The organism is Brevundimonas sp. (genome assembly GCF_030704825.1).
Lineage (GTDB): Bacteria > Pseudomonadota > Alphaproteobacteria > Caulobacterales > Caulobacteraceae > Brevundimonas.
In genome coordinates this window covers 1-54,442 of sequence record NZ_JAUYNX010000039.1, presented here as the reverse complement: position 1 = coordinate 54,442, position 54,442 = coordinate 1, and the positions used below count along the sequence as shown (strand labels likewise).

The window sequence follows — 54,442 nt, the reverse complement described above, 5'->3', positions numbered from 1 at the left end:
CGGCGCGAGAAGCTGGAGCAGCTCCGCGCGCTGGAGATGGGCCTGCAAATCTGGGCCGCCGTCATCGATGAAGCGCCCCTGTCGGTCGACAATCCCGACGATCTCGCGGCGGCGCGGGCCCTGGCCTAGGCGTCGAACCCGTCCACCCACGCCTGCAGCAGCGTCCGGGCGATGGCGATCCGCGGGGGAGCCTTGATCGTGGGGTGGGTCCCGTCCAGACAGGCCCGCGCCTCGTCGCGCGTCAGCCAGGCCACCGCCTCAAGCTCCGTCTGATCCGGCCGGGCGTCGTCCGAATCGACCTCGGCGATCAAACCGATCATCAGCTGCGACGGGAATGGCCATGGCTGGCTGGAGTGATAGCGCACCGCCGTCACCGTCAGCCCGGCCTCCTCGGCGATCTCGCGGGCGCAGGCCGCCTCGATGGTCTCGCCGGGCTCCAGGAACCCGGCCAGGGCCGACATCCGCCCCTCGGGCCAGGCCGCCTGTCGGCCCAGCAGGCATTTCGGTTCCGGGCCGCCCGTGAACACCGGCAACATGATGGTCACCGGATCGACGCGGGGAAAATGCTCGACCCCGCAGGCCGGGCAGACCCGCTTCCAGCCGCCGCACGCATTGTCGCTCTCGACCCCGCAGGCGGCGCAGAAGCCGTGCCGCCGTCGCCAGTCGAACAGCGACTTGGCCGTCCCCGCCATGGCCGCGTCGGGGCCCGGCAGCATCGCCGCCGCCTCGCGCATCCCGTGAAAGGCGCCGAGGCCCGCCAGCGGCCCCGCCGCCGGATCGACCGACCCCTCGATCTCGACCGCGAAACACGGCGCGCCCTTCCACAGGCCGAGGAACAGCTCCCGGTCAGGCGCCACGACCCGCGCATGGGTCAGGGACAGCCACGCCAGCCGCGGCTCCGCGCCGCCCTCGACCAGCGGCCGGCCTTCCCACAGCACCATGGCCACGGCCTCGGGGTTGTCCGCCTGCTCGGCCAGCCATTCCGGGTCGTTGCGGAGATCGCCGGCCCGGTCGAGCGGATCGCCGGCGAAGGTGTTCAGCGTGGAGAGGGGCATGAAGGCTGTCTAGCAAGCCCACGCTTGCATCCGCGAGCCGGAATCGTCATATCCCCTCTCGGAGATCGCGGGCGAAGGCTTCGCCAACCTGGTCAGGGCCGGAAGGCAGCAGCCACAACGAATTCCCCTTCGGGTCGCGGTCTCCACTTCCACCTCATTTTGGGTGCTAACGCTCGCGACGCGGTCGCTCGCTGCTTGAGTGCGCGGGTTTTCCCCATCTCGGCGACCGATTGCCTTAGCGTCCTGCGTTACTCGCGGTAATACGGACCCATGAGCGACGTCGATCCGAGTCCCGATGGCCCTCCGTGGGAGGAAGACGCCCCCGACGCCGACGTCGTCGAGCGCGATCCCGACACCGACGACATGTTCGGCTCCCCCGAACCCGCGGGCATGCGCGAAGCCGAGGCCGCCCCGACGCCCGTCCCGACGCCCCCGCCGGCTGAATCCGCGCCTTCGCCGACCCCGAAAGCCGGATCCCCCGCAGCCCCCGACGCCGGCCCCGCCGCTCACGCCGACGACGGCGAGGCCTACACCGTCCTCGCCCGCAAATACCGGCCGCATGCCTTCGAGGACCTGATCGGCCAGGAGGCCATGGTCCGCACCCTGACCAACGCCTTCGCCACCGGCCGCATCGCCCACGCCTTCATGCTCACCGGCGTGCGCGGGGTCGGCAAGACCACCACCGCCCGCCTCCTGGCCCGCGCGCTGAACAACGAGACCGACGTCATCGACCGTCCGTCCCTGGCCCTGACCGACCAGGGCCGGCACGACGCCGCCATCATGGCCGGCCAGCACATGGACGTGGTCGAGATGGACGCGGCGTCCCACACCGGCATCGACGGCATCCGCGACATCATCGAGAGCGTCCGCTACGCCCCCGTCGAGGCGCGCTACAAGGTCTATGTCCTCGACGAAGTCCACATGCTGTCGAACCAGGCCTTCAACGCCCTGCTGAAGACGCTGGAAGAGCCGCCGCCCCACGCCAAATTCATCTTCGCCACCACCGAGATCCGCAAGGTGCCGGTGACCATCCTCAGCCGCTGCCAGCGTTTCGACCTGCGCCGCGTCGAGCCGGAAATCCTCGTCGAACACCTCGCCCGCATCGCCGACCGCGAGGGGATGAAGATCGAGCAGGACGCCCTCGCCCTGATCGCCCGCGCCGCCGAGGGCTCGGTGCGCGACGGCCTCTCCCTGCTGGATCAGGCCCTCGTCCAGGGCGACAAGGGCGAGACGGTGAAGACAGAGGTCGTTCGCGACATGCTCGGCCTGGCCGACCGCAGCCAGACCATCGCCCTGTTCGAATCGATCATGGCCGGGCGCACGCCCGAGGCGCTGGAGCTGTTCCGCACCCTCTACGGCTACGGCGCCGATCCGGTGCAGGTGACCAACGACCTGCTGGAGCATTGCCACGCCGCCTCGGTGGCCAGGATGCTGGGGCCGCAGGCGACCCGCCTGCCCAACGACCAGGCCCAGAAGCTGGCGGCGCTCGGTGCGGTGATCTCGGCCGGGACGCTCGCTCGCGTCTGGCAGATGCTGCTGCGCGCCCTCGACGAAGTCCGCCGCGCGCCCAATCCCGCCGACGCGGTGGAAATGGCCATCGTCCGTTTGGCCTACGCCGCCGACCTGCCCGGGCCGGAAGAAGCGCTGAAGGCCCTGCGCGACGGCGAGCCCATGCCCGGCGGCGCGGCGCCGCGCGGACCCTCGGGCGGCGGCGGTGGCGGCGGCGGCGGGGCCTCGGCCCATCTGGCCGCCCGCCCGGTCGCCGCCCCGGCCCTGCCCGATCCGCAATCCTTCGAACAGGTCGTCGCCCTGATCGGCGAGAAGCGCGAGGTCGGCCTGCAGATGGACGTCCAGCGCTACGTCCGCCCCGTGGCCTTCAAGCCCGGCGCCATCACCTATGAAAGCCTCGACGGCGCCCCGATGGACCTGGCCCGCAAGCTGGCCTCCCGGCTCAAGGACTGGACCGGCCGCACCTGGCTGATCGCCGCCAACGGCCAGGGCGGCGGCGAGACCATGATCGAGATCGATCGCCGCAAACGCTCCGAGGAACGGGCCGGCATCGAGGCCGACCCCTTCGTCATGGCGGTGATGGAGGCCTTTCCCGGCGCGCGCATCGGCGAGATCAAGACCCTCGCCCCCGCCGTCGAACTGCCGGTCATTCCCGACGAACCGGCTGACGCCGACGACTGACGAAACCTGTCAGGGCGGTCGCGCCGGATGGCGCGGCGTTGCTTTGCGGATCATTGTCCCCGCGAAACCGGAGGCGGATGATGAAGTTCAGGATCGCGGGGGTGCTGGCGGCCCTGACCCTGTCGTTCTCCGGCGCGGCGGCGGCGCAGGATCAGACGCCCGAACAGGAACTGGCGGCCACCACCGCCCTGCTGATGCAGAAGCTGAACCTTCTCGGCGAGGCCGTGGGAATCGAGGAGCCCATGCTTCCGGCGGACATCCTGACGTCCGCGCTCGCCGCGGCCCTGCCCATGCTGCCCGCCGGAGACGCGCGCGACTGGAACTCCAGTTTCTCCTTCGACTTCAAGACCGACGTCACGACCGGAACGCTGGAGGCCGACGAGGAAGGCCGCACGGTCCTGACGGACGCCCGGTCCTGTGCGGCCGATGAGGCGGCGGCGGAGGTGGTGCATTTCACCCGCTTCACCCGGGGCGAGGTGCGCGGTCATCGCTGCATCATCGCCGCCGACAGCAACGGCGTTCGGGTGCTGCAGTCGCAGACCTTCGCGCAGGGTCCGGACCGGCGGCTGACGGCCTACTACGGCGTCGCCACCGTCGTGGAAGGCGATCCGGCGGAGACACGCCGCCTGATGGACGAACACCTCGACCAGAACGTGGCTCTGGCGGGGACGCTCGCCGACTATGCGCTGGAGATGTTCCTCAGCAGACAGGCCGGGGAAACGAGGAATGAAAAGGCCTTCGCGGTGCGCGTCGAACGCCTGACCGAGCGCCTCGCCGAGATCGCTGCGGTGTTCGAAGCCGCGCCCTGATCGACCCCGGCCCTTCGCTTCGCACCCGGGCTGGATCTAGTCCTGCGGCGCGTCTTCCGGTTTTTCCCCGCGCGCGGCGGCGCGCTTTTCGGCCTTGGCGGCGGCCTTTTCGGCGGCCTTCTTGGCGTCGGCGCGATCGCGTTCCTGACGCTCGAAGCTGTAGTTGGGCTTACGGGCCATGGGCGGGCTCTTTCTCTTTTTGTGGCGCTATCGCGCTTCGCGCTGCTTGAGCGCAGGAGGCGCGCCTTGCGGCGCTGCGTGGGTGACAAGGTGGGGCAAGCGGGAGGCCGGGGCAACCGTCGGCGTTCAATCGACGGCGACGATCTCCACCGTCCGGCCCGCGACGACGGCTTCGTCGCCGACGCGCTTTCCGATCAGGGCGACGGCGAGGGGCGAGACATGGCTGACCGAACCGGCGGCGGGATCGGCCTCGTCCTCGCCGGTGATGCGCCAGGTCTGGGCCCGGCCGTCCTCGCGTTCGATCGTCACCGAGCCGCCGAAGCGGACGCGGCCGTCGGCTTCCGTCTCGACCAGCTGGGCGGTGGCGCGGCGGGCGGACCAGTAGCGCAGGTCGCGGGTGGCGCGGGCCATGGCGGTGCGGTCGGCCTCGATCGAGCCGTGGGCCTGGGCGGCGCTGTAGGCGGCGCGGGCCGAGGCCAGGGCGGCCTCGATCGCGGCCAGGCCCGAGGGCGTGACCAGATTCGGGTGGGGCGATATCGGACGGTCGGGAAGATCGGCGGCCGTGGCCTCCAGATCCTCCTCGCGGGTGAAGGCGACGCTCATGGGGGATGAGCGTATGGCGGCTCGCGGCGTTCCGGTCCATCAGGGAGCGATGACCATACGCAAGACAGTCCATGTGATCGGGGCCGGGCCCGCCGGGCTGATGGCGGCCGAGCGGCTGGCGCAGGCCGGGGTGAAGGTGGTGGTGCACGAGGCCATGCCCTCGGTGGCGCGCAAATTCCTGATGGCCGGGCGGGGCGGGCTGAACCTGACGCATTCGGAGGGGATGGAGGGGTTCGTCGGGCGCTATGGCGCGGCGAGCGGGACGGTGGCGGCCTGGCTGGAGCGGTTCTCGCCGACGCATCTGATCGGCTGGGCCGAGGGGCTGGGGCAGGCGACGTTCACGGGCTCGTCGGGGCGGGTGTTTCCGCGGGCGATGAAGGCCTCGCCGCTATTGCGGGCGTGGCTGGGGCGGCTGAACGGTCTGGGCGTCGAGGTGCGGACGCGGTCGAAGTGGGTCGGGCGCCGGGAAGGGGCTTGGGTGTTCGAGACGCCGGCCGGCGAGGTTGTGGAGCGGCCCGGTGCGGTGGTGCTGGCCATGGGCGGGGCCAGCTGGCCGCGGCTGGGGTCGGACGGGGCGTGGACCGGGATGCTCGGGGGGGTGGAGACGGCGCCATTCCGGCCCTCGAACGTCGGCTTCGACGTGGCGTGGTCGGAGGTGTTCGCCGAGCGGTTCGCCGGTCAACCCTTGAAACCCGTGGCCATGACCTTCGGGGACCAGACCGTGCGCGGCGAGGCCATGCTGACGCGCTACGGGCTTGAGGGCGGGGCAGTCTACGCCCTGTCGGCCAGCATGCGGGATGCGATCGAGCGGGACGGGTCGGCGGTGCTGACTGTGGACCTGCGGCCCGACCTGTCGGTCGAGGCGCTGGCGGGGCGGCTGGCCAGGCCGCGCGGCAAGGACAGCGTCACCAACTGGCTGAGGAAGGCGGGCGGGTTGTCGGCGCCGGCGGTGGGACTGCTGCGCGAGATACCGGGCGAGCTGCCGGCGGGGGCCGACAAGCTGGCGAAGCGGATCAAGGCGGTGCGGCTGACGCTGACCGGGGTGCAGGGGCTGGCGCGGGCGATCTCGTCGGCGGGCGGGGTGAGGCTGGACCAGCTGGACGAGGGGCTGATGCTCAAGGCCATGCCGGGCGTGTTCGCGGCCGGAGAGATGCTGGACTGGGAGGCGCCGACGGGCGGCTATCTGCTGCAGGCGTCGATGGCGTCCGGCGTGGTTGCGGCCGAGGGGGTGGTGCAGTGGCTCAAGGGCTGATGCTCCCCTCTTCGCCGTCATCCTCGGGCTTGACCCGAGGATCGGACGTGGGCGTGGGGGTGCCAAGACGTGGGGTTCCGGCGGCGGGCCGTCTTCTCCGGACCAGCGAAGGAACGTCCGGCCCTCGGGTCAAGCCCGAGGGTGACGGCTGTGTTGGGTAAAGGGCGAGGGTGACGGTCGCCGGTGGAAGGGGCTAGAACCTCGGGATGACCCAGCATCGCATCCTCCTCGCCGCCGTCGCCGTCCTTTTGTCCGCCACGCCCGCGCTGGCCCAGCACGCCGAAGGGGCGCGGCTCAACGAACATGTGCGGGTGCTGGCCTCGGACGAATTCGAGGGCCGGGGGGTGGCGACGCCGGGGGAGCAGAAGACGGTCGACTATGTCGTGGCCCAGTTCCAGGCGCTGGGGCTCGAGCCGGGCGGGCCGGACGGACAGTGGGTCCAGGCGGCGCAGTTGGGGCGGACGCGGCAGGACGGGCCGGCGACGATCACGGTCAACGCCGGAGGCCGGACGCGGGCGCTGGAGCGCGGGCCGGAGATTCTGGTGTCCAGCGACCGGCCCGTGAACCGCATCACGGTGACCGACGCGCCGGTGGTCTTCGCCGGATACGGCGTCGACGCGCCCGAGCGGAACTGGGACGACTTCAAGGGCATGGACCTGAAGGGCAAGGTGCTGCTGGTCATCGTCAACGACCCGGACTTCGGCGCGCCCGAGGGGCATCCGGTCGCCGGCAGGTTCGACGGCAACGCCATGACCTTCTACGGCCGCTGGACCTACAAATTCCAGGAGGCAGCGCGGCAGGGGGCGGCGGCGGTGCTGGTGATTCACGACACGGCGGGCGCCGGCTATGGCTGGAGCGTGCTGGAGGGATCGTCGACGGCGCCGAAATTCGACATCGTCCGCGCCGATCCGGACGCCGAGCGGGTTCCGGCCCAGGGCTGGATCCAGGGGCCGGTCGCCGAGCAGCTGTTCCGCGACGCGGGCCTGGACTACGCCGCCCTGCGCGAGGCGGCGCGGACGCCGGAGTTCAGTCCGGTGACGCTGGACGGGGTGACGATGTCGATCGACTTCGGCCAGACCGCCGACCGGATCGAAAGCCGCAACATCCTGGCGCGGATCCCGGGCGCCGGGCATCCGGAAGAGACGGTGCTGTACGGCGCCCACTGGGACGCCTTCGGCCGCGCGACGCCGGTGGGGGACGACGACATCTACAACGGGGCCGTCGACAATGCGACGGGCGTGGCCGGGCTGATCGAGCTGGCGCGGCTGTTCAAGGCGGGCGCGGCGCCCGACCGGTCGGTGGTGTTCGCGGCCTGGACGGCCGAGGAGGCCGGGCTGCTGGGGGCCGAATACTACGCCGCCAATCCGGTCTGGCCGCTGGAGACGACGGTGGCCAACATCAACATGGACAGCTTCCTGCCGGGGACCGAGGTCTCGCCGCAGATCGTGGTCATGGGGGCCGGCAAGAGCCAGACCGACGCCTGGCTGGAGCGGCGGGCGACGGAGCAGGGGCGGATGTTGATCCCCGATCCGGCGCCCCAGGCGGGCGGATTCTACCGCTCGGATCATTTCCCGCTGGCGAAGATGGGCGTGCCGGCCCTGTTCGGGGCGGCCGGATTCACCGGGCACAACGCGGCCAGCCGGGACTATGTGGCGAACCGCTATCACAAGCCGTCGGACGAATGGACGCCGGAGTGGGTGATGGACGCCGCGGCCGTGGATGTGGACCTGCTTTACGCCGTCGGCCGCGATCTGGCTGACAGCGGGGACTGGCCGGAATGGAATGCCGGCGCGGAGTTCGAGGCGGCAAGGCAGGCGTCGGCGGCGCGGCGGCAGTAGCGGCCCGTTAGCGCCCCAACGCGAAGTCGGCGTGCACCTGCACCTCATAGGTGCTGGCGCCCGCATGGACCGGCGGAGGCGCTGCGACCGATTGGGCCACGGCCCCGCGCGCGTCGCCGACATACCAGGGGACGGGCGGCTGGCCTGACCCGTCGCGGATGGCGATGACCCGTTCGACCTTGAGTCCGGCGGCCGTGGCGTAGACCTCGGCGCGGGCGCGGGCGGCCTTGTAGGCGGCGGCGTAGGCGGCGTTCTTCGCCCGCTCCGGATCCGAGGCGTGCAGGTCGGGGCCGGAGACGACGTTGCCGCCCGCCTCGGTGGCGGCGGAGATGGCGGGCCCCGCCTGACGCACGTCCCGGATGCGGACCTCGACCATGTTCTCGGCGCGATAGCCGCCGCGGCCGGGGCCGTAGTCGACGCGGCCGAGGGTGACGGAGCGGGTCTGGATGTCGTCAGGCTTGACGCCAAGGCGCGCGAGGGCGGCCGAGACGCGCGCCATCGCGGCGTTGTTGCCGGCGCTGGCGGCGGAGGCGGAGGGGGCGTTGGTCGAGACGCCGACGGTCAGCCGGGCCTCGTCGGGCCGGGCCTCGGCGCGCCCGGTGGCGGCGACCTGAAGCAGCACTTCGTCGGGGCGCACGCCGCGGGGGTCCGGGGGCTGGGTGCAACCCGCCAGCAACAACAGCAACAGTCCGATCCGCTTCATGACCCGTCTCGCAAGGAAGCCCCATGGGAGGAGAGGCTGTGAAAGTGGCGGGCCCATGGCGTCGCGCGGGCAGGTGACGGAGGCGGTTAGGGCCGGTAGGACAACGCCATGACCCCCCTCCCCGACATCCACGGCCTCTGCCCGCCGCGCTTCGCCGCCGTGAAGGACGCTTTCGCCGCCAACTTCACCGACGCGCCCGAGGGGCTGAACGAACAGGCGGCGCGATTCAGCGTCTGCGTCGGGGGCGAGACGGTGGTGGATCTGTGGGGCGGATGGGCGGATGCGGCGAAGACCGTTCCCTATGAGGCGCGCACGCTGACGCCGGTGTTCTCGACCGGCAAGGCGGTGATGTCGCTGCTGATCGCGACCTGCGTCGAGCGGGGTCTGCTGGACTACGAGCGGCCGGTCGCGTCGTACTGGCCGGCGTTCGGGCAGGCGGGCAAGGCGGCGATCACCGTCGGCCAGCTGATGAGCCACCAGGCCGGTCTGCCGGGCTTTTCGGAGACGGTGGATCCGGTAATCTGGTTCGACCGCGAGGCGGTGCTGGACCGGCTGACGGCCCAGGCGCCGATGTGGCCGCCGGGGACGGCGTCCGGCTATCATCCGATCACCATCGGCTTCCTGGCGGGCGAGCTGTTCCGGCTGGTCGACGGGCGCAGCATGGGCGCGGCCCTGCGCGAGGACTTCGCCGCCCCGTTCGGCCTGGATCTCTGGATCGGCCTGCCCGAGGCCGAGCACGGCCGGGTGGCGGCGTTGCGCAAGCCGGCCTCGGCGCCCGATCTCGGGACCATCGACGCGATCAAGACCTCGGCCTTCCTCGACAAGGGGTCGGCGCCGGGCGGGCGCGGCTCGGCCGAGTGGCGGACGATGGAGATGCCCTCGGCCAATCTGCACGGGACGGCGCTGGATCTGGCGCGGGTCATGGGGACGCTGGCCAACGGCGGGATGCTGGACGGCCAGACGATCCTGTCGGCCGGGGTTCTGGCCCAGATGCTGCGTGAGCGCATTCACGGCCGCGACAAGGTGGTGCCGTTCGATGTCAGCTGGGCGGCGGGGCTGATGCGCAACGAGGGACTGCACATCTTCGGCCCCAATCCGACGGCGGTCGGCCACTGCGGCTGGGGCGGGAGCTGCGCCTTCGCCGATCCGGACGCGGGACTGTCGGGGGCCTATGTGATGACGCGGCAGTCGCCGTATCTGGTCGGCGATCCGCGGGCGCAACGGCTGATCGGGGCGCTCTACGAGTCCTTGTAGGCCTGCCGCGCCTTGCGCTGCCTGAGGGCGGTCTGACTCCGCTTCGGCGCCGTCAGACCGCCGATGATCCCCGCCAGAACCGCCAGCGCCGCGCAGGTCAGGATGACGACGCGGAAGGCTGCGTGGAAGGCGTCGGCTGCGGCGGCTTCGAGATCCGCCCCGGCCATGACCTGGCCCAGGAGTTCGCGCGCATCGGGGACGCCGGCGCGGGCCACGAAGACGGCGGACAGGAGAACTCCCAGCAGGGCCACGGCCAGCAGGCCGGCGACGCGCGCCACGGCGTTGTTGACGCCCGAGGCTATGCCGGTGTGGCCGGGGGGGACCGCGCCCATGACCGCGGCCGTCAGCGGGCCGACGGCCAGGGTCATGCCGACGGCCATCATCGTCATCCCGGCCAGCGGTCCGTCGACATAGCCGGCGCCGGGGCCGGGCAGGGCCAGCAGGGCGAGGCCGACGCCGGCGAGGACCGGACCGACGCTGAGCGACAGCCGCGCCCCGAACCGGTCGGCGAGCCGGCCCGCGAAACCGGAGAACAGGCCCATGACCACGGCGAACGGCAGCATGGCGGCGCCGGCCATGGTGGCGCTGAATCCCTGAACCCGGATCAGGTCGTAGGGCAGGAAGAACATCGCCCCGCTGAGCGCGAAATAGAGCAGCAGGGTCAGCAGGTTGATGCCGCTGAACACGGGCGACCGGAACAGGCCCAGGGGCATCATCGGGTGTTTTTCCCGTGCTTCGGCCCAAAGGAAGGCGGCCAGCAGGACGCCGCCGCCGGCCAGACCGGCCAGGATCCCCGGATCGCGCCAGCCGAGGTCCGGGGCGGCGGTCAGGCTCCAGGTCAGGGCGCCCAGGCCGGTCATGGCCAGCACGGCGCCGGGCCAGTCGAGACCGCGGGCGGTCTCGTCGCGGCTCTCGGGCACGGCCCTGAGCGTGACGACGATGGTCAGGATCGCCAGCGGGACATTGATCCAGAAGATGAAGCGCCAGTCGGCCTGATCGGCCAGCCAGCCGCCGACCAGCGGCCCGACCATGCCGAAGATGGCCCCCGCCCCGGCCCAGGTTCCGAAGGCCTTGCCGCGCTCGTCCGGCGGGAAGGTCGCGCCGATGACGGCCAGGGCGCCGGGAGTCAGCAGGGCGGCGCCGATCCCCTGCACGGCGCGTCCGGCGATCAGCAGCTCCACATTCGGGGCCAGACCGCAGGCGATGGAAGCCAGGGTGAAGACGGCGACGCCGATCAGAAACACACGCCGCCGCCCGAACCGGTCGCCGGCCGCCCCGCCGATCAGGACGAGGGCGCCGAGGGTCAGCAGATAGGCGTTGGACACCCACTGGACGGCGGCGGGACCGGCGCCGAGGTCGTTCTGGATCGCCGGCAGGGCCACGCCCAGGGCCGAACCGTCGATGAAAGTCAGGCTGGAGCCGAGAACCGTGGCGGCCAGAACCCAGCGCTTGCGGGCGGCGGAGAGCGACTGGCCCGGCGGACCGGCGGAGCGGACCTGCCCGGCGTCGCACGGGCCGTGTTGGGCGGCGGACATGCGCCGACGCTAGGCCGGTTCAGCCGCCCGCTTCAAGGCCTCGCGCGCCGCCCGATGGCGGAACCAGGCCGCCGTCGCGAAGACGCCGGCGCCGCCCCAGATGAAGGCGAAGCTGATCACGCGCAGGGGCGTCAGGGCCTCGCCGGCCCAGACGCCGACGGCGAACTGGAGCGTCGGGGCGAGGAACTGGATGAAGCCGATGGTCGACAGGGGCAGGCGCCGGGCCGACCAGGCGAACAGGGCCAGGGGCAGGACGGTGGCGGGCCCGTTGGCGATGGCCCACACCGTGTTGACGGGGCTGTCGAAGGCGACGCCGGCCCCGGTGTGCTGCAGCCACAATACCCAGCCGAGGCCGAACGGGACCAGCAGCAGGCATTCGACCAGCAGGCCGGCCTGGGCGTCGATGGGGACGCGCTTTCGGATCACGCCATAGCTGGCGAAGCTGAAGGCGAGGATCAGGGATATCCATGGCGGGCGACCGAGGGCCAGGGCCTGGAACAGTACGCCGACGGCGGCCAGGCCGATGGCGATCCAGCCCCAACGGTCGATCCTCTCGCGAAACAGCCACAGGCCCACGACCATGTTGAGCAGGGGGTTGATGTAGTAGCCGAGGCTGGCTTCGAGCGTCGCCTCATGGGTGGTGGCCCAGACATAGACGCCCCAGTTGACCGCGATCAGCAGGGTCGAGGCCGTCAGCCAGCCGAGGGTCCGGGGGTTCGTCAGGGCCGAGCGGACCTGACCGCCCTGGCCCGCCAGCAGGACCAGCAGGCCCGCGAACGCCACGGCCCAGAGGGCCCGGTGGGCGAGGATCTCCAGCGCGTCGAAGCCGACGTCGTGCTGGCCCATGAACAGCAGGGGCATGAAGCCCCACATGACGTAGCAGCCGAAGGCCGACAGCAGGGCGGCGCGGGGGGCGGACGCGGCGGTCATACTTTTTCGTCCGTCATCCTCGGGCTTGACCCGAGGATCAGAGGTGGGGCTGGCGAGGTGTCAGGGACGGCCCCGCGAACGAGGACCGCCTCCCGGACCGAACGGCGGCTCGTCCGGCCCTCGGGTCAAGCCCGAGGGTGACGGTTGTGAGTGTCAGACGGTGATCGAGCGATATCCCGAGGCCGGCCTGATCATGCCCGTCTCGTCCAGCAGCTGGGCGATCTGGACGGCGTTCAGGGCCGCGCCCTTGCGCAGGTTGTCGGAGACGACCCACAGCGACAGGCCGTTCTCGACGGTGGGGTCCTTGCGGATGCGGCTGACGTAGACGGCGTGTTCGCCGGCGGCGTCGACGGGGGTGATGTAGCCGTCGTGCTCCTGCTTATCGATGACCATGACGCCGGGGGCGTCGCGCAGGATGGCGCGGGCCTCGTCGGGCGAGATGGGACGGTCGAACTCGAGGGTCACGGATTCCGAATGGCCGACGAAGACCGGCACGCGCACGCAGGTGACCGTCAGCCTGATGTCGGGATCGAGGATCTTGTGCGTCTCCTTCCACATCTTGGCTTCCTCGTCGGTGTAGCCGTCGTCGAGGAAGGACCCGATGAAGGGGATGACGTTGAAGGCGATCTGCTTGGGGAACAGCTTGGGCCGCGCGTCGCCGAGGCCATAGATGGCCTTGGTCTGGTTCCACAGCTCGTCCATGCCCGCCTTGCCGGCGCCCGAGACCGATTGATAGGTCGAGACCACGGCGCGCTTGATCTTCGCCGCGTCATGCAGGGGCTTGAGGGCCACGACCAGCTGGGCGGTCGAGCAGTTGGGGTTGGCGATGATGTTCTTCTTCGTCGCCAGCTTGATGGCGTCCGGGTTCACCTCGGGCACGATCAGCGGCACGTCCGGGTCCATGCGGAAGGCGGACGAATTGTCGATGACGATGGGGCCGGCCTTGCCGATCTTCTCGGACCAGGCGCGCGAGGCGTCGCCGCCCGCGCTCATCAGCACCAGGTCGACGGTCGAGAAATCGAACAGTTCGATGTCCTCGCATTTGATCGTCTTGTCGCCCCACGACACCTCGACGCCCTTGGACTTGCGCGAGGCGACGGCGTGCATGGTCTCGACGGGGAAGTTGAGCTCCTCGAGGATGTTCAGCATTTCCCGGCCGACGTTGCCGGTGGCGCCTACGACGGCGACGCGATAGCCCATTCTGGTGTGTCCTTCGGACGCGCCAACGCTCGCCGCGCGGCGGCTCGCTGCTTGAGCGCAGATTGTGATGGTTTGCCTATGTGGGCTTTCGCGGGCGCGAAGCAATCGCTTTTCAGCGGTCGCGGGCGCCGCTAAGCCCGAGAACGATGCCCTCACGCATACGCACCGCTTATGACCGTCGTTTGGCCGACGGTCGGCTGACGCCCGATCCGTCGCAGATTCCGGTGGTCGAAGCCCTGTCGCGACTGGAGAAGGATCTGCGCAGGAAGGCCCCGCTGGGCGGGCTTTTCGGCCAGGCGGAAGTCCGGGGCGTCTATCTGTGGGGGCCGCCGGGGCGCGGAAAGTCCATCCTGATGGACCTGTTTTTCGCCTGCGCGCCCGAACCGCGGAAGACCCGGGCCCATTTCCACGCTTTCATGGCCCGCGTCCACGGCCTGATCCGGCAGTGGCGCACGGGCGACGTCGACATGCGCAAGCGGGTGTTCGGACAATGGAAGGGCGACGACCCCATCAAGCCCGTGGCCGAGTTGATCGCGTCCGAGGCGCGGCTGCTGTGCTTCGACGAGCTGCAGGTCACCGACATCGCCGACGCCCTGATCCTGGGCCGGTTGTTCGAGGCCCTGTTCGAACAGAATGTGGTGCTGGCGGTGACCTCGAACCGGGCCCCGGACCAGTTGTATCTGAACGGGATCAACCGCGAATTGTTCGTCCCTTTCATAGACCTGATCGAACGGAAATGCGTGGTCGTCAGCGTCTCGGGCGCGCGCGACTGGCGGCTGGACCGGCTGATGGGCGACCGGGTCTGGTTCACGCCGGCCGATGCCGACGCGCGGGCGGCGTTCGAAGCCCTGTGGTCCGACCTCAAGGGCGATCAGGCCGAATGTCCGGCGCATCTGAAGGTGACGGGCCGCGACGTGGTGATCGAACGCACCGACGGCGGCCTGGCGCGGGCGACCTTCGGCCAGCTGTGCGGCACGGCGCTGGGGCCGCAGGACTATCTGGCCATCGCCGGGCGGTTCCACACCCTGTTCATCGAGGACGTGCCGGTGCTGGGCCCGGCCAACCACCACGAGGCGCGGCGGTTCGTGACCCTGACCGACGCCCTCTATGAAGCCGGCACGCGTCTGGTGGCCCTGGCCGAAGCGGCGCCCGAGGCCCTGTATCCCAGGGGCGTGGGAGCGTTCGAATTCGAGCGGACGGTGTCGCGACTCAATGAAATGGCCGGGGCGGACTGGCTGGCGCGCGAGCGAACGGTATAGGATCGTCGCCACAATTCCGCTTGACCCGCTCGACTAACGTCGCCCGTCCCGGAGATTTCCCATGCGCCGCCTGTCCGTCCTGCTCGCCGTCCTGACCCTCGGGGCCGCGGCTCCCGGTGTCGCTCTCGCCCAGACCCCGCCGCCGGCCGCGGTCTCGACCAACGGCGTCTCGGTCCAGGAGGCGCGCACCTGGCTGACCGGCCTGGGCGGTTCTGTCGGCGAACCGACGGTGCGGGAGGGCCTGACCAGCCTGCACGTCGCGGACCAACCCCTGCCGTGGAACCTGACCTTCTACGCCTGCGGCCCGACCCTGTGCGACGACGTCCAGTACAGCGCCATCTTCTCCGGCCCGATCACCGTCGACCAGATCAACGCCTGGAACCGCGACAACCGCTATCTGAAGGCCTTCTTCGTCCCTGCGGCGGCGGCCGGCGGCGAGGCGAACGCCGTGGTCCAGTACGATGTCGTGCTCACCAGCGCCGGGCCCGAGCAGCTGCGCGAGCCCACGGTGATCTGGCTGCAGATGCTGCGGACGTTCGCGCAGGGCCTGGTCACGGCGGCGCCGGCGGCGGCTCCCCCGGCCAACTGACACGAAAAAGGCCCCGGATTGCTCCGGGGCCGGATCGTCTTCCCTGTCGGTTGCGTCGACGGGGGAGAGGGATTTTGCCTAGGCCAGACTGCCGTCGATGTCCTTGCAGGCCTGGATCAGGCCGTTCACCGACTCGACCGATTTGGCGAACATGGCCCTTTCGTCGTCGTTGGTGGTGAACTCGACCACCTTCTCGACGCCGCCGGCGCCGATCAGGGCGGGCACGCCGACATAGAGATCCTTGAGACCGTATTCGCCCGACAGCCAGACGGCGCAGGGCAGGACGCGCTTCTGGTCCAGCAGATACGACTTCGCCATGGCGATGGCCGATTCCGCCGGGGCGTAGAAGGCCGAGCCGGTCTTCAGCAGGGCCACGATCTCGCCGCCGCCCTTGCGGGTGCGGTCGACGATGGCGTCCAGCTCGGCCTGGCTCAGGAAGCCGGCCTTGACCGCGTCGGGCAGGGGCAGGCCGCCGATGGTCGAGTGGCGCACCATGGGCACCATGTCGTCGCCGTGGCCGCCGAGGGTCCAGGCGTGGATGTCCTGCACCGAGACGCCGGTCTTTTCAGCCAGGAAATACGCGAAGCGGGCCGAGTCGAGCACGCCGGCCATGCCGACGACCTTGTTCTTCGGGAGTCCCGAGAATTTCTGCAGGGCCCAGACCATGGCGTCCAGCGGGTTGGTGATGCAGATGACGAAGGCGTTGGGGGCGTGCTGTTTGATGCCCTCGCCGACGGCCTTCATGACCTTGAGGTTGATGCCGATCAGGTCGTCGCGGCTCATGCCCGGCTTGCGCGGCACGCCGGCGGTGACGATGCAGACGTCGGCGCCCGCGATGTCGGCGTAGTCGTTGGCGCCCTTCAGCGAGACGTCCGTGCCGATGACGGCGGTGGCCTCGGCGATGTCCAGCGCCTTGCCCTGGGGCGTGCCCTCGGCGATGTCGAACAGGATGACGTCGCCCAGCGCCTCGCGCGCCGCCACATGGGCCAGGGTGCCGCCGATCATGCCGGCGCCGATAAGGGCGATCTTCGCGCGAGCCATGTGAGTCTCCGTTGGCCTACCGCGCTTCGCGCTACTTGAGGCCGGGCTGCTAGGGTGGGGAGGAAAGGGTTGGCGGCGGTCTAGACCCGCGCGCTTTCGCCTGCAACCGTGACGCCGCGTCACCGGAGCGACCATGGCCCGCCCGCCCGAAACCCGTCCCGAATTCGTCGCCGCCGAAGCCGTGCCGTCAGACCTGATCACCGTCGTCGATGAGCGCACCGTGCGCGCCGAGGTCGAGGCGTGGCGCGCGAGGGTGCTGAAGCATCCGGGACTGTGGGACAGGGCGACGCGCGGGACCCAGGACCGGATCAACCGCATCATCCCCGAGAAGGTCCATGCCATCGTCACCGCGGGCGTCGAGGCGATGACGAAGGGGATTCTGTTCGGCTCGGACCTGGTCCCGGCGCGGCCCATGGCCGACGGCTCTCTGGCGGCGCGCGAGCTGCGGGCGCGGGCCATGATCCGGACGTATCGCAACACGGCGGGCGTCGAGGGCGGGGTCGCCGGGGCCGGCGGCTTCGTGCTGGCGGCCGCCGACTTTCCGGCCCTGATGGCGATCAAGGTGCGGATGCTGGCCGATGTGGTCGGCGCCTATGGCTGGGGCGGCGACACGGTGCGCGAGCGGCTGTTCGTGCTGCACGTCTTCCACCTCGCTTTCGCCAGCGCCCGGCGGCGGCCCGCGGCGCTGGCGGCGCTGGAGGCGTGGATCGCCGGCGTGGACCAGCCCGGGACGATCACGGACTACGACTGGCGGCGGTTCCAGATCGAGTATCGCGACTACATCGATCTCGCCAAACTGGCCCAGCTGATCCCCGTCGTCGGCGCGCCCATCGGGGCGGTGGTCAACTGGCGGCTGGTCGACCGGCTGGGCGAAACGGCGATGATGGCGTGCCGGATGCGGTGGCTGGCGAACGGTTGACGTTCCTGCTTTGTTCGTGTTCAGGTGAGGCGTCTGAGGAAGGGTTTCGACATGATCGGCTATGTGACGCTGGGCACCAATGATCTTGAGCGGGGGGCGAAATTCTATGACGCCATCGCCGCGGAGTTGGGGACGGGACGAATGATGGAGTGGCCGGGGGCGATCGCCTGGGGCGCGCCAGGCGGGTCGCCGGGCATCGGCCTGACCAGGCCGTTCGACGGTCAGGCGGCCAGCGTCGGCAACGGGGTGATGGTGGCGCTGGAGGCGTCGTCGCGCGAGCAGATCCATCGGCTGTACGACATCGCCCTGGCCCATGGCGGGACCTGCGAGGGGCCGCCCGGACCACGCGGAGAGACTTTCTACGCCGCCTATTTCCGCGATCCCGACGGCAACAAGCTGAACGCCTTCATGATGGAGCAGGGGGCGGTAGTGTAGGCGCGCCGGGCCCGCGACACGATTTTCTTGTGCGCTTCGGCGGGCGTCCGGCGGTTGTCCGGCTGAATCTGGCGGTGCAGGCTGCCGGCTTCGACAGCTGACGAAGTCCGCATGAAAGACCGGAGCGCCGAAGACCCCAGTCCCCTCGACCGCCTGACCGCGGGCGAACGCGAGGTGCTGATCCTGCTCGCCCGGGGGCATACCGCCAAGACCATCGCCACCAGCCTCGGGCTGTCGGTCGCGGCCGTGAACGAGCGTCTGCGCGGCGCGCGGCGCAGGACGGGCGCGGGGTCCAGCCGCGAGCTGGCGCGGCGTCTGGCCCAGGAAAATCGTGACGAGTTTTCAGGGCTGGCCCCGGGGGACGAGCCGGCCTTTCGTTCGGGGGAGCCGGCGCCGAAGGGGCGCTGGAACAGCCGGAGAAACGTCATGATCGCCAGCGCCGCCCTCGCCGCCGCCGTCGCCCTTGCCTTGGGGCCCCAGCTCGCTGACCGATCCCAGGAGGCCGCGCCCGACCGGTCGGGACCGGACGCCGAAGTCCTCGCCCGGCTGTCGTCCAGTCCCAGCCCCTCGCAGCTTCGCGAGCGGCTCCGCGCCGAGCGCCGCGATGAGCCCTGGGCCGTGCGTAGCGAGTCGGGCATTCGCGAGCGGTATGGACGCCTGCCGGTGGCGGCCCGTTCGCTGGAGGCCCTGTCGGTCAACTGCGGCGCGACCCTGTGCGAGGTCGTGGGCCGGACCCGCGCGGACGTGACCAGCGACGACGTCAGCGCCGTGCTAATCGCCATCCAGTCCGGCGAACTGAGCGCCTCGATCGAACAGCTGGGATTGAGGACCATCAGTTCGGCCTTCACCTCAGACCCGAACAATGCGGGCGGCATCGCCTTCGTCGCCTATCTTGATCGAACAGGAGGCGCCTGATCCGCCCTGGCTCTCATAGATTATTCTGTTCCTGTTAACAGGATTTATCGATTTTCCTTGAGCGCCCGCGGGGTCCAGTCTGGGTCCAATCGCGCTCGACGCAGGAGGAAACCATGGACGGAAACGCCGGCGGACCCACCCCCCTCAATGATCCGAAGAAGGAGCCTGCGGCCCTGCGGTCCCTGCTCGGGCGGACCAATCGCGACTGGTGGCCGAACCAGATCGCCGTCGACATCCTGCACCAGCACGGCCGGACCGGCGATCCGATGGGCGACGGCTTCAACTATGCGAAGGCCTTCAAGGCGCTGGACTATGCGGCGGTCAAGCGCGACCTGACCGCCCTGATGACCGACAGCCAGCCGTGGTGGCCGGCGGACTACGGCCACTACGGCCCCTTCTTCATCCGCATGGCCTGGCACAGCGCCGGCACCTATCGCACCGGCGACGGGCGCGGCGGCGCGGGCGCGGGGCAACAGCGGTTCGCCCCGCTGAACAGCTGGCCGGACAACGGCAACCTCGACAAGGCCCGGCGGCTGCTGTGGCCGATCAAGCAGAAATACGGCGCCAGCCTGTCGTGGGCCGATCTGATGATCCTGGCCGGCAATGTCGCCATCGAGAGCATGGGCGGGCCCGTGTTCGGTTTCGGCGGCGGCCGCGCCGACGTCTGGGAGCCCGAGAAGGACGTCTACTGGGGCACCGAGGAGAAATGGGTCGGCGAGGAGGGCAATGAGACCCGCATCCAGCCGGACAAGGAAATGGCGCTGGAGTCGCCGCTGGCGGCGATCCAGATGGGGCTGATCTATGTGAACCCCGAGGGGCCCGGCGGCGTGCCCGACGCCCTGCAGTCGGCCCGCGACATTCGCGAGACCTTCGCCCGCATGGGGATGAACGACGAGGAGACGGCGGCGCTGACGGCGGGCGGCCACACCTTCGGCAAGGCCCACGGCGCGGGCGACGCGAAGAAGGTCGGGGTGAGCCCCGAGGGGGCCGACATCGCCCAGCAGGGCCTGGGCTGGATATCCGGCCACGAGAGCGGCATGGGCGACCACACCATCACCTCGGGCATCGAGGGGGCCTGGACGCCCACGCCGATCACCTGGGACATGGACTATTTCAACATGCTGCTGGACCACGACTATGAGCTGGTCCGCAGCCCCGCCGGGGCCAAGCAGTGGCAGCCGGTCGGCAATCCGCCGGAGACCCTGGCCCCGGCCGCCCATACGCCGGGCAAGAAGGTCCCGACGATGATGACAACCGCCGACATGGCGTTCAAATTCGACCCGGAATACCGCAAGATCATGGAGCGGTTCCGCGCCGATCCGGCCCATTTCGCCGACGCCTTCGCCCGCGCCTGGTTCAAGCTGTGCCACCGGGACATGGGCCCCAGGGTCCGCTACCTCGGACCGGAAGTGCCGGCGGAGGACCTGATCTGGCAGGATCCCATTCCGAAGCACACGGGGCCGTTGATCGGCGACGCCGACGTCCGGGCGCTGAAGGAGCGGATCGCGGCCTCGGGCCTGTCGATCGCGGAGTTGGTCACGACCGCCTGGGCCGCCGCCGCCACTTACCGCGGCTCGGACCACCGTGGCGGGGCCAACGGCGGCCGCCTGCGGCTCGAGCCGCAGCGCAGCTGGGACGTCAACGAGCCGGGCAAGCTGTCGAAGGTTCTGCAGACCTATGAACGGATCAGGGCGGACTCGGGCCTGAACGTCTCGATCGCCGACCTGATCGTCCTGGGCGGCGGCGTCGGGATCGAACAGGCGGCGAAGGCCGGCGGTCATCCGATCGAGGTCCCGTTCACCCCGGGCCGCACCGACGCCAGCCAGGACCAGACCGACGTCGAGGGCTTCGCGGTGCTGGAGCCGAGGGCCGACGGCTTCCGCAACTATCTGCAGGTGCGGTTCAACGTGCCGACCGAGGAACTGCTGGTCGACCGGGCCCAGCTGCTGGGTCTGACCGCGCCCGAGATGACGGTGCTGGTCGGCGGCCTGCGCGTGCTGGGGGCCAATCACGGCGGCTCGAGGCACGGCGTCTTCACCGATCGTCCGGGGCAGCTGACCAACGACTTCTTCGTCAACCTGCTGGACATGCGGACGGGGTGGAAACAGATCGACGACAGCGGCGACGAGACCTTCGTGGGCTCGGACCGCGTCAGCGGCGAGGAACGGTGGACGGCGACGCGCACCGACCTGGTGTTCGGCTCCAACTCGCAGCTGCGGGCGCTGTCGGAGGTCTATGCCTCGGCCGATGCGGGGCAGAAGTTCGTGAAGGACTTCGTGGCGGCCTGGACGAAAGTGATGAACGCCGACCGGTTCGACATAACCCTGAACGAGGAGTTCGGCGCGGCGGCGGCATAACAGCGCCGCATAGGGCAGGTCGATAACCATGGCGCCCGGCATAGCGACCGCCTATGTCGGTCGCATGCTCCCGACCCTGCGACAGCTCCAGTACCTCAAGCTCCTGGCCGAACACGCCTCGTTCAGCCGCGCGGCCGAGGCCGCCCACGTCAGCCAGCCGGCCCTGTCGGCCGGGGTGCAGGAGCTGGAGAAGATCCTCGGCGCGCCGGTGGTCGAGCGCACGCGCGGCAACGTCCAGCTCACTGCCGTCGGAGCAGAAGCGGTCAAGCGGGCCGAGGACGTGCTGACCCGCACCGAGGATCTGGTCGAGGCGGCCAGGAACGCGGGCAAGCCCCTGTCGGGCCGGTTCCGGCTGGGCGTCATCCCCACGGTGGCCCCCTTTTTGCTGCCCGCCAAATTGCCGGGGATCAAACTGGCATGGCCGGCCTTGCGGCTGTTCATCCGCGAGGACCTGACGCCACGCCTGATCGCGGGCCTGAAGGCGGGTCAGCTGGACGCGGCCGTGATCGCCCTGCCTTACAGTTCGCACGGCGTGGATCACGCCCGGATCGGCGACGACGAAATCCTGGCCGCCGCCCCGGTCGGCCACGCCCTGGCCGGAACCGGCCCGATCCCGGCCGGCTCGCTGAGGGCCGAGGATCTCATCCTGCTGGAGGACGGCCACTGCCTGCGCGACCAGGCGCTGGCCGCCTTCGACATCGATCCGCCCAAGGGCGACGACGTCTTCGCGGCGACCAGCCTGCACACCCTGGTGCAGATGGTGTCGGCGGGCCTGGGGGTCAGCTTCCTGCCCGAGATGGCGGTGCGGGCCGGACTGGCCGACATGCCCGGCGTGGTGGTCCGCCCCATCGCCGCCAGGGCGCCGCGCCGCGAGATCGTCGTCGCCTGGCGCACCGGCTCCAGCCGGGCGGCCGAGGCGAAACTGCTGGCGGAAGCGCTGACTCTGGATTGAGCCCCGGCTTCATTACGACTCCGTAAGGTGCGCCGGGTTTTCGCCCTGATAGGGTTCGCGGGCCCGCGCGCGTCGGGCGTCCGGAGCCGTGTCCCATGAAGTCCCGCCTGTTCGCCGCCGTCTCGATTTCCGCCCTGATGCTGGGAACCGTCGCCTGGGCCATGACACCCGACGCGGCCCAGACCGGGATGGCGGTCGCCGCCGACGCAGCCGGTCGCGGCGTGGCCGCCCAGGACAGTCCCGCGCCCATAGTCGTGCCGCCTCTGGGCTTTCAGGAGCGGATCCTGCCGAATGGCCTGAGGGTCTACACCGCCCGCGATACGGCCACGTCCAATGTCACGGTGCAGGTCTGGTACAAGGTCGGGGCCAAGGACGATCCGGAAGGCCGCTCGGGCTTCGCCCACATGTTCGAACACCTGATGTTCAAGGCGACGCGCAACCTGCCGCAGGAGACCTTCGACCGGCTGACCGAGGACGTCGGCGGCTCGAACAACGCCTCCACCGGCCTGGACGTGACCAACTACTACGAGACTGTGCCGGCCCAGCACCTGGAGCGGATGCTGTTCGCCGAGGCCGAACGGATGGGGTCGCTGGTGGTCGACGAGGGTTCGTTCGAGAGCGAGCGCGACGTCGTAAAGGAGGAGTTCCGCCAGCGCGTTCTGTCGACGCCCTACGGCCGCTTCCAGCGCCTGCATTCCCAGGCCTTCATCTATCAGGACAGCCCGTACCGCCGTCCGGGCATCGGCTCGATCGCCGATCTGGACGCCGCCACCATCGACGACGTGCTGCGCTTCCACGAGACCTTCTACCGGCCGGACAACGCCTATCTGATCGTGGCCGGCAATTTCGACCAGGCCCGGCTGGACGCCTGGATCGACCAGTATTTCGGCGCCATCGAGAACCCCGACCGGGCCCTGCCCGTGAACAACGTGCCCGAGAGCTTCGGCGCGGCGCGCGACGCGACCTTCTACGGCCCCAACGTGCCCCTGCCGATGGTGCAGATCACCTGGCCCACCGTGCCCTACAACCATCCCGACCGCGCGGCCCTGGACGTGCTGGACGGCATCCTGTCGACCGGCGAAAGCAGCCGTCTCTACCAGGCGCTGGTCTATCGCCAGCAGATCGCGACCGCGGCCAGCTCCTCGAACAGCCAGCAGCAGCAGGTCGGGGTGCTGAACACCACGGCCATCATGAGCGCCGGCCACACGCCGGACGAGGGCCTCGCCGCCCTTCGCGCCGAGATCGCCCGCATCCGCGACGAGCCGGTGACCGAGGCCGAGCTGGCCGAGGCCAGGACCGAACTGGTGGCGCAGGCCCTGCGCGGGCTGGAGACCATCGACGGCCGCGCCTTCCAACTGGGCTACACCCTCATCATGACCGGCGACCCGACCGTGGCCGACCGCGACGTGGCCGACATCCAGGCGGTGACCGTCGCCGACGTTCAGCGGGTGGCGCGTCAGTATCTGCGCGACGACCGGGCCATTTCGATGCGCTATCTGCAGGCCGACGACGAACATCCGGCGTCGACCGTCCAGGAGGCGTTCACCGCCCCGGTCACCCTGGCCGCCCTCGCGCCCGCCGGCGAGCCGGTGACCCTGCTGCCCGAAGACCAGCGCACGCCCCTGCCGCAGCCCGGCGAGGCGGTCGATGCGGCCACGCCGCAGGTGGCCGAGCGCCGCCTGTCCAACGGCATGCGGGTGTTGGTCGCGCAAAAGCCCGGCCTGCCCCTGATTTCGGCCCGGCTGAGCTTCGACGCCGGCACGTCCGACGATCCGGCCGGCAAGGCCGGCGTCGCCAACTTCACCGCCTCCCTGCTGACCCAGGGCACAGAAAGCCGCTCGGCCCCCGAGATCGCCACCGAGATCGAGCGGCTGGGCGCCAACATCGGCGCGGGCGCGGGCCCGGACTTCACCAATGTCTTCGCCTCCTCGCCGTCGAACGTCTTCCCGCAGACCATGGCCCTGATGGCCGATGTGGTGCGCAACCCGGCCTATGCCGCCGAGGAGCTGGACCGCGAGAAGACCCAGACCCTGAACGGCCTGCGGGTGCAGCTGTCGCAGCCCGGACCGGTGGCCGGCCTGGCCGCGGCCCGGGCCGTCTTTGGCGAGGCCCCCTACGCCCTGCCCGGTTCGGGCACGCCGGGCAGCATCCCCGGCCTGGCCCGCGAGGACCTGACCGCCTTCCACGAGGGCCGCTACCGGCCGAGCGAGGCGACCCTGGTCTTCTCGGGCGACATCACGCCCGAGGCCGCCTGGGCCCTCGCCGAACAGGCGTTCGGCGACTGGAGCGACCCGGCCGGCGCCGTGGCCGCCAACGACGACCCGGCCGGCCCGCCGGTCGCGCCGCGCGTCATCGTGGTCGACCAGCCCGGCGCCGGGCAGGCGGCGGTGATCGCGGCCATGCGCGGCATATCGCGCACCGATGAGGACTATTTCCCCATGCTGGTCGGCAACGCCGTCATGGGCGGCGGCTTCTCGGCCCGCCTCAACCAGGAAATCCGCATCAAGCGCGGCCTCTCCTACGGGGCCAGTTCGGGCCTGGGCGTGCGCGAGGACGAGGGCATTCTCTCGGCCTCGGCCCAGACCCGCAACGACGCCGTGCCGGAGGTGGCCGACCTGATCCTGGCCGAGATCGCCCGCCTGTCGACCACCGACGCCACAGAGGCCGAACTGGCCCCGCGCCGGGCGACCCTGATCGGTTCGTTCGGGCGCCAGCTGGAGACCGTCGACGGCCTCGGCGGCCTGGTCGCCAACCTGGCCCTCTACGGCCTGCCGCTGTCGAACCTGGCCACCTACGACGACGACGTGAACGCCGTCACCCCGGCCCAGATCCGGGCCGCCGCGGCCGAACACCTGCCGGCGGCCAACGCCAGCCTGGTGATCGTCGGCGACGCCTCGGTCTTCCTTGAGGCCCTGCGGGCGAAATATCCGGACCTCGAGGTCGTGCCGCTGTCGAGCCTGAACATCGACAGCGTCTCGTTGCACTAGACCCTCAGGCCGACAGGCACACCACCTGGGCGATCCGCAGTTCGCGGCGCAGGTCGTCGGCGACGAGGCCGTAGTTGTCGACGGTGATGATCCGGCCGGTCAGGGGCTCGTCGGCCTTCTGCACGCCGCGGACCGCCGGCCCGAAGGTGTCGGGCGAGGTGGTGTAGATCCGTCCCCGGCGCGGGCTCTCGGCGATGGTGACGCCGATGGCGCGGCCCTGGCGATCCAGCACCGGGGCGCCCGACAGACCGGCCAGGGTGCCGCCCAGGCCGTCGGTCCGGCCGACCTCGGCCCAGGCCAGGACCGGCTCGTCGCGCTGGCCGCGGCCCCGCACCTTCAGCGTCTCGCGTCCCAGCAGGCGCGAGGTGACCTCGCCCGCGCGGGCCTGGGGATAGCCGGGATGGAAGGCGCGCTGCCCGGCGCGCAGACCCCGCGCGGCCATGACCGGAACCGCGTCGGAGCCGCCCTGGGTCAGCAGGACGGCGATGTCGGCGCGGGGCGCCAGCCGCACGTCGGCGGCGACGGCGCGGCCGCCGCCGACGAGAATGGCCGGGCGCCGGCAGCCTTCGACCACGTGGCGGGCCGTGACCCAGCGGCCCTCGCGCGAGATCGAGAAGGCCGTGCCCGAGGCGGGCTGGAAGGGGATGTCGGGGGCGTTGACGGTGACGGCCGGGTCGAAAGGGGTGACCGGACCCAGAAGCGCGCCCTCGACCTCGTCGGGCGCGGGCGGCGCGGGCGGCGCGTCGGCGTTCTCGCGGCGGTTCAGCGACCAGAGCACGAGGGCGCCGACCACCAGCGAATAGACGAGCCAGTCCGGCGCTCGGGGGAAACCCATGGCGTCAGCCGGTCAGGGCGGCGGCGAGGATCAATGCGGTCGACAGCTTGGCCCCGACCAGCAGGACGGCCGCCGCGATCTCGCCGTCGCGGATTCGCTGGGGCAGGCCGGTCAGCAGCATGTCGACCAGCCGGAAGGCCAGGAGCTGCAGCACCACCGTGGCCACGCCCCACAGGACGATGTCCTTGATCGAGGTCGAGACGCTGAGGCTGACCGCCAGCGGGATGGCGAGGCCGACCAGCACGCCGGAGAAGGCGACCGCGGCGGCGGCGTTGCCCTCCCGGATCAGGGCGATCTCCTTCCACGGCGTGAACAGGGCGTAGATGACCGCGCCGGCGGTCATCAGCGCCAGCGTCACGCCCAGATGCGCCAGGGTGGTCGGAAAGCCGGTCGCGAAGGCCTGGACCTCGGCGCTGTCGAGCACGGTGGAGAGGGCCGAGGAGTCCATGTTGATCCGGAGGTTCAGAGGTCCGTGACGATTGCCCGGTTTTCGCCCCAATCCGCAAGTCCGGCGGCGCCACACCCGATCACGAATCTTGTCCCGGTGTAACCGGAGGTTAGGCCGCCTCGATCACGCCTTCGACGGGGGCCTGTCCGGCCTTGCGCAGGGCCGAGGCCCGCACCTTCTCGCTCTCGGACTTCAGCTGGCCGCAGGCGGCGAGGATGTCGCGGCCGCGCGGGGTGCGGATCGGCGAGGCGTAGCCGGCCTTGTTGAGGATGGCGGCGAACCGCTCGATCGTCTTCCAGTCCGAGCATTCGTAGTCGGTGCCCGGCCACGGATTGAACGGGATCAGGTTCACCTTGGCGGGAATGCCCTCGATCAGCTTCAGCAGGGCGCGCGCTTCCTCGGGGCTGTCGTTGACGCCCTTCAGCATCACATATTCGAACGTCACCCGGCGGGCGTTGGAGAGGCCCGGATAGGCGCGGATGCCGGCCATCAACTGGGCCAGGTCGTATTTCTTGTTCAGCGGCACCAGCACGTCGCGCAGGGCGTCGTTGGTGGCGTGCAGGCTGATCGCCAGCATGGCCTGGGTGCGGGTTCCCAGCGCGTCCAGCTGCGGCGTGACGCCCGAGGTCGATACGGTGATCCGGCGCCGCGACAGGGCGATGCCCTCATTGTCGGAGATGATGTCGATGGCGTCGGCGACGTGGTCCAGATTGTAGAGCGGCTCGCCCATGCCCATGAAGACGATGTTCGACAGGCGGCGGTCTTCCCTGGGCGACGGCCATTCCTCGAGGTCGTCGCGGGCGACCTGGACCTGGGCCACGATCTCGGCGGCGGTCAGGTTGCGTACCAGCTTCTGGGTGCCGGTGTGGCAGAAGGTGCAGTTCAGGGTGCAGCCGACCTGGCTGGACACGCACAGGGCGCCGGCGCGGCCGACGTCGGGGATGTAGACGGTCTCGATCTCGATGCCGGGCGCGGTGCGGATCAGCCATTTGCGGGTGCCGTCCCTCGACACCTGGCGCTCGACGATCTCGGGGCGGGCGAGGGTGAAGGCCGCGGCCAGTTTCGCCTGCGTATCCTTCGCGATGTTGCTCATCGCCGCGAAGTCGGTGACGCCGTAGTGGTGGATCCAGCCCCAGACCTGACTGGCCCGCATCTTCGCCTTCTCGGGCGGGCAGATGTCGGCCTCGATCAACGCCTGACGCAGGCCCCCGCGCGTCAGCCCCGAGAGGTTGATGGGCGCCGCGGGCTTGGCGGCGGACGTGCGCGAAAGGTCGAGCGTGAGGCTCAAGGGGGCAATCCAGCAAGAGAGGGAGGTGGGGCTTATACCACAGATCGGGAAGGATTTAAGGCGGGGGCAGGAAGTGGCGAGTGGCCAGGGGCCAGTGGCGAGTGGTCATTGCGCGCTTCCCCGTCCGCGTTTCCCGACCGCCAATCACCAGCCACAGGCCACTGGCCACTAATCATCCGGCTCGTCCTCGATCACGTCGATCCGGTCGTCGTCCAGCCCGAAATGGTGGCCGATTTCGTGGATCAGGACGTGGGCGATGATCTCCGACAGGCCGACGTCGCCGCGCTCGCACCATTCGTCGAGGATCGGGCGGCGGTAGAGGAAGATGCGCGACGCCTCGGCGGCCGGTCCCATCTGGTCGCGCAGGCCGATGTCGACGCCGTGGTAGAGGCCGGTCAGTTCGAACGGGTCCTCCATCTCCATCAGCGCAAGGGTCTCATCGTCAGCGAAGTCGTCGACGCGGATGACCACCTCGCCGGCCAGCGAGCGGAACGGTTCGGGCAGGGCGTCGAAGGCCTCGCGCGCCAGCCGGGCGAAATCGTCGAGCGAGGGCGCGGTCTGATCGGTCCAGTCGGTCATCGGGCCCATATCGGGCGTTCGACGCCCGCTCGCAAATCCGGCGACGCGGGTTATGGTTACCGAATCAGATTCTGGTCGGGCCTGACGCGCATTGCGCGGCTTGAGGCCCGGGGGCGCGGGGCTCCGAAGCAGGGATGGGAATGGCCGAGGCCGACATCGCCTATGTCGCGACCGCGGGCGCCGCGGGACTGGCCCTGGCCCTCAGCGCCTGGGCGGCCCGGCTGCGCCGCCGGCTGGCGGCCCGCAATCGCAGGGCCGAGGCCGAACTGGCCGCCGCCCGGGTCGACCTCGCCGACCGCGACGGGGCGCTGGCGGCCTTCGAGGACATTCGTCTGGCGCTCACCCCCGACGGTCAGACCCGCCGCCTGGGCTCGGCCCAGGCCTGGGACGCCGTCACCCGCGACCTCGGCGAGGGGGACGCGCCGGAGTCGGACCCGGCCCTGGTCGTGCTGGACGCCGTGCGCGCCGCCGCGGGCCCGCGGCTGAACGCCCTGATCGACCAGGGCGAGGCCTTCGACGCCGTGCTCGAGGGCTCCGGCGGCGCCTGGGCGGTCGAGGGCCGCTCGGCGGCCGGCGCGGCCTGGCTGAGGCTGGCCCGGCTGGGGCTGGTCGGCACGGCGACCGAAAGCGGCCTGGGCCTGCTGGCCGATTCCTATCCGGCCCCGACCTGGATCGCCGACGCCGCCGGCCGGCTGGCCTGGGCCAACAAGGCGTGGCTGGCCGAGATGAAGGTCGACAGCGTCGACGAGGCGCGCGAGCGGGGGTTGAGTTTCGACCGCGGGGCCGACGCCGTGGTGGCCGAGGCGGGGCGGCTGAAACAGCGGCAGGAAGGCTTTCGCTGGACCACCGGGGGCGGCCGTCGCCGGGCCTGGCGGATCGTGGCCGAGCCGGCGCCCGGCGGGGCCGGGGCCGTGCTGGCCTTCGCCCTCGACATGACCGAGGCGGAAGAGACCCGCGACACCCTGCGCCGCCACGTCGAGGCCCATGACGAAACGCTGAACCACCTCGCCGACGCCGTCGCCATCTTCGGGCCCTCGAAGCGGCTGGCCTTTCACAACACCGCCTTCCAGACCCTGTTCAACATCGACCCCGCCTGGCTGGACGAGCGTCCGACCCACGCCGAACTGCTGGACCGGCTGCGCCAGCGCCGCCTGTTGCCCGAGGTCATCGACTACGCCGGCTGGAAGGCCAATGAGCTGGACTTCTACGGCGCCTCGACCGCCGCGCCCGACGACAGCTGGTCCCTGCCGGACGGGCGCACGCTCAGGGTCGTGCGCCAGCCGCACCCGCTGGGCGGGGTGCTGCTGCTGTTCTCGGACATCACCGACGAACTGAAGCTGCGCAGCCGGTTCAACGCCCAGATCCAGGTCCAGACGGCCACCCTCGACAAGCTGAACGACGCCGTGGCCGTGTTCGGGTCCGACGGCCGCATCCGGCTGCACAACGAGGCCTTCGACGCCTTCTGGGGCGTCAGCGGCGAGGCGCTGGACGCCGCGGGCGACTTCGACACGGTCGCCGCCCTGTGCCAGTCGACCATGCCCGACCCCGCCCTGTGGCTGGGCCTCAAGGCCCGGGTCGCGGATCCCGATCCCGAAAGCCGGGTGCCGATCGCCGGCGAGGGCAGGACCGTCGATGGCCGCATCGCCTCCTGGCTGACCCGGCCGTTGCCGGACGGCGCGACCCTGGTGGCCTTCTCCGACGTCACCGCCCGGCGCGGACTCGAGCAGGCCCTGGCCGCCAAGGCCCAGGCGCTGGAGGAATCGACGGCCCTGAAGCGCGAGTTCGTCGGCAGCGTCTCCTACGAACTGCGCACGCCGCTGACGACCATCGTCGGCTATTCCGAACTGCTGGAGACCCAGGCCGACCTGCCCGAACGCAGCCGCCAGCACGCCGGCGCGATCCGCATCGCCGCCAGCCAGCTGGCCAGTTCGATCGACGACGTGCTGGACATGGCCCAGATCGACGCCGGCGAGATGGAGCTGCAGCTGGGCGACGTGCGGGTCTGCGACCTGCTGGACGACGCCGCCGGCAAGGTACGGGAACGCATCGAGGGCCGGGGCGCGACCCTGACGGTGAAATGCCCGGAGGCCCTGCGCCCGATCCGCGCCGACGCCCAGCGGGTGGGCCAGGCCCTGGAGCATCTGCTGGACAACGCCGCCCGGGCGGTCTCGGAAGGCGGAGCCGTGACCCTGATCGCCGAGGTCACCACCTCCGAGGTCCGCATCCGGGTCGAGGACACCGGGCGCGGCATCCCCTATCACCTGCAGGCCCACGTCTTCGACCGGTTCGTCCGGCGCGAGCGGGGCGGTCCGGGCGTGGGCCTGGCCCTGGTCAAGGCCCTGGTCGAACTGCACGGCGGCTGGGCCGAGGTGGAGAGCGAACCCGGCAAGGGGGCGGCCTTCATCCTGCACCTGCCGCTCGAGGCCGCGGGCGTGGCCGCGGCGCCCGAACTGCGCCTGGGCTGACGATCTAGAGGATCGACGCCGCCTCCTCGAAGCCCAGGCGCGGCGAGCGGGGGAACAGGTTCTCGTCCGTGCCATAGCCCAGGTTGACGATGAAATTGGGCTCCACGGCCGTGCCGGCGAAGAATTCGGCCCTCACGCCGTCCGCGTCGAAGCCCGACATCGGGCCGACGTCCAGGCCCAGGGCCCGCGCCGCCAGCAGGAAGTAGCCGCCCTGCAGCGAAGCGTTGCGGAAGGCGGCCTGGCGCCGTTGGGCCTCGTCGGCGAACCAGTCCTTCACGCCCGGGACATGGGGGAACAGCACCGGCAGATGCTCGTGGAAATCGATGTCCTGGCCGATGATGACATTGACCGGGGCCTGCAGCGTCTTGGCCCGGTTGCCCTCCGCCATCAGGGGCGCCAGCCGGGCCTTGGCCTCGGCCGAGGTGATGAAAAGGAAGCGGGCCGGCGTGGCGTTGAAGGCGGTCGGGCCGAATTTGGTCAGGTCGTACAGCCGGCGCAGCAGATCGCTGGACACCGGGCGGTCGGTCCAGCCGTTGCGCGTGCGGGCGCCGGTGAACAGCTGGTCCAGCGCGTCGTCGGACAGGGGCGCGTCGCGGGTCGCAAGAGCGTCGTAGGCCATGGGGTCTCCCTCGGACTGGAATTAGCAACAGCAATGAGTGCTAATTGGGGATGAAGGATTGCAGGGCCAGAGGATATAAGAACACAAACTGTTACAGATACAGTCGCCGGGGGCGGTTCGCGCCCTTGGCGCCGAGGGACGGAACCGCCTATCTAGGGCGCATGAAAGATCTCAACGCCCTCATGCAGCAGGCCCAGGCGATGCAGCAGAAGCTGCAGGACGCCCAGGCGAAAATGGCCGAGACCACCGCGTCCGGAACCTCGGGCGGCGGCCTCGTCGCCATCGCGCTCAAGGGCGCCGGCGAGATCACCGCCGTGACCATCGACGACAGCCTGCTGGTCCCGGGCGAGGGCGAGATTCTGGCCGACCTGATCGTCGCCGCCCACGCCGACGCCAAGCGCAAGCTGGACGAGGCCAACAGCGCCCTGATGCGCGAGGCCGCCGGGCCGATGGCCGGGATGAACATCCCCGGCATGCCCAAGCTGTTCTGATGAGGCTGCCGATGCGCGGACCCGCCATGGCCGCCGCCCTGCTGTTCGCGCCGACGGCCGCCCTCGCCCAGGTCCCGCCGGATCTCGCCCGCGAGGCGCGCGAGTACGAACGCGCCCAGATCGAGGGCGATCGCGCCGCGCTGGAGCGGCTGATCGCCGACGACTATGTTCTGGTCGGCGGCGACGGCTCGCGCACGGACAAGGGCGCCCATATCGCCGAATTCACCGCGCCGGAAATGGACCTGCAGCCGGTCGTCGTGCGCGACCCGGTCGAACACGTCTGGACCGACGGCGCGGCCCTGGGCGGCACGGTCGACGTGGTGGGGACCTACGGGGGAACGCCCTTCCGCCAGACCCTGCGCTATATCGACATCTGGGCTCTGCGCGACGGCGAATGGCGGGTCGTCTACGGCCAGGCCACGCGCGTCCCGGCCGCCGACTGACATGGCCGCCTCCGCCGGACCCGAGATCGAGCGGTTGATCGCCCTCCTGGCCAGGCTGCCGGGTCTGGGACCCCGCTCGGCCCGGCGCGCGGCCCTGGCCCTGCTCAAGAAGCGCGAACAGTTGCTGGTGCCTCTGGCCGCCTCGCTGGCCGAGACGGCGGCGAAGGTCACGTCGTGCAGCGTCTGCGGCGCGCCTGACACCCGCGATCCCTGTTCGATCTGCTCCGACGGCGCCCGCGACAACGCCCTGATCTGCGTGGTCGAGGAGGCCGGGGCCCTGTGGGCCATGGAGCGCTCGGGGGCCTTCCGCGGCAAATACCATGTCCTTGGCGGGCTGCTGTCGGCGCTGGATGGCGTCGGCCCCGACGCCCTCAGGGTGGCCGAACTGGTCGGCCGGGTCCGTGGCGGCGAGGCGAAGGAGGTCGTCCTGGCCCTGCCCGCCACCGTCGACGGCCAGACCACGGCCCACTATCTCGCCGAACGGCTGGCCGGGAGCGGCGTCGAGATCACCTCCCTGGCCCGCGGCGTGCCGGTCGGCGGCGAACTCGACTGGCTGGACGACGGCACCATCATCCAGGCGATGCGCCAGCGCAGGCCGGCCTGAGATCCGCCTCACCACGACCGTCATCCTCGGGTCTAGCCCGAGGATGACGGGAGGGAAAAATGCCTGCGTCCGATTCTGACGCAGGGTCGGTGTAGGCTGCGGCGCGGAGGATCATTCGGGCCGTCGTAAAGCAGTCGGGGACGCAAATGGACGCTTCGGACGCATTGGACGCTTGGGACTGCTTTCCCGGTTTTCACCCGGATGCAAATGGCCTCTTCGGACGCATTGGACGCATGGGACTCCATTTTCTGGTTTTCACCCGGGTGAAAATCGACATTGGACGCCATGGCGACGCCCGGCGACTCCCGCTAAGGAACGGAGCATGAACGCTTCGCTCGTCGCCTTTCTCGCCGCCTCGGTCGTCGCCGTCATCGCCCTCGCTTGGGCCCTGATGGAGCGCCGCCGCGCCGCCGCGGCCGAAACCCGGGCCTGGGAGCTGCGCGAGCGCCATGCCGAAACCGAGGCCCGGATGCGCCTGTTCGAGGACCAGGCGGCGACCTCCACCGAACTGCTCCGCGCCCAGGCCGCCCAGACCGCCAACACGGCGGCCAACGCCGTCGCCGAGGAGCTGTTGAAACGCACCGACGAGACCTTCCGCACCCGCGAATTAATGGCCCAGCAGCGCATGGAGGCCCAGCTCAAGCCCGTGGCCGACACGCTGAAACTGTTCCAGGAGCATGTCGCGGCGCTGGAGAAGACGCGCAACGAGGAGACCGGCGGGCTGAAGGAGCAGCTGGCCCTGCTGATGACCGCCTCCACCGCGACCCGCGACGAGGCGCGGCGCCTGACCGAGGCGCTGAAGGGCAACACCGGGCGGCGCGGCCGCTGGGGCGAACAGACCTGCCGCAATGTGCTCGAGGCCGCCGGCATGGCGGGCCGGTTCGACTTCACCGAACAGACCTCGACCGCCGACGATCAGGGCCGCCAGCAACGCCCCGACTTCGTCGTCCGCATGCCGGGCGGCGGCATGTTCGTGATCGACGCCAAGGTGCCGTTGGCCTTCCCCGACGCCGCCGACGGCGATGAGGAAGCCCAGGGCCGCGCCGCCTCCCTGCGCACCGCCGCCAGCATGAAGACCCACGTCCGCCAGCTGTCGTCCAAGGCCTATCAGGACCAGTTCAAACCCAGCCCGGACGTCGTCGTCATGTTCGTGCCGGGCGAGTCCTTCCTGTCCGCCGCTCTCGATCATGAGCCGGACCTGATCACCCAGGCCATGGAGGCCCGCGTCCTTATCGCCACCCCGACCACCCTGTTCGCCCTGTGCAAGGCCGTCGCCTACGGCTGGCGCGCGGAAGAGCAGGCGAAGAACGCCGAGGAGGTCGCGAAACTGGGCAAGGAGCTCTACAAACGGCTCTCGGTCATGGGCGGCCACGCCGCCGCCGTGGGCCGGGCGCTGGATACGGCGGTGGGCAAGTACAACCAGTTCGTCGGCTCGCTCGAAAGCCAGGTCATGGTTTCGGCGCGCCGTTTCGAGGATCTCCAGGTCGATCACGAGGGCAAGGACCTGCCCGGACTGCCCCCGGTGGAGACGGCGCCGCGCTCCCTTTCCCGTCCTGAACTGGCCGCGCCCGCCGCCGACGTCGCCGCCGAATAGCGCGACAGGGGGTACCGACATTTAGACAAGGTTGCTTGACAGTCCGCCGGGACCATGTAAAACACCCTTGTCATCACGACGGGAAGCTCCCCATGAACCTGCCGGCCCGCCCCAAACGACCGTTCGGTCTCGGAACCTTCGTCCTCATGGTGCTGGGCGTGACGGTCGTCGGCGCCCTCGCCGGCGCTGGCGGCTCCATGCTCGGCGACCAGCCCGGGCCGCTGGGGCTGGCTCTGACCGTGGCCCTCATGGCTCTCGCCATGGCGGCGGCCCTGGCCGCCTGCGTCTGGTGGTGGCGCGGCATCGACGAGGCGGCGCGCGAGGCTCACAAATGGGCCTGGTGGTGGGGCGGCTCCGGCGGCATGGCCGTCGGCGCGATCCTGCTGCTCACCCTCACCCTGCGCGACGACGGCTCGACCCCGCAGGCGGCGGGCGCCAGCGCCGCGGAACTCGTCGCGGGCGGCATGTACGCCATCCTGTTGTTCCAGATCGCGGGGTATGGCATCGCCTGGGCCGCCTGGTGGCTGAAGCACCGCTAGGAGCGACGGGATGAACAACCGCCTCAAGGTGCTGCGCGCCGAACGCAACTGGAGCCAGGCCGACCTGGCCCAGGCGCTGGGCGTCTCCCGCCAGACCGTCAATGCGCTCGAGACCGGCCGCTACGACCCCTCCCTGCCGCTCGCCTTCCGGATCGCCCATGTGTTCGGGCAGTCGATCGAATCCATCTTTTCCGAGTAAGGATCCCGACGTGACCTCCTCCCGACTGCTCAGGACGCTCGCCGCCGCCGGCCGTTCCGCCCTCGCCGCGGCGCTCGGCCTGACCCTCGCCGCCGCCATGGCCCTGCAGCCCGTCGAGGCCTTCGCCCAGGCGGCCGAAGCCGTTCCGGCCCCCGGCCCCGCCGGGCGTGTCGTCCCCCCGGCCCAGGGCCAGGGTCCGGCCCTGTGGGTGGTTCGCGACGCCGATTCGACCCTCTATCTGTTCGGCACGGTCCATGTGCTGCGCCCGACCACCGCCTGGGGCTCCGCCCGGGTCGACGCCGCCTTCGACAGCGCCGACCAGATCTGGTTCGAGATATCCAACCCCGACGACCAGACGGCGATCATCCCCCTGATCCAGCAGCACGGCCTGTCGCCCGACCGGCCCCTGTCCAGCCTGTTGACCGAGGCCGAGATGGCCGACCTGAACGCCGCGGCGACGGCCGCGGGCCTGCCCGCGGCCCGGCTGAACCTGTTCCGCCCGTGGTTCGCCGCCCTGACCCTGTCGGTCGCGCCCCTGGTCAAGGCCGGCTACGATCCCCAGTCCGGCGTCGAGCAAATCCTCAAGGCCCGCGCCGGGGACAGGCCGGTGCATGGCCTGGAGACCATCGACAAACAGATCGGCATCCTGGCCGGCATGCCCGAGGCCGAGCAACTGGCCTTCCTGCGCGCCATGCTGGAAGCCTGGGAGGACGCCACCGTCGAACTGGACCGGATGGTCGACGCCTGGGCCGCCGGCGACGTGGCCACTCTGGAGGAAATCTCGGTCGACGAAATGCGCGAGGAATCCCAGGCCCTCTATCAGGCCCTGCTGGTCCAGCGGAACACCGACTGGGCCGGTCAGATCCAGACCCTGCTGGAAGGTTCGGGGACGGTCTTCATCGCCGTCGGCGCGGCCCACCTGGCCGGGGAAGACAGCGTCCAGGAAATCCTCGAGGCCCGGGGGGTGACCGTCACCCGCGAATAGGGCGGCGGCTTGGAGCGGGCGGCGGGAATCGAACCCGCACGAAAAGCTTGGGAAGCTTTCAGGCTACCACTACATCACGCCCGCGGAGCCGGACGAACCCTTAGGGCCAACGGCGGGACGCATCAAGGCGCGACCCGCCGCCGGGCTCAGTCGGCGCGGTAGACGACCACGCCGTCGACGATGGTCAGGGTGGCGTGGCCCTTGGGAATGTCGGCGGCCGGCGCCGTCATCAGGTCGACCGAGAAGGCGGTGAAGTCAGCCCGCTTGCCGACCTCGATGGTGCCCAGCTCGGCCTCCCGGAAGCTGGCGTAGGCGGGCCAGAGGGTGAACATCTTCAGGGCCGTCGCGCGGTCCACCGCCTCGCCGGGGCGCCAGTCGGGGCCCTGGAAGCCTTCCAGATCGGCGCGGGCGACGGCCGCGTAGAATTCGATCAGGGGCGCGCCCCGCTCGACCGGGGCGTCGGAGCCGCCGACCACGATGACGCCGAGATCGACCAGGCTATGCCAGGCGTAGGCCCCGTCCAGCCGTGCGTCGCCCAGGCGGGCCGGGGCGAAATGCAGGTCGCCGATGGCGTGGCTGGGCTGCATCGAGGCGATGATCGGCAGGTCCCGGAACCAGTGATAGTCGGCGGGTCGCAGGATCTGGGCGTGCTCGATCCGCCAGCGCACGTCCGCGCCGTTCGGCCGGTCCCCGGGCCCAACCCCGGCCAAGGCCTGCTGGTACCACTCCGCCACCGAGGCGTTGCCGCGATCGCCGATGGCGTGGGTGGCGACCTGGATGCCGCCGCGCAAGGCCGCCTGGTACAGGGGCACGATCTCCTGTTCCGTGATCTGCATCAGGCCGGTGGTGTCGGGCCGGTCGGCATAGGGCTCGAACAGGGCGGCGCCGCGCGAGCCGAGCGCCCCGTCGGCATAGTATTTGATCGCCCGGGTGATGATCCGGCCGTCCGCGACGCTGCGCGGGCCCCCGGCGATCAGTTCGGCCGCGCCGTCGGGCGTGACGCTGTTGTAGATGCGCAGGGGCGCCTCGCCCGCCTCGGCCATGGCCTCCAGCAGCGGAACGTCCTTCCATGGGGCGCTCATGAAATGCACCCCGGTCCAGCCGTAGGCGGCCTCGACGCGGAAGCCGGCGCGGTAGGCGTCGCGCAGGGCCTCGGGATTGGCCTGGGGCATGAGGCCCGCCACAAGCTGTTCAGCGGCGTCGACCAGCAGGCCGGTCGGCTGGCCGTCGGGGCCCCTGAGGATTTCCCCGCCGGAAGGCGCGACGGTCGAGGCGTCGATCCCCGCCGCGGCGAGGGCGGCGGTCGAGGCGACCACCGCGTGGCCGTCGGCCCGGCCCAGCAGCACGATCCGGCCCGGGGCGGCTGCGTCGAGGTCGGCGGCGGTCAGAAAGCGCGCCTCGGGCCAGCGCGTCTCGATCCAGCCGCGACCGACGACGGGACCCTGGGGATGCGTCCGCGCCCAGGCTGAAAGCCGGGCCATCGCATCGGCGACCGAGACGGAGCCCTCGAGGTTCAGCGTCAACTCGCGCCAGCCGATGCCGTCAAGGTGGGCGTGTCCGTCGGTGAAGCCGGGGAACATCGTCGCGCCCTCGAGATCGAGGGTCTCGGCGTAATCGACGTCCGGCACGCCCGAGGCCGGGCCCACATAGGCGATCCGCCCGTCCTGGACCAGGACCACCTCGGCCGTCGGCTGTTCGGCCACCCCGGTGTAGATCGTCCCGCCGCGGATCAGCAGTTCCTGGGCCTGGGCGCTCCATGCGGCGGATCCGAGCAGGACGGCGAGAAGAAGGGTGCGGCGCATCTGACGGTTCCTGAGTCTGGCGGAGAACGGACTCGCCTTAGCACGGGACCTCCGTCAAGCTCCGGTCAGGAGGAGGATCATGATCGTCGCCGCCCTGTTTCTGACCGTCGCGCTCGCCGCGGAGCCCGAGCCGCCGCCCCGGACCGAACTCTGCCTCGCCCATATGGACGCGATGATCGCGGAGGCCCAGCGCGAGACGGGGATGGTGGCGGGACCGAGCTGGTTCATCCGCAGCTGGTGGGCGGCGCGGCTTCCGGAGGTGGGGATGCCGGCGACCTGGTCCGAGGAACAACGCCGAGCCCTCGGGGTCTCAATGCCGGAGCGCAAGGCCGCCGACCCGGACGGGTACCGGGCCGAGCTGCAGGCCTGCGTCGCCGAGGCGATCGACGGCGGCGCGCTGCCCTGAGGAGCCACGATGAAACTGTTCACCATCGGCTATGAGGGAGAGCCCCAGGCGGCTGTGATCGATCGGCTGAAGGCGGCTGGCGTTCAGGTTTTGGCCGATGTTCGGGCGGTGGCCGCGTCGCGGCGGGCGGGCCTTTCCAGGACCGTGCTGGGCTCGAGCCTGGCCGAGGCCGGGATCGAATACGTCCACCTGCGCGACCTGGGGACGCCCAAGGCGGGACGCGACGCGGCGCGGAAGGGCCGGGTCGGCGAAATGCGGGAGATCTTCGCCGTCCATATGGAAGAACCGCCCTCGCAACTGGCCTTCGAACGGCTGCGCGAGATGGCGAAGGACCGCCCGACCGCCCTGCTGTGCTTCGAGGCCGACCACGCCGGTTGTCACCGCGCGGCCCTGGCCGAACGGCTGCACGCCGAGGATGGGTTCGAAGTGGTGAACCTCTAGCCTGCGAACCCCCACAGGCCGGCGGCCGTGATCAGGGCGAACAGCCACGAGGAGGGGAACCGCCAGGGTTGGATCCCGCCTTTCATCGCCACCCAGGCGCTGAGCGGCGACAGGATGGCGGCGAGAACGGTCAGGAGCACCGCGACCTCGACCGCCTCGGGCCGGACTGCGGCCCAGGCATAGCCCGCCGGCATGAGAAGCAGCTGGGCCGTGACCATGTGCCAGGTCATGTAGTTCAGCCAGCGGCTGGCCTTGTCGAAGTTCTGTGTCGACAGGAGGGGGCGGGCCGCGAACCGCCCGCCCACGAAGGTGTGGACCGCGAAGGTGATCAGGGCGAGCGCCGCGGCTGTCGCGAAGCCCGGATTGATCGCCCCGATCTCCATCGCTATTACGCCGCCGCCTTCTGCTTCCCGGCGAAGTTTCCATAGAAGGTCTCGCCCTTCCCGGCCATGTCGCGCAGCAGCTGCGGGACCTTGAAGCGGTCGCCGTAGCGGGCGGCGTAGTCGTCCGCCTGGGCCACGAAGGCCTTGAGGCCGGCCTGGTCGATCATCGTGATCGGGCCGCCGGTCCAGGGCGCGAAGCCCCAGGCCAGTATGGCGCCGACATCGGCCTCGCGCGGGTCGTCGATGACGCCCTCTTCCCAGCAGCGCGCGACCTCGACGGCCTGACGGTAGAGCAGGCGGCGCTTCTGGTCCTCGACCAGTTCGGGGGTGGAATCGTCGATCTTCACCGGCGCCAGTTCGGCCAGGCCCGCCCAGAGCTTCTTGGGCTTCTGGTCGTAGTCATAGAAGCCCATGCCGTTCTTGCGGCCGTAGCGGCCCAGCTCCTCGACCATCTTCTGGACGATCTGCGAGCCGGGCAGGGGCTGGTACTTGTCGCCGAGGTCGGCGGCGGTCTGTTTGGCGATCTTGACCGACAGGTCCAAAGCCACGTCGTCATGCATCTCCAGCGGGCCGCGCGGCATGCCGGTCATGCGGCCGATGTTGTCGATCAGGGCGGGAGCGTAGCCCTCTTCCAGCATGGCCATGCCCTCGGCGACGTAGGTGCCGAAGCAGCGCGAGGTGTAGAAGCCGCGGCCGTCGTTGACGACGATCGGGGTCTTCTTGATCTTCATGACGTAGTCGAGCGACTTCGCGATCGCGGCCTCGCCCGTCTTCTCGCCGAGGATGATCTCGACCAGCATCATCTTGTCGACGGGCGAGAAGAAGTGGATGCCGATGAAGTCCTCGGGCCGGACGCTGGCCTCGGCCAGGCCGGTGATCGGCAGGGTCGAGGTGTTGGAGCCGAACACGGCGCCCGGGGCCAGCTGGGCCTCGGCGCGTTTGGTGACGTCGGCCTTGATCTCGCGGTTCTCGAACACCGCCTCGATGACCAGGTCCGAGCCCTTGATCAGGTCGTAGTCGGTGGTGGCGACGACCGAGGCCAGCAGGGCGTCATACTTGTCCTGGGTGATCTGGCCGCGCGACAGGCGCTTCTTCAGCAGGTCGGCGACGTGGGCCTTGCCCTTGTCGGCGTCTTCCTGGGTGCGGTCGATCAGGATGGTCTCGATGCCAGCCAGCGCCTGCACATAGGCGATACCCGCGCCCATCATGCCGGCGCCGATGACGGTGACTTTCTTGGGATCGGACTTGGGCACGCCCGCGGGGCGGACGGCGCCCTTGTCGAGCTCCTGCTTGCTGAGGAACAGCGAGCGGATCATGGCCTGGGCCTGCGGCGTCATCAGGGTCTTGATGAAGTAGCGGGTCTCGATGCGCAGGGCGGCGTCCATCGGCACCTGGATGCCCTCATAGACGGCCTTCATCAGGTTCAGGACGGCCGGATAGTTGCCGTAGGACTGCTTGCGCAGCATGGCGTTGCCGACGAGGAAATTCTGGATGCCGGCCGGGTGGTAGGGGCCGCCGCCGGGCTGTTTGAAGCCCTTGTCGTCCCACGGCTGGACAGCCTTGCCGCCGCCCTTGATCCAGGCCTTCGCGGCCTCGACCTCGCCGCCCTTGGCCACGACTTCATGCACAACGCCGGCGCCCTTGGCGTCGTTCGGGCGCCAGGACGAGCCGGCGCTCATCGCCGTCATCGCCGCCTGCACCCCGATCAGGCGCGTCAGCCGCTGGGTGCCGCCGCCGCCGGGGAAGAGGCCGACCTTGATCTCGGGCAGGCCGAGCTGGATCTTCGAGTCATCGGCGACCACGCGATAGTGGCAGGCCAGCGTCAGCTCGAGACCGCCGCCCAGGGCCAGGCCGTTGATCGCGGCGGCCACCGGCTTGCCGCAGGTCTCCAGCGCACGCAGGGCGCCGTTGAGCTTCCAGCCGGCGTCATAGGCGTCCTGCAACGAACCGCCGGCCAGCATGCCGCCGGCCATGTCGCCGAGGTCGGCGCCGGCGCAGAAGCCGCTCGCCTTGCCCGAGGTCAGAACCGCGCCCTTGATGGCGTCGTCGGTCTTCACCCGCTCGACCCACTCCGGGATCTCTTTCATCACGCCCGAGGTCAGGGTGTTCATCGATCGTCCGGGGACGTCGAAGGTGATCAGGGCGATGCCGTCGGCGTCGACGTCGATCTTGAAGTTTTCCATCGGGCTTCCTCGGGTTTTCAGTTCAGACGCAGCGACATCTCGGATGTCGCCTGCCAGTTCAGGGTTTCGTACATCGGCCGCGCCTGGGCGGTCGGGTGGAGGATCAGGTAGTCGACGCCCCGCGTCCGCGCTTCTTCCTCGACCCGCCGCATCAGCTGGCGGGCCAGCCCCCGGCCGCGATGGTCCGGCTCGACGAACAGGTTCAGCACATAGCCGCGGCGGTCGCAGTGGGGGTGTTCGGGGTGGGGCGGCCAGTCGATGAACATCAGGCCCACGCTCGCCGCCGGCCAGCCGTTCGCCTCGACGATCCAGCCCGTGTATTCGCCGCTGCGCAGCCGCGAGGCGGCCCAGATCCGAAAGGCCGGATCCATCCGGTCCAGCACCGCCGCGTCACGACCGGCGGCGGCGAACATCCGACGCCGGTGGTCGCAGACCGTGTCGAGGTCCGCGAAGGTGACGGGACGCAGCGTCATGGCCCTTAGACGCGCTCGATGACGGTGGCGGTGCCCATGCCGCCGCCGATGCACAGGGTGATCAGGGCGGTCGATTTGTTCGAGCGCTCCAGCTCGTCCAGGGCGATACCGGTGATCATGGCGCCGGTGGCGCCCAGCGGGTGGCCCATGGAGATGCCGCCGCCGTTCACGTTCATCTTCGAATGGTCGATGTCGAGCGCCTGCATGTAGCGCAGCACCACGGCGGCGAAGGCCTCGTTCAGCTCCCAGACGTCGATGTCGGCGGTGGTCATGCCGAGCTTGGCCAGCAGCTTCTTCGTCACGAACTCGGGGCCGGTCAGCATGATCGAGGGCTCGGAGCCGATCGAGGCGGCCCCGACGATGCGGGCGCGGGGCTTGAGGCCGAGGGCCTGGCCGGCCTCAAGCGTGCCGATCAGGACGCCGGCGGAGCCGTCGACGATGCCCGAGCTGTTGCCCGGGGTGTGGACGTGGTTAACCCGCTCGACCTCGGGGTAGCGCTGGTTGATGACGCTGTCGAAGGCCATTTCGCCCATCATGGCGAAGGACGGGTTCAGGGCCCCCAGGGTCTGCATGTCGGTATTGGGGCGGATGGTCTCGTCGCGGTCCAGCTGGACCAGGCCGAGCTGGTTCTTCACCGGGATGACCGATTTCGAGAAACGGCCGTCGGCCCAGGCGGCGGCGGCGCGCCTGTGGCTTTCCATCGAGTAGGCGTCGACGTCGTCGCGGCTGAAACCGTATTTGGTAGCGATCATGTCGGCCGAGACGCCCTGGGGCACGAAATAGGTCGGGAAGGCCGAGGACGGGTCGACCGGCCAGGCGCCGCCGTCGGAGCCCATCGGCACCCGGCTCATGGCCTCGATGCCGCCGCCGACGGCGAAGTCGGCCTCGCCGGACTTCACCTTGGCCGCGGCCATGTTCACGGCCTCGAGGCCCGAGGCGCAGAAGCGGTTGACCTGGACGCCGGCGGTGGTCTGGGCCCAGCCCGCCGACAGAACCGCGGTGCGGGCGATGTCGGCGCCGAGTTCGCCCACCGGGGTGACGCAGCCGAGGATGACGTCGTCGACCTTCGAGGTGTCCAGGTCGTTGCGGTCGCGCAGGGCCTCCAGCACCTGGGTCGCCAGGCTGAGGCCTGTGATCTCGTGCAGGGACCCATCCTTCTTGCCCTTGCCGCGCGGCGTGCGGACCGCGTCGTAGATATAGGCTTCGGCCATGGGAGTGCGTCTCCAATAAGGACGGATTCAAGCGTGTTGGTCAGAAACCCTACGTTTACGTCAACGTCAAGTTTTTTCGCCAACCCCGCCGAAGTGTCCGAGGGAGCGAAAAATTCGTGGGACACTTTCGGACACTTCGGAAATTCCGGCCCGCTGGTTCCAGTCTGCTGACGCTAGCATGCCCCGGCGTCGAAAACGGTCGCATCATCCCGGGGCGTGGCAAACCGCCTCGATATTGAAGCCGTCGGGATCGAGGACGAAGGCCGCGTAGTAGGTCGGGCCGTAATTTTCCCGCACGCCGGGCGCGCCGTTGTCTCGACCGCCGGCCGTCAGCGCGGCCTCGTGGAAGGCGTCGACCTCGGCGCGGGTTCGGGCGCGGAAGGCCACGTGGTTGGCCTCGCCGGGCCGGTCCTTGTCGGCGATGACGAATTCCGGGCCTTCGATCCCGAACATCACCACCGTCCAGGCGCCGTCCCGTTCTTCCGCGACGAGTCGGTAGCCGAGCGGCGCGAGCGCGGCCGAGTAGAACGCGCGGGACCGGCCGATGTCGCTGACGTCGAGGCCGATGTGGTCGATCATGGTCGCAGCTCCTTCCGGTTCGGTTCATGAACGCAGGACCGGTGAAAACGCGCCGTTATGTCGGGCGCCGGACGCCCGGAAGGGCTGAATCCCGAGAACGACTCTCAGCTAGCTGGGCCGTGGGAACGCCCGCCTTCTCCGCGTCTTAAGCGGCCATCACACCCGCTATCAGGAGGACGAGACCATGGCCCAGACCTATGAAGAGATGGACGCGATCGCGATGCTGAAGGCCGATCACCGCAAGGTGGAGGAGATCTTCGCGGCGTTCGAGAAGGCGACCAGCCGGTCGAAAAAGCAGGAGCTGGCCGAACAGGCCTGCCTCGAGCTGAAGGTCCATACGGTGATCGAGGAGGAGATATTCTATCCGGCCTGCAAGGGCCGGATCGAGGAGGACCTGCTCAAGGAAGCCTATGTCGAGCACGACGGCGCCAAACAGCTGATCAACGAGATCGAGGCGGGCGGAGCCGGGGACGACTTCTACGACGCCAAGGTCAAGGTGCTGTCCGAGATGATCGAGCACCATGTCGAGGAAGAGGAGAAGCGTTCGGAGGGCATGTTCAGCCAGGCCCGCGCCGCCGGTCTCGACATGGACGCCCTTGCCGATCGCATGCGGAGCCGCAAGGCCACGGCGATGGAGGAATTCCAGGCCGGCAAGCCCGCCGAGCCGCTGACCTTGCGCCAGGAGAACGGCGGCGAGGAGCCGTCGCTGGACGCGGTCGCGGGCGCGCCAGCGACTTGACGGAACGGGGCGGGGGGGCGAGCGCTTTCCGCGGACTGGTTCCGGAGATGCCATGCGACGCCTCGCCCCCCTCGCCGTCCTGATCGCCCTGGTGGCCACGCCGGGCTGCGCTGACCCGCTCGCGGGCCCGCGGCCCGTGTTGGCGACCGATCCCCCGCGCGACGCCGTTCCGTCGGACCGGGTCGAGGCGCGGTTGCTGGCGGCTCACAACGCCGAGCGGGCCCGGGTCGGAACCCCGCCGCTGGTCTGGGACGACAATCTGGAGGCGGAAGCGCGCGTCTGGGCCCGCGAACTGGTCATGACCGGCCGGTGGGGACACGATCCCGCGATGCACGGACATGGCGAGAACCTGTGGACCGGCTGGGGCGGCCGCGTCTGGACCCCTGAGGAAATGGTCGCCGAATGGACGGCCGAGAAGCGGCACTACCGCCACGGCGTGTTCCCGAACGTCAGCCGCACCGGGAACTGGACCGACATCGGCCACTACAGCCAGATGATCTGGTCGGGCACGACCCATGTCGGCTGCGCCATCGAATCCCGCGGCGACCGGTCGGTCCTGGCCTGCCGCTATTCGCCGCCGGGGAATATCGACGGGCGACGGGCGTACTGAGTGGGGGTGTGGGGTGTGGGGTGTGGGGCGTAACGCCACGGTTCTCGCGGGCCCGGTCCGGTCCCGTTCAATAGCCCACACCCCACGCCGAGGCTCAGCTGACGTAGCCGGCCTGCATCAGTTCGGCGATGTGGACGACGGCCAGCGGCCGCTCGTCCTCGACCACCAGCAGGGTGGCGATCCTGTTCTGGGTCATCAGATCGATGGCGTCGCTCATTCTCGCGTCGGGGCCGATCACCTTGGGACGGGGGCTCATTACGTCCGCGGCCGTCAGTCCGCTCAGGTCGCGCGAGAACGCGCGGCGCACGTCGCCGTCGGTGACGATCCCCGCCAGGGTCCCGTCGCCGTTCAGCACTGCGGCGGCGCCCTTGCGCCCCTCGGTGATGGCCGAAACCACCTCCGCGAAGGTCGCGGTCAGGGGGACGGCGGCGGGCGCCGGCGGGCGGTCGCCCATCCAGTCGCGCACGCTCTGGAGGCTCATGCCCAGCTTGCCGCCGGGGTGATGCAGGCCGAAGGCCTCGGCGGTGAAGCCGCGCCGGTCCATCAGCACCATGGCCAGGGCGTCGCCGAGGGCCAGGGTCATCAGGGTCGAGGTCGTCGGGGCCAGACCGTTGGGGCAGGCCTCGGCCACCTGCGGCATGGTCAGGCAGACGGCGGACGCGCGGCCGAGAAAGCTGCCGGGCCGCTGGGTCAGGCCGATCACCGGAATGCCCTCGCGCTGGCAGAAGATCAGCGGGTCGCGCAACTCGCGGCTCTCGCCCGAGTTGGAGATGGCCAGCAGGGTGACGTCCTTGCGCAGCATGCCCAGGTCGCCATGGCTCATCTCGGCGGGGTGGACGAAGAAGGCGTTGGTCCCGGTCGAGGCCAGGGTGGCGGCGATCTTGCCGCCGATATGGCCCGACTTGCCCATGCCGGTAACGACCACATAGCCGGGCCGCGACAGGATGATTTCGCACGCCCGGCCGAGGCTGTCGTCGAGCCCCGTCTCGAGCGCCTTAAGCGCCGCGATATTGAGGCGGATCACTTCGCGGGCCCGCGCCGTCATCGCGGCGGGATCGGCGGACAGGACGGGGTTCGCAGTATCGCTCATTCCGGCGATGTGGCGCATCGGGGGAAGAATCACAATCGCCCGCCGCCCGGCCGCGGAATGCTGCAATGCGAGAAAATGCGCCCGCCGGGTCAACCTTTGCCGGAGCACCGCGTTAGTAGGCCATGCGGACGTCTCACCTGATCACCGACGGCGCGGCCGCGCCGGTCGAGGCCGTTTCGCGTCCGCTGCCGCCGCCGCCCGCCCGCCTGGCGCGACCGGCCCTGTTCCTGGACATGGACGGCGTGCTGGCTCCGCTGGCCGAGACCCCCGACGCCGTCGTGCCGCATCCGGAGCGAACGGCGGCGCTCCGGGCCGTGGCGGACCGACTGAACGGACGGGTCGCCATCATCAGTGGCCGGACCATCGCCGAGATCGACCGCATCGCCGAGGCCAGCGCCGCTTCGGCCTCCGGGGTGCACGGGCTGGAGCGACGCGGCGCCGATGGGTCGCTTCACCGCGCCGAGGCCGCGCCGGCCGTGCGGGACGCCGTCGACGCCTTCGAACGCTTCGCCCGCACCCGGCCCGGCGTCATCGTCGAGGACAAGGCCGTGTCCGCGGGCCTGCATTATCGCGGCGCGCCGGCGGAGGCGGCCGCGGCCGTGGCGCTGGCCCAGAGGCTGGCCGGCGAGACCGGCCTGGCCCTGCAGGCGGGCAACCTGGTCGTGGAGCTGAAGACGCCCGGAACCAGCAAGGGCACGGCGCTGACCGCCTTCATGCAGGAGCCGCCGTTCGCGGGATCCGTTCCGGTCATGCTGGGCGACGATCTGACGGACGAGGACGGCTTCCGCGCCGCCGCCGCCCTGGGCGGGTTCGGCGTCCTGGTCGGGCCGCCGCGCGAGACCGGCGCCCGCTTTGGATTGCCCGACGTGGCGGCCGTTCTGGCCTGGCTGAACGCCGTCGAGGAGGGCGCATGACCCCCAACCTGGACCTCGCGCCCATCGGCAACTGTTCGATCAGCGCGCTGATCGACCGCGACGGCCGCTATGTCTGGGCCTGCGCGCCGCGCGTGGACGGCGATCCGGTGTTCTCGGCCCTCATGGACGGGTTCGATCCGGATCACGGCTTCTGGGATATCGAGCTGGAGGGGCGGAAAAAGGTCGAGCAGGCCTACGTCCGCAACACCCCCGTGCTGCGCACGGTCCTGACGGCCGAGGATGGGGCCTCGGTGGAGGTCATCGATTTCGCGCCCCGGCATCCGAAACACAGCCGCACCTACCGGCCGCTGGCCTTCGGCCGGATCGTGCGTCCGCTCAGCGGGTCGCCGCGCATCCGGGTGCGCCTTCGCCCGTCCGCCGACTGGGGCGCCCGCCGGGCGGAGTGCACCAGCGGCTCGAACCACATCCGCTATCTGTGCACGGACGTCACCTTCCGGCTGACGACCGACTGTCCCGTGTCCCACATCCTGAACGAGCGGGTCTTCCGGCTCGAGGGGCCCCACGCCTTCTTCCTCGGCCCGGACGAGGGCTACGACCAGGACGTGGGGCCCGGGGTTTCGGCGGCCCTGGACCGCACCATCGCCTATTGGCAGGACTGGGTCCGCACCCTCTACCTCCCGCTGGACTGGCAGGAGGCGGTGATCCGCGCCGCCATCACCCTGAAACTCTGCGCCTATGAGGAAACCGGGGCGATCGTCGCCGCCATGACCACCTCGGTGCCCGAATTTCCCGAAAGCGGGCGCAACTGGGACTACCGCTACTGCTGGATCCGCGACGCCTACTATGTGGTGCGGGCGCTGAACCGGCTGGGCGCGGTCGACCTGCTGGAGAACTACCTCGGCTATCTGCGCAATCTGGTCGACGCATCGGGCGGGGGGCATGTCCAGCCGGTGTATGGCGTCGGTCTGGAAGAAGACATCGACGAACGGATCACCGAGGCGGTCGAGGGCTATCGCGGCATGAAGCCGGTGCGCATCGGCAATCAGGCGCGCGAGCATCTGCAGCACGACGTGTACGGACAGATCGTCCTGCCGCTGGTCCAGGCCTTCTACGACCAGCGGCTGCTGCGGCCGGGCACGATCGAGGATTTCCACGCCCTGGAAAAGGTCGGCGACCGCGCCTTCGCCATGCACGACCAGGTCGACGCGGGCCTGTGGGAGTTCCGCACCATCGCGCGGGTCCACACCTATTCCTCGGTCATGTGCTGGGCGGCCTGCGATCGGTTGGCCAAGGCGGCGGATCACATGGGGCTGGTCGCGCGGGCGGAGGTGTGGCGCGAGCGGGCCGGGATCATCCGGGTACGGATCGAGAAGGAGGCCTTTCTCGAGGACGAAGGCCGGTTCGCCGCCAGTTTCGGCAACCGGGAACTGGACGCCTCCCTGCTGCAGATGACCGACCTGGGCTTCCTCGACCCCCGGGACCCCCGACAGGTCGCCACCTTCGACGCCATCGAACGCGACCTGAAGAAGGGTCCCTATCTGTTCCGCTATGTCGAGCCGGACGATTTCGGCGAGCCGGAGACGGCGTTTAACTTCTGCACCTTCTGGTTCATCGAGGCCCTGCACCAGAACGGCCGCGACGAGGAGGCGCGCGCGATCTTCGAGGAGATGCTGAGCCGCCGCACCCATGCGGGCCTGCTGTCCGAGGACCTGTCGCTGGGCGACAAGGAGCTATGGGGCAACTATCCGCAGACCTATTCCCTCGTCGGCATCATCAACTGCGCCGTGATGCTGAGCCGGTCGTGGACCGACGCGAGATGACGGGTCCGCTCACGAAATCGCGTTGCGACCTGAAGGCGAGCGAGGCCGTTAACCGTCCATGAGCCGCCTGATCGTCGTCTCCAACCGCGTGTCCGCGCCGAAGGACCCCGCCGCCGGGTCCGCGGGGGGGCTCGCCATGGCGCTGTCGGCGGCGCTGAGGAAATACGACGGCCTGTGGTTCGGCTGGTCCGGCGAGACGGTCGAACATTTCACCGGCGCGCTGAAGATGGAGGACCGGTCCGGCGTCACCGTCGCCCTGGTCGACCTCGAGCATCAGGACGTCGACGAATATTACAACGGCTACGCCAACAAGACCCTTTGGCCGCTGTTCCACCACCGGGTCGACCTGACCGCCTACGAGCGGTCATACGGCGAAGGCTATGAGCGCACCAACGCCCGGTTCGCCGAGGTCCTGGCGCCGCTGATCCAGCCCGACGATATCATCTGGATCCACGACTATCACATGATCCCCCTGGCCCGGGACCTGCGGCGGCTGGGGATCGGCAACCGCATCGGCTTCTTCCTGCATACGCCCTGGCCGGTCCGGCAGTTGCTGGTGACCCTGCCCCATCATCGGCGGCTGGTGGAGGCGATGTTCGACTACGACCTGATCGGGTTCCAGACCAGGGAGTGGCTGGACCTGTTCCGCGACTACGTGGCTTCGGAGCCCAGCGTGAACGGGCGGCTGCTGCCCAACGACGCGCTTGAGGCGTTCGGCAAGACCGTCCAGGCCGGCGTCTTCCCGATCGGCATCGACGTCGACGGCTTCATCGCCGCGCGAAACTCGGCCCTCGGCCAGCGATCCTACGACCGGATGGCCGCCTCCGCCGCCTTCCGGTCCCTCATCGTGGGCGTCGACCGCCTCGACTATTCCAAGGGGCTGGAGGAGCGGTTGCTGGGCTACGAACAGTTTCTCGAAACCAACCCCGACATGCGATCGGAGGTCTTGCTGCTTCAGGTGACGCCGATCTCGCGCGACGAGGTCGACACCTACCAGGACATTCGCGGGCGGCTGGACGCCCTGGCCGGCCGCATCAACGGGGCCTATGCCGAGATGGACTGGCAGCCGATCCGGTACCTGAACCGGACCTATCGCCGGGACCAGCTGGCCGGCATCTACCGTGCGGCGCGGGTCGGCCTGGTGACGCCGCTGAGGGACGGCATGAACCTGGTGGCCAAGGAATATGTCGCGGCCCAGAATCCGGACGATCCCGGGGTGCTGGTCCTTTCACGGTTCGCCGGCGCCGCCGAACAGATGGGCGAGGCCTTGCTGGTCAATCCGTTCAGCCGCGAGGAACTGTCCGACGCCATCAAGCGCGCCCTGACCATGCCCCTGGCCGAACGTCGGAGGAAATGGGAGGCGTTGATGCAGGTGGTGCGCGACACCGACGTGGGCGTCTGGCGCGACGAATTTGTGGCCACCCTGCGCGCCATCCAGCGTCCGGCGGGCGGGAAGGGCGACGCCGCCCCCGCCCACGCGGCCTGATCGCTCAGGCCACCCGCGCCAGCGGCGGCGTGCCGTCCTTCGCGGCCGCCAGGACGTTGCCCGGGCGGTCCATGATCCGCGCGAGGTAGGCGTCCAGCGCCGCGCTGGCCGGCGAGAATTCCCGGCCCCAGGCCAAGGCGCTGCCGACCATGACATCGACCGCCGTGAACCGCTGGCCCATCAGAAAGGGCCCGCGCGCCAAGGCCCCGAAAAGGCGGGCGATGACCGCGTCGTAGCGGGTCTGGGCCTTCACATCGCCCTCCATCGCGCCGCTGATCCTGCTCCAGTAGGCCGGCTCCATTTCGCCCGCGGTCCAGGCCAGCCAGGTCAGATAGGCTCCGCGCTCGGGTGAGCCGACCGGCGTGCCGAGACCCGCTTCCGGAAACAGATCGGTCAGATACTGCGCGATGGCGGCCGACTCGGTGACCAGCACATCGCCGTGCAACAAGGCGGGAACCTTGCCGTCCGGATGCGGATTGAGCGGATCGCGCGCGCCCGTCCCGTCCATGCGGGGAATGTCGCAATAGCGAATCTCGTAGTCGGCCCCGATCTCCTCCAGCAGCCAGACCAGGCGCGAGGACCGGGACCAGGGCGCGTGAAACAGCGTCAGCATCGGATGTCTCCTTCATGAGGCGCTACCGCTCGCGACATGGTCGCTCGCTGCTTGAGCGCGGGGAACGGGCGGCCCCTCGCCGCCGGCCAGGGTTGACTACCGCCATCCTGCTGCCAGCATGCTGTCAGCAGCCGTCATCCATGGTGCTCGAATGAGACGCGCCGACCGCCTGTTCCAGATCATCCAGGTGCTGCGCCGGTCCTCGAAGCCGGTCACGGCCGAGGCCATCGCGGCCGAGCTGGAGACGTCGAAACGATCCATCTACCGCGACATCGCCACCCTGATGAGCCAGCGCGTGCCGATCCGGGGCGAGGCGGGCCTGGGCTATGTCCTGGAGGGCGGCTTCGACATGCCGCCGCTGATGCTGACCTCGGACGAGGTCGAGGCCGCGGTGCTGGGAGCCCAGTGGGTGGCGGGACGCGGCGATCCGGCGCTGGCCCGCGCCGCCCGCGACCTGATCGCCAAGATCGCGGCGACGGTCCCCGAACGGCTGCGGCCCGTGCTGCTGGAGCCCGCCGTGGCCAGCGCTCCGGTGTGGAGGCATGAGGTCGAGACCCTGGACATGGCCCGCGTCCGCGCCGCGATCCACGCCGGTCGAAAGTTGCGGCTGCATTACGCCGACGAACAGGGGCAGGAGACCCTGAGGATCATATGGCCGTGCCTGGTCGGCTATCGCGAAACCAAGCGCCTTCTGGTCGGATGGTGCGAGACGCGCGAGGACTTCCGCACCTTCCGCACCGACCGGGTGGTGGAGGTCGATTTCCTCGAGGACCATTATCCGGGTCGCCCCGCCGTTCTGCGCGCGCGGTGGTACGCCCTGATGGAGGCCCGGCGCGCCGAATGGGAGGCGCAATGCGCCGAGGCCGGCGGGCCGGTTTCGACCGGGGCGGCCGCGCCGCGCCCCGGGGACGGGCGAGGCTGACCCGTCACCAGATCTCGAACAGGCCCGCCGCTCCGCTGAAACCGCGCAGCGGTTTCAGCCATCCTTGGTGACGGGAGCCGCTGACCAACTCAGAAAATCTCGAACAGGCCGGCGGCGCCCATGCCGCCGCCGATGCACATGGTGACGACGCCGTATTTCGCGCCGCGCCGCTTGCCCTCGATCAGGACGTGGCCGGTCATCCGCGCGCCCGACATGCCATAGGGATGACCGATCGAAATCGCGCCGCCCGAGACGTTGAGGCGGTCGTCCGGAATGCCCAGCCGGTCGCGGCAGTAGAGGACCTGCACGGCAAAGGCCTCGTTCAGCTCCCAGATGCCGATATCGTCGACGGTCAGGCCGTGGCGCTCCAGCAGCCGCGGCACGGCGAAGACCGGGCCGATGCCCATTTCGTCGGGCTCGCAACCGGCCACCGCCATGCCGCGGTATGCGCCCAGCGGCTGAAGGCCCCGGCGTTCCGCCTCCTTCGCGTCCATGATGACGCTGGCCGAGGCGCCGTCGGACAGCTGCGAGGCGTTTCCGGCGGTGATGAACCGGCCTTCGGAGATTTCCTCGCCGCCGCCGAACACCGGCTTGAGCGAGGACAGGCCTTCCAGCGTTGTGTCGGCGCGGTTGCCCTCGTCCTTCGACAGGGTCACCTCCTTCGACGAGGTCTGGCCCGTTGCCTTGTCCATGACCAGCATGGTGGTAGTCATGGGCACGATCTCGGCGTCCAGATGGCCGGCGGCCTGGGCCGCGGCGGTGCGCTGCTGGGATTGCAGGGCGTAGGCGTCCTGGGCTTCGCGGCCGATCCCGTAGCGGGCGGCGACCACCTCGGCGGTCTCGAGCATCGACATATAGACGTGGGGCTGGAGCTTCAGCAGAGTCTCGTCCTTGAGCCGGTGCAGGTTCATGTTCTGGTTCTGCACAAGGGTGATGCTCTCCAGGCCGCCGCCGACGGCGATCACCTGGCCGTCATGCACGACCTGTTTCGCCGCCGTGGCGATGGCCATCAGGCCCGAGGCGCATTGCCGGTCCAGGCTCATGCCCGCCGTGGTCACGGGCAGGCCGGCGGCGAGAGCGATCTGGCGGGCGACATTGGTGCCGGTCGAGCCCTGCTGCAGGGCCGCGCCCATGACCACATCCTCGATCTCGGCCGGGTCGACGCCCGAGCGGGCGACGGCGTGGCGCACCGCATGGGCGCCCAGCTGTTGCGCCTGGGTGTCGTTGAAGGCGCCGCGATAGGCGCGGCCGATGGGCGTGCGTGCGGTGGAGACGATGACGGCTTCGCGGGACATCTTCGATGATCCTTTGTTGGGCGCTGGCGCTCGCGGCTTGAGCGCGGATGCAATTTCGACCCTAGGCGCTTGCCGCTGGGTCAAGGCAAGGGGTCCGCCCCAGGCTCATGCGGCGCGAAGGGCGAGAGCCAGTCAGGAAGAGGCTTCCTGCGCCTTGGTCAGTTCGATCATGCCCTGGGCCGCGCCCATTTCGGGGACGATCTCGCCCGTGCGGTCCGAGATTTCGGCGAAGCGGGCGGCGACCTGCTCCGGCGCATCGTCGCCCACGGCGCGGATGCCCTGGGTCAGGGTCACATAGGCGCGCTCGAAGCCGCCGGCCCCGGCCGTCAGGATGCAGCGGCTGGGGGCGTCCTCGCTGACGAGACACAGCAGACCCGGCGAAACCGTGTCGGGACCCAGCAGGTCCAGCGGCAGGCGCGCGCCCAGATCCTCGGTCATCCGGGTGTGGGCGGTCGGGGCCAGGCAGTTGACCCGGATATCGTTCTTCGCCCCCTCGATCGACAGGGTCTGCATCAATCCCACCAGCGCCATCTTCGCCGCACCATAGTTGGACTGGCCGAAATTGCCGTACAGGCCCGACGACGAGGTGGTCATGACGATGCGGCCGTAATTCCGTTCGCGCATGATGTCCCACACCGCCTTGGTGCAGTGAACGGCGCCCATCAGATGGACGTCCATGACGAAGCGGAAATCGTCGAGCTCCATCTTGGCGAAGGTCTTGTCGCGCAGGACGCCGGCGTTGTTGACCAGGATGTCCACACGACCCCATTGCGCCATCGCGGCCTGAACCATCGCCTCGACCGCGGCGGCATCGGTGACCGAGGCGGCGTTGGCGATCGCCTCTCCGCCTATGGCCCGGATCTCGGAGACGACCGATTCGGCCGCCGTCGCGGATCCGCCCGAGCCGTCGCGGGCGCCGCCGAGGTCGTTGACGACCACCTTTGCGCCCCGTTTGGCGAGGGCGAGGGCGTGTTCGCGCCCCAGACCGCCGCCGGCCCCCGTCACGATCGCTACCCGGCCGTCGAATCTCATCGCCATCTCGTCTGCTCCTGCTGCCGTCTCCGCTCTTAGCAGCCCTGTCGATCCGGGAAAAACCGGCCAATGTGTTGAAATGGCGCCACAGTCGCCGCATTCATAACCAAAATGAGGAACCGGGACCGTACATTGTCGTTCGGCCTTGTGAGCGCCCCGTATAAACGGGGACTTCGGGCAACCATGAGTATGAGGGATATGATGAAGGTGAAACTTCTCGCCGGCGTCGCGATGGCCGGGCTGTTTACAGCCGGAGTCGCCAACGCCGAGCCGAACGGCTGGTACGGTGCGCTGGACGCCGGTTGGCATTCCGCCGACGTCGAGACGAGCCGTGGTACGTTGCGAACGATCGAGGTGGAGGACGACTGGGCCGGCTTTGCCCGTCTGGGT

Annotated in this window: 53 protein-coding genes, 1 tRNA gene, 1 other RNA gene and 1 pseudogene (1 of these 56 cut by a window edge); 32 read left to right on the top strand and 24 right to left on the bottom strand. The window is 70.0% G+C overall.

Translation table 11 applies throughout. The features are described from left to right. Window positions 1–129: the end of a 3-deoxy-manno-octulosonate cytidylyltransferase gene (locus Q8Q71_RS17000; protein WP_305760783.1), read on the top strand. The gene continues 594 nt to the left of window position 1, outside the view; 129 of the gene's 723 nt are visible here — the last part of the coding sequence; the start codon falls outside the window, past its left edge; the stop codon is at window positions 127–129. Here the strand turns inward: Q8Q71_RS17000 and nudC are convergent. After that, complete coding sequence (gene nudC, locus Q8Q71_RS16995) at window positions 126–1,055, bottom strand: NAD(+) diphosphatase (protein ID WP_305760782.1); 930 nt, start codon at window positions 1,053–1,055, stop codon at window positions 126–128. The two genes, Q8Q71_RS17000 and nudC, sit on opposite strands and share 4 nt — an antisense overlap. A gap of 57 nt (window positions 1,056–1,112) precedes the next feature. Here nudC and ffs point away from each other — a divergent pair. From ffs to Q8Q71_RS16980, 3 genes are all read left to right on the top strand, one after another. Further along, window positions 1,113–1,206: signal recognition particle sRNA small type (ffs, locus tag Q8Q71_RS16990), an RNA gene on the top strand. A gap of 119 nt (window positions 1,207–1,325) precedes the next feature. Then, window positions 1,326–3,245 (top strand): DNA polymerase III subunit gamma/tau, encoded by a 1,920-nt coding sequence (locus Q8Q71_RS16985; RefSeq protein WP_305760781.1) that lies wholly within the window; start codon window positions 1,326–1,328, stop codon window positions 3,243–3,245. Between the two features lie 80 nt (window positions 3,246–3,325). After that, entirely contained in the window at window positions 3,326–4,054 is a 729-nt protein-coding gene (locus Q8Q71_RS16980) for a hypothetical protein (protein WP_305760780.1), read from the top strand. Between the two features lie 36 nt (window positions 4,055–4,090). Here Q8Q71_RS16980 and Q8Q71_RS16975 read toward each other — a convergent pair whose 3' ends face one another. Beyond that, entirely contained in the window at window positions 4,091–4,234 is a 144-nt protein-coding gene (locus Q8Q71_RS16975; protein ID WP_305760779.1) for a hypothetical protein, read from the bottom strand. 126 nt (window positions 4,235–4,360) lie between these two features. Then, the gene (gene greA, locus Q8Q71_RS16970; protein WP_305760778.1) at window positions 4,361–4,837 is read right to left on the bottom strand and encodes a transcription elongation factor GreA; all 477 of its coding nucleotides are present in this window, start codon (window positions 4,835–4,837) and stop codon (window positions 4,361–4,363) included. Between the two features lie 49 nt (window positions 4,838–4,886). Between greA and Q8Q71_RS16965 the strand changes: the two genes are divergently transcribed. After that, window positions 4,887–6,089 (top strand): TIGR03862 family flavoprotein, encoded by a 1,203-nt coding sequence (locus Q8Q71_RS16965; protein ID WP_305760777.1) that lies wholly within the window; start codon window positions 4,887–4,889, stop codon window positions 6,087–6,089. Window positions 6,090–6,295: 206 nt separating this feature from the next. Beyond that, window positions 6,296–7,927 (top strand): M28 family metallopeptidase, encoded by a 1,632-nt coding sequence (locus Q8Q71_RS16960; RefSeq protein ID WP_305760776.1) that lies wholly within the window; start codon window positions 6,296–6,298, stop codon window positions 7,925–7,927. Window positions 7,928–7,934: 7 nt separating this feature from the next. Here the strand turns inward: Q8Q71_RS16960 and Q8Q71_RS16955 are convergent, their stop codons facing one another. After that, window positions 7,935–8,630 carry an SIMPL domain-containing protein gene (locus Q8Q71_RS16955; RefSeq protein WP_305760775.1) on the bottom strand — a complete coding sequence of 232 codons (696 nt, stop codon included), beginning with the start codon at window positions 8,628–8,630 and terminating at the stop codon, window positions 7,935–7,937. Window positions 8,631–8,738: 108 nt separating this feature from the next. On the opposite strand from Q8Q71_RS16955, the gene Q8Q71_RS16950 reads away from it, so the two are divergent. Beyond that, window positions 8,739–9,884 (top strand): serine hydrolase domain-containing protein, encoded by a 1,146-nt coding sequence (locus tag Q8Q71_RS16950; protein WP_305760774.1) that lies wholly within the window; start codon window positions 8,739–8,741, stop codon window positions 9,882–9,884. Here the strand turns inward: Q8Q71_RS16950 and Q8Q71_RS16945 are convergent. The 3 genes from Q8Q71_RS16945 to Q8Q71_RS16935 form a co-directional block, all read right to left on the bottom strand. Further along, window positions 9,869–11,419 (bottom strand): MFS transporter, encoded by a 1,551-nt coding sequence (locus Q8Q71_RS16945; RefSeq protein WP_305760773.1) that lies wholly within the window; start codon window positions 11,417–11,419, stop codon window positions 9,869–9,871. The genes Q8Q71_RS16950 and Q8Q71_RS16945 overlap by 16 nt on opposite strands. Window positions 11,420–11,428: 9 nt before the next feature. After that, window positions 11,429–12,349, bottom strand: a complete 921-nt coding sequence (rarD, locus tag Q8Q71_RS16940) for an EamA family transporter RarD (RefSeq protein ID WP_305760772.1) — start codon at window positions 12,347–12,349, stop codon at window positions 11,429–11,431. A 153-nt stretch (window positions 12,350–12,502) separates the two neighbouring features. After that, on the bottom strand, window positions 12,503–13,549 hold the full coding sequence (locus tag Q8Q71_RS16935; protein WP_305760771.1) for an aspartate-semialdehyde dehydrogenase: 1,047 nt from the start codon (window positions 13,547–13,549) through the stop codon (window positions 12,503–12,505). Between the two features lie 146 nt (window positions 13,550–13,695). Between Q8Q71_RS16935 and zapE the strand changes: the two genes are divergently transcribed. Both zapE and Q8Q71_RS16925 read left to right on the top strand, forming a co-directional pair. Beyond that, window positions 13,696–14,808 carry a cell division protein ZapE gene (gene zapE / locus Q8Q71_RS16930; RefSeq protein WP_305760770.1) on the top strand — a complete coding sequence of 371 codons (1,113 nt, stop codon included), beginning with the start codon at window positions 13,696–13,698 and terminating at the stop codon, window positions 14,806–14,808. Between the two features lie 61 nt (window positions 14,809–14,869). Next, a complete protein-coding gene (locus tag Q8Q71_RS16925) occupies window positions 14,870–15,397 on the top strand; it encodes a hypothetical protein (protein WP_305760769.1) in 528 nt (175 codons plus the stop codon). 78 nt (window positions 15,398–15,475) lie between these two features. Here Q8Q71_RS16925 and mdh read toward each other — a convergent pair whose 3' ends face one another. After that, the gene (mdh, locus tag Q8Q71_RS16920) at window positions 15,476–16,438 is read right to left on the bottom strand and encodes a malate dehydrogenase (protein ID WP_305760768.1); all 963 of its coding nucleotides are present in this window, start codon (window positions 16,436–16,438) and stop codon (window positions 15,476–15,478) included. A gap of 133 nt (window positions 16,439–16,571) precedes the next feature. Here mdh and Q8Q71_RS16915 point away from each other — a divergent pair, with 133 nt between their 5' ends. The 6 genes from Q8Q71_RS16915 to Q8Q71_RS16890 all read left to right on the top strand — a co-directional run bounded on the left by Q8Q71_RS16915 (window position 16,572) and on the right by Q8Q71_RS16890 (window position 25,003). Beyond that, entirely contained in the window at window positions 16,572–17,357 is a 786-nt protein-coding gene (locus Q8Q71_RS16915; RefSeq protein ID WP_305760767.1) for an EcsC family protein, read from the top strand. Between the two features lie 24 nt (window positions 17,358–17,381). Then, entirely contained in the window at window positions 17,382–17,792 is a 411-nt protein-coding gene (locus Q8Q71_RS16910; protein WP_305760766.1) for a VOC family protein, read from the top strand. A 111-nt stretch (window positions 17,793–17,903) separates the two neighbouring features. After that, entirely contained in the window at window positions 17,904–18,707 is an 804-nt protein-coding gene (locus tag Q8Q71_RS16905) for a helix-turn-helix transcriptional regulator (protein WP_305760765.1), read from the top strand. A gap of 113 nt (window positions 18,708–18,820) precedes the next feature. After that, window positions 18,821–21,064, top strand: a complete 2,244-nt coding sequence (gene katG, locus Q8Q71_RS16900; protein ID WP_305760764.1) for a catalase/peroxidase HPI — start codon at window positions 18,821–18,823, stop codon at window positions 21,062–21,064. 64 nt (window positions 21,065–21,128) lie between these two features. After that, window positions 21,129–22,016: a hydrogen peroxide-inducible genes activator gene (locus Q8Q71_RS16895; protein WP_305760805.1), complete on the top strand. Its 888-nt coding sequence runs from the start codon at window positions 21,129–21,131 to the stop codon at window positions 22,014–22,016. A gap of 95 nt (window positions 22,017–22,111) precedes the next feature. Further along, window positions 22,112–25,003, top strand: coding sequence for a pitrilysin family protein (locus Q8Q71_RS16890; RefSeq protein WP_305760763.1), 2,892 nt, complete (start codon window positions 22,112–22,114; stop codon window positions 25,001–25,003). A gap of 4 nt (window positions 25,004–25,007) precedes the next feature. On the opposite strand, the gene Q8Q71_RS16885 is transcribed toward Q8Q71_RS16890, so the two are convergent. The 4 genes from Q8Q71_RS16885 to Q8Q71_RS16870 form a co-directional block, all read right to left on the bottom strand. Beyond that, window positions 25,008–25,838, bottom strand: a complete 831-nt coding sequence (locus tag Q8Q71_RS16885) for a serine protease (protein WP_305760762.1) — start codon at window positions 25,836–25,838, stop codon at window positions 25,008–25,010. A gap of 4 nt (window positions 25,839–25,842) precedes the next feature. Then, window positions 25,843–26,286 (bottom strand): DUF350 domain-containing protein, encoded by a 444-nt coding sequence (locus Q8Q71_RS16880; protein ID WP_305760761.1) that lies wholly within the window; start codon window positions 26,284–26,286, stop codon window positions 25,843–25,845. Between the two features lie 109 nt (window positions 26,287–26,395). After that, the gene (gene rlmN / locus Q8Q71_RS16875; protein WP_305760760.1) at window positions 26,396–27,574 is read right to left on the bottom strand and encodes a 23S rRNA (adenine(2503)-C(2))-methyltransferase RlmN; all 1,179 of its coding nucleotides are present in this window, start codon (window positions 27,572–27,574) and stop codon (window positions 26,396–26,398) included. A gap of 168 nt (window positions 27,575–27,742) precedes the next feature. Beyond that, on the bottom strand, window positions 27,743–28,153 hold the full coding sequence (locus Q8Q71_RS16870; RefSeq protein ID WP_305760759.1) for a metallopeptidase family protein: 411 nt from the start codon (window positions 28,151–28,153) through the stop codon (window positions 27,743–27,745). 140 nt (window positions 28,154–28,293) lie between these two features. Between Q8Q71_RS16870 and Q8Q71_RS16865 the strand changes: the two genes are divergently transcribed. Then, on the top strand, window positions 28,294–30,618 hold the full coding sequence (locus tag Q8Q71_RS16865; protein WP_305760758.1) for an ATP-binding protein: 2,325 nt from the start codon (window positions 28,294–28,296) through the stop codon (window positions 30,616–30,618). 4 nt (window positions 30,619–30,622) lie between these two features. On the opposite strand, the gene Q8Q71_RS16860 is transcribed toward Q8Q71_RS16865, so the two are convergent. Beyond that, a complete protein-coding gene (locus Q8Q71_RS16860; RefSeq protein WP_305760757.1) occupies window positions 30,623–31,237 on the bottom strand; it encodes a malonic semialdehyde reductase in 615 nt (204 codons plus the stop codon). A gap of 161 nt (window positions 31,238–31,398) precedes the next feature. Here Q8Q71_RS16860 and Q8Q71_RS16855 point away from each other — a divergent pair, with 161 nt between their 5' ends. The 7 genes from Q8Q71_RS16855 (at window position 31,399) to Q8Q71_RS16825 (ending at window position 36,092) form a co-directional block, all read left to right on the top strand. Continuing rightward, entirely contained in the window at window positions 31,399–31,728 is a 330-nt protein-coding gene (locus Q8Q71_RS16855) for a YbaB/EbfC family nucleoid-associated protein (protein WP_305760756.1), read from the top strand. Between the two features lie 11 nt (window positions 31,729–31,739). Further along, the gene (locus Q8Q71_RS16850; RefSeq protein WP_305760755.1) at window positions 31,740–32,171 is read left to right on the top strand and encodes a nuclear transport factor 2 family protein; all 432 of its coding nucleotides are present in this window, start codon (window positions 31,740–31,742) and stop codon (window positions 32,169–32,171) included. A gap of 1 nt (window position 32,172) precedes the next feature. Then, window positions 32,173–32,775 carry a recombination mediator RecR gene (gene recR / locus Q8Q71_RS16845; RefSeq protein WP_305760754.1) on the top strand — a complete coding sequence of 201 codons (603 nt, stop codon included), beginning with the start codon at window positions 32,173–32,175 and terminating at the stop codon, window positions 32,773–32,775. A 322-nt stretch (window positions 32,776–33,097) separates the two neighbouring features. Further along, window positions 33,098–34,369: a DNA recombination protein RmuC gene (locus tag Q8Q71_RS16840; RefSeq protein WP_305760753.1), complete on the top strand. Its 1,272-nt coding sequence runs from the start codon at window positions 33,098–33,100 to the stop codon at window positions 34,367–34,369. A 92-nt stretch (window positions 34,370–34,461) separates the two neighbouring features. After that, a complete protein-coding gene (locus Q8Q71_RS16835; protein ID WP_305760752.1) occupies window positions 34,462–34,908 on the top strand; it encodes a hypothetical protein in 447 nt (148 codons plus the stop codon). Window positions 34,909–34,918: 10 nt separating this feature from the next. Next, a complete protein-coding gene (locus Q8Q71_RS16830) occupies window positions 34,919–35,107 on the top strand; it encodes a helix-turn-helix transcriptional regulator (RefSeq protein WP_305760751.1) in 189 nt (62 codons plus the stop codon). A gap of 10 nt (window positions 35,108–35,117) precedes the next feature. Next, window positions 35,118–36,092, top strand: a complete 975-nt coding sequence (locus Q8Q71_RS16825; protein WP_305760750.1) for a TraB/GumN family protein — start codon at window positions 35,118–35,120, stop codon at window positions 36,090–36,092. Window positions 36,093–36,102: 10 nt separating this feature from the next. On the opposite strand, the gene Q8Q71_RS16820 is transcribed toward Q8Q71_RS16825, so the two are convergent. Both Q8Q71_RS16820 and Q8Q71_RS16815 read right to left on the bottom strand, forming a co-directional pair. Next, window positions 36,103–36,176: transfer RNA gene (locus Q8Q71_RS16820), tRNA-Gly, on the bottom strand. A 62-nt stretch (window positions 36,177–36,238) separates the two neighbouring features. Then, the gene (locus tag Q8Q71_RS16815; RefSeq protein WP_305760749.1) at window positions 36,239–37,894 is read right to left on the bottom strand and encodes an amidohydrolase; all 1,656 of its coding nucleotides are present in this window, start codon (window positions 37,892–37,894) and stop codon (window positions 36,239–36,241) included. Between the two features lie 79 nt (window positions 37,895–37,973). Between Q8Q71_RS16815 and Q8Q71_RS16810 the strand changes: the two genes are divergently transcribed. Together Q8Q71_RS16810 and Q8Q71_RS16805 are read left to right on the top strand one after the other, a co-directional pair. Further along, the gene (locus Q8Q71_RS16810; protein ID WP_305760748.1) at window positions 37,974–38,300 is read left to right on the top strand and encodes a hypothetical protein; all 327 of its coding nucleotides are present in this window, start codon (window positions 37,974–37,976) and stop codon (window positions 38,298–38,300) included. Between the two features lie 9 nt (window positions 38,301–38,309). Further along, complete coding sequence (locus Q8Q71_RS16805; protein WP_305760747.1) at window positions 38,310–38,741, top strand: DUF488 family protein; 432 nt, start codon at window positions 38,310–38,312, stop codon at window positions 38,739–38,741. Here Q8Q71_RS16805 and Q8Q71_RS16800 read toward each other — a convergent pair. The 5 genes from Q8Q71_RS16800 to Q8Q71_RS16780 form a co-directional block, all read right to left on the bottom strand. Beyond that, window positions 38,738–39,124: a hypothetical protein gene (locus tag Q8Q71_RS16800; RefSeq protein WP_305760746.1), complete on the bottom strand. Its 387-nt coding sequence runs from the start codon at window positions 39,122–39,124 to the stop codon at window positions 38,738–38,740. The genes Q8Q71_RS16805 and Q8Q71_RS16800 overlap by 4 nt on opposite strands. Window positions 39,125–39,129: 5 nt before the next feature. Continuing rightward, a complete protein-coding gene (locus Q8Q71_RS16795) occupies window positions 39,130–41,307 on the bottom strand; it encodes a 3-hydroxyacyl-CoA dehydrogenase NAD-binding domain-containing protein (RefSeq protein WP_305760745.1) in 2,178 nt (725 codons plus the stop codon). Between the two features lie 17 nt (window positions 41,308–41,324). Continuing rightward, entirely contained in the window at window positions 41,325–41,780 is a 456-nt protein-coding gene (locus Q8Q71_RS16790; protein WP_305760744.1) for a GNAT family N-acetyltransferase, read from the bottom strand. Between the two features lie 5 nt (window positions 41,781–41,785). After that, window positions 41,786–42,991: an acetyl-CoA C-acetyltransferase gene (locus tag Q8Q71_RS16785; RefSeq protein ID WP_305760743.1), complete on the bottom strand. Its 1,206-nt coding sequence runs from the start codon at window positions 42,989–42,991 to the stop codon at window positions 41,786–41,788. Between the two features lie 204 nt (window positions 42,992–43,195). Further along, window positions 43,196–43,570, bottom strand: a complete 375-nt coding sequence (locus Q8Q71_RS16780) for a VOC family protein (RefSeq protein ID WP_305760742.1) — start codon at window positions 43,568–43,570, stop codon at window positions 43,196–43,198. Window positions 43,571–43,754: 184 nt separating this feature from the next. On the opposite strand from Q8Q71_RS16780, the gene Q8Q71_RS16775 reads away from it, so the two are divergent. Both Q8Q71_RS16775 and Q8Q71_RS16770 read left to right on the top strand, forming a co-directional pair. After that, window positions 43,755–44,309, top strand: a complete 555-nt coding sequence (locus Q8Q71_RS16775) for a hemerythrin domain-containing protein (protein ID WP_305760741.1) — start codon at window positions 43,755–43,757, stop codon at window positions 44,307–44,309. 52 nt (window positions 44,310–44,361) lie between these two features. Then, window positions 44,362–44,919: a CAP domain-containing protein gene (locus Q8Q71_RS16770; protein ID WP_305760740.1), complete on the top strand. Its 558-nt coding sequence runs from the start codon at window positions 44,362–44,364 to the stop codon at window positions 44,917–44,919. A 94-nt stretch (window positions 44,920–45,013) separates the two neighbouring features. On the opposite strand, the gene Q8Q71_RS16765 is transcribed toward Q8Q71_RS16770, so the two are convergent. After that, complete coding sequence (locus Q8Q71_RS16765) at window positions 45,014–46,009, bottom strand: SIS domain-containing protein (protein ID WP_305760739.1); 996 nt, start codon at window positions 46,007–46,009, stop codon at window positions 45,014–45,016. A 122-nt stretch (window positions 46,010–46,131) separates the two neighbouring features. Between Q8Q71_RS16765 and otsB the strand changes: the two genes are divergently transcribed. The 3 genes from otsB to Q8Q71_RS16750 are packed head-to-tail and all read left to right on the top strand — an operon-like array spanning window position 46,132 to window position 50,190. Next, the gene (otsB, locus tag Q8Q71_RS16760; RefSeq protein WP_305760738.1) at window positions 46,132–46,923 is read left to right on the top strand and encodes a trehalose-phosphatase; all 792 of its coding nucleotides are present in this window, start codon (window positions 46,132–46,134) and stop codon (window positions 46,921–46,923) included. After that, on the top strand, window positions 46,920–48,704 hold the full coding sequence (locus tag Q8Q71_RS16755) for a glycoside hydrolase family 15 protein (protein ID WP_305760737.1): 1,785 nt from the start codon (window positions 46,920–46,922) through the stop codon (window positions 48,702–48,704). Before otsB ends, Q8Q71_RS16755 begins: the two co-directional genes overlap by 4 nt. A gap of 58 nt (window positions 48,705–48,762) precedes the next feature. After that, on the top strand, window positions 48,763–50,190 hold the full coding sequence (locus tag Q8Q71_RS16750; RefSeq protein WP_305760736.1) for a trehalose-6-phosphate synthase: 1,428 nt from the start codon (window positions 48,763–48,765) through the stop codon (window positions 50,188–50,190). Between the two features lie 4 nt (window positions 50,191–50,194). Here the strand turns inward: Q8Q71_RS16750 and Q8Q71_RS16745 are convergent, their stop codons facing one another. After that, a complete protein-coding gene (locus tag Q8Q71_RS16745; protein WP_305760735.1) occupies window positions 50,195–50,803 on the bottom strand; it encodes a glutathione S-transferase family protein in 609 nt (202 codons plus the stop codon). Between the two features lie 151 nt (window positions 50,804–50,954). Here Q8Q71_RS16745 and Q8Q71_RS16740 point away from each other — a divergent pair, with 151 nt between their 5' ends. After that, on the top strand, window positions 50,955–51,725 hold the full coding sequence (locus Q8Q71_RS16740; RefSeq protein WP_305760734.1) for a YafY family protein: 771 nt from the start codon (window positions 50,955–50,957) through the stop codon (window positions 51,723–51,725). 89 nt (window positions 51,726–51,814) lie between these two features. Here Q8Q71_RS16740 and Q8Q71_RS16735 read toward each other — a convergent pair whose 3' ends face one another. Both Q8Q71_RS16735 and Q8Q71_RS16730 read right to left on the bottom strand, forming a co-directional pair. Then, window positions 51,815–53,020: an acetyl-CoA C-acyltransferase gene (locus tag Q8Q71_RS16735; protein ID WP_305760733.1), complete on the bottom strand. Its 1,206-nt coding sequence runs from the start codon at window positions 53,018–53,020 to the stop codon at window positions 51,815–51,817. Between the two features lie 132 nt (window positions 53,021–53,152). Beyond that, window positions 53,153–54,058, bottom strand: coding sequence for an SDR family NAD(P)-dependent oxidoreductase (locus Q8Q71_RS16730; RefSeq protein ID WP_305760732.1), 906 nt, complete (start codon window positions 54,056–54,058; stop codon window positions 53,153–53,155). Between the two features lie 195 nt (window positions 54,059–54,253). On the opposite strand from Q8Q71_RS16730, the pseudogene Q8Q71_RS16725 reads away from it, so the two are divergent. Beyond that, a pseudogene (locus Q8Q71_RS16725) lies at window positions 54,254–54,442 on the top strand (cell envelope biogenesis protein OmpA); the annotation flags it as partial.

What these genes read in the sequence shown, in the direction of transcription:
- Q8Q71_RS16865 (WP_305760758.1), top strand. Translation starts at nt 28,294, where the DNA reads ATGGCCGAGGCCGACATCGCCTATGTCGCGACCGCGGGCGCCGCGGGA.
- Q8Q71_RS16790 (WP_305760744.1), bottom strand. Translation starts at nt 41,780, where the DNA reads ATGACGCTGCGTCCCGTCACCTTCGCGGACCTCGACACGGTCTGCGAC.
- Q8Q71_RS16835 (WP_305760752.1), top strand. Translation starts at nt 34,462, where the DNA reads ATGAACCTGCCGGCCCGCCCCAAACGACCGTTCGGTCTCGGAACCTTC.
- Q8Q71_RS16805 (WP_305760747.1), top strand. Translation starts at nt 38,310, where the DNA reads ATGAAACTGTTCACCATCGGCTATGAGGGAGAGCCCCAGGCGGCTGTG.
- zapE (WP_305760770.1), top strand. Translation starts at nt 13,696, where the DNA reads ATGCCCTCACGCATACGCACCGCTTATGACCGTCGTTTGGCCGACGGT.
- Q8Q71_RS16785 (WP_305760743.1), bottom strand. Translation starts at nt 42,991, where the DNA reads ATGGCCGAAGCCTATATCTACGACGCGGTCCGCACGCCGCGCGGCAAG.
- Q8Q71_RS16960 (WP_305760776.1), top strand. Translation starts at nt 6,296, where the DNA reads ATGACCCAGCATCGCATCCTCCTCGCCGCCGTCGCCGTCCTTTTGTCC.
- Q8Q71_RS16880 (WP_305760761.1), bottom strand. Translation starts at nt 26,286, where the DNA reads ATGGACTCCTCGGCCCTCTCCACCGTGCTCGACAGCGCCGAGGTCCAG.
- Q8Q71_RS16740 (WP_305760734.1), top strand. Translation starts at nt 50,955, where the DNA reads ATGAGACGCGCCGACCGCCTGTTCCAGATCATCCAGGTGCTGCGCCGG.
- rarD (WP_305760772.1), bottom strand. Translation starts at nt 12,349, where the DNA reads ATGACCGCCGCGTCCGCCCCCCGCGCCGCCCTGCTGTCGGCCTTCGGC.
- Q8Q71_RS16980 (WP_305760780.1), top strand. Translation starts at nt 3,326, where the DNA reads ATGAAGTTCAGGATCGCGGGGGTGCTGGCGGCCCTGACCCTGTCGTTC.
- Q8Q71_RS16755 (WP_305760737.1), top strand. Translation starts at nt 46,920, where the DNA reads ATGACCCCCAACCTGGACCTCGCGCCCATCGGCAACTGTTCGATCAGC.
- Q8Q71_RS16925 (WP_305760769.1), top strand. Translation starts at nt 14,870, where the DNA reads ATGCGCCGCCTGTCCGTCCTGCTCGCCGTCCTGACCCTCGGGGCCGCG.
- Q8Q71_RS16915 (WP_305760767.1), top strand. Translation starts at nt 16,572, where the DNA reads ATGGCCCGCCCGCCCGAAACCCGTCCCGAATTCGTCGCCGCCGAAGCC.
- Q8Q71_RS16750 (WP_305760736.1), top strand. Translation starts at nt 48,763, where the DNA reads ATGAGCCGCCTGATCGTCGTCTCCAACCGCGTGTCCGCGCCGAAGGAC.
- Q8Q71_RS16935 (WP_305760771.1), bottom strand. Translation starts at nt 13,549, where the DNA reads ATGGGCTATCGCGTCGCCGTCGTAGGCGCCACCGGCAACGTCGGCCGG.
- katG (WP_305760764.1), top strand. Translation starts at nt 18,821, where the DNA reads ATGGACGGAAACGCCGGCGGACCCACCCCCCTCAATGATCCGAAGAAG.
- Q8Q71_RS16730 (WP_305760732.1), bottom strand. Translation starts at nt 54,058, where the DNA reads ATGGCGATGAGATTCGACGGCCGGGTAGCGATCGTGACGGGGGCCGGC.
- mdh (WP_305760768.1), bottom strand. Translation starts at nt 16,438, where the DNA reads ATGGCTCGCGCGAAGATCGCCCTTATCGGCGCCGGCATGATCGGCGGC.
- Q8Q71_RS16810 (WP_305760748.1), top strand. Translation starts at nt 37,974, where the DNA reads ATGATCGTCGCCGCCCTGTTTCTGACCGTCGCGCTCGCCGCGGAGCCC.
- Q8Q71_RS16890 (WP_305760763.1), top strand. Translation starts at nt 22,112, where the DNA reads ATGAAGTCCCGCCTGTTCGCCGCCGTCTCGATTTCCGCCCTGATGCTG.
- Q8Q71_RS16780 (WP_305760742.1), bottom strand. Translation starts at nt 43,570, where the DNA reads ATGATCGACCACATCGGCCTCGACGTCAGCGACATCGGCCGGTCCCGC.
- Q8Q71_RS16765 (WP_305760739.1), bottom strand. Translation starts at nt 46,009, where the DNA reads ATGAGCGATACTGCGAACCCCGTCCTGTCCGCCGATCCCGCCGCGATG.
- Q8Q71_RS16985 (WP_305760781.1), top strand. Translation starts at nt 1,326, where the DNA reads ATGAGCGACGTCGATCCGAGTCCCGATGGCCCTCCGTGGGAGGAAGAC.
- Q8Q71_RS16770 (WP_305760740.1), top strand. Translation starts at nt 44,362, where the DNA reads ATGCGACGCCTCGCCCCCCTCGCCGTCCTGATCGCCCTGGTGGCCACG.
- Q8Q71_RS16975 (WP_305760779.1), bottom strand. Translation starts at nt 4,234, where the DNA reads ATGGCCCGTAAGCCCAACTACAGCTTCGAGCGTCAGGAACGCGATCGC.
- Q8Q71_RS16855 (WP_305760756.1), top strand. Translation starts at nt 31,399, where the DNA reads ATGAAAGATCTCAACGCCCTCATGCAGCAGGCCCAGGCGATGCAGCAG.
- Q8Q71_RS16885 (WP_305760762.1), bottom strand. Translation starts at nt 25,838, where the DNA reads ATGGGTTTCCCCCGAGCGCCGGACTGGCTCGTCTATTCGCTGGTGGTC.
- Q8Q71_RS16905 (WP_305760765.1), top strand. Translation starts at nt 17,904, where the DNA reads ATGAAAGACCGGAGCGCCGAAGACCCCAGTCCCCTCGACCGCCTGACC.
- Q8Q71_RS16860 (WP_305760757.1), bottom strand. Translation starts at nt 31,237, where the DNA reads ATGGCCTACGACGCTCTTGCGACCCGCGACGCGCCCCTGTCCGACGAC.
- otsB (WP_305760738.1), top strand. Translation starts at nt 46,132, where the DNA reads ATGCGGACGTCTCACCTGATCACCGACGGCGCGGCCGCGCCGGTCGAG.
- Q8Q71_RS16955 (WP_305760775.1), bottom strand. Translation starts at nt 8,630, where the DNA reads ATGAAGCGGATCGGACTGTTGCTGTTGTTGCTGGCGGGTTGCACCCAG.
- greA (WP_305760778.1), bottom strand. Translation starts at nt 4,837, where the DNA reads ATGAGCGTCGCCTTCACCCGCGAGGAGGATCTGGAGGCCACGGCCGCC.
- Q8Q71_RS16775 (WP_305760741.1), top strand. Translation starts at nt 43,755, where the DNA reads ATGGCCCAGACCTATGAAGAGATGGACGCGATCGCGATGCTGAAGGCC.
- Q8Q71_RS16965 (WP_305760777.1), top strand. Translation starts at nt 4,887, where the DNA reads ATGACCATACGCAAGACAGTCCATGTGATCGGGGCCGGGCCCGCCGGG.
- Q8Q71_RS16815 (WP_305760749.1), bottom strand. Translation starts at nt 37,894, where the DNA reads ATGCGCCGCACCCTTCTTCTCGCCGTCCTGCTCGGATCCGCCGCATGG.
- Q8Q71_RS16850 (WP_305760755.1), top strand. Translation starts at nt 31,740, where the DNA reads ATGCGCGGACCCGCCATGGCCGCCGCCCTGCTGTTCGCGCCGACGGCC.
- Q8Q71_RS16735 (WP_305760733.1), bottom strand. Translation starts at nt 53,020, where the DNA reads ATGTCCCGCGAAGCCGTCATCGTCTCCACCGCACGCACGCCCATCGGC.
- Q8Q71_RS16870 (WP_305760759.1), bottom strand. Translation starts at nt 28,153, where the DNA reads ATGACCGACTGGACCGATCAGACCGCGCCCTCGCTCGACGATTTCGCC.
- nudC (WP_305760782.1), bottom strand. Translation starts at nt 1,055, where the DNA reads ATGCCCCTCTCCACGCTGAACACCTTCGCCGGCGATCCGCTCGACCGG.
- Q8Q71_RS16895 (WP_305760805.1), top strand. Translation starts at nt 21,129, where the DNA reads ATGCTCCCGACCCTGCGACAGCTCCAGTACCTCAAGCTCCTGGCCGAA.
- Q8Q71_RS16840 (WP_305760753.1), top strand. Translation starts at nt 33,098, where the DNA reads ATGAACGCTTCGCTCGTCGCCTTTCTCGCCGCCTCGGTCGTCGCCGTC.
- Q8Q71_RS16745 (WP_305760735.1), bottom strand. Translation starts at nt 50,803, where the DNA reads ATGCTGACGCTGTTTCACGCGCCCTGGTCCCGGTCCTCGCGCCTGGTC.
- Q8Q71_RS16795 (WP_305760745.1), bottom strand. Translation starts at nt 41,307, where the DNA reads ATGGAAAACTTCAAGATCGACGTCGACGCCGACGGCATCGCCCTGATC.
- Q8Q71_RS16830 (WP_305760751.1), top strand. Translation starts at nt 34,919, where the DNA reads ATGAACAACCGCCTCAAGGTGCTGCGCGCCGAACGCAACTGGAGCCAG.
- Q8Q71_RS16800 (WP_305760746.1), bottom strand. Translation starts at nt 39,124, where the DNA reads ATGGAGATCGGGGCGATCAATCCGGGCTTCGCGACAGCCGCGGCGCTC.
- Q8Q71_RS16950 (WP_305760774.1), top strand. Translation starts at nt 8,739, where the DNA reads ATGACCCCCCTCCCCGACATCCACGGCCTCTGCCCGCCGCGCTTCGCC.
- recR (WP_305760754.1), top strand. Translation starts at nt 32,173, where the DNA reads ATGGCCGCCTCCGCCGGACCCGAGATCGAGCGGTTGATCGCCCTCCTG.
- Q8Q71_RS16945 (WP_305760773.1), bottom strand. Translation starts at nt 11,419, where the DNA reads ATGTCCGCCGCCCAACACGGCCCGTGCGACGCCGGGCAGGTCCGCTCC.